53 protein-coding genes and 1 riboswitch (2 of these 54 cut by a window edge) are annotated in these 57,671 nt (G+C 35.6%); of the genes, 18 read left to right on the top strand and 35 right to left on the bottom strand.

Features of this window, described 5'->3' with window-relative positions:
• The 4 genes from BW983_RS18015 to BW983_RS18000 form a co-directional block, all read right to left on the bottom strand.
• A protein-coding gene (locus tag BW983_RS18015) for an RNA polymerase sigma factor (protein ID WP_076553265.1) crosses the window boundary here: on the bottom strand, nucleotides 1-440 show its 5' portion. The gene continues 151 nt to the left of window position 1, outside the view; the window shows 440 of its 591 coding nt (coding positions 1-440); the start codon lies at nucleotides 438-440; its stop codon lies off the left edge, out of view.
• 196 nt (nucleotides 441-636) lie between these two features.
• Entirely contained in the window at nucleotides 637-1,128 is a 492-nt protein-coding gene (locus BW983_RS18010; protein ID WP_076553264.1) for a hypothetical protein, read from the bottom strand.
• 85 nt (nucleotides 1,129-1,213) lie between these two features.
• Nucleotides 1,214-2,494 (bottom strand): methionine adenosyltransferase, encoded by a 1,281-nt coding sequence (metK, locus tag BW983_RS18005; RefSeq protein ID WP_076553263.1) that lies wholly within the window; start codon nucleotides 2,492-2,494, stop codon nucleotides 1,214-1,216.
• 235 nt (nucleotides 2,495-2,729) lie between these two features.
• Nucleotides 2,730-3,680, bottom strand: a complete 951-nt coding sequence (locus BW983_RS18000; protein WP_065396444.1) for a LysR substrate-binding domain-containing protein — start codon at nucleotides 3,678-3,680, stop codon at nucleotides 2,730-2,732.
• Between the two features lie 132 nt (nucleotides 3,681-3,812).
• Here BW983_RS18000 and BW983_RS17995 point away from each other — a divergent pair, with 132 nt between their 5' ends.
• The 5 genes from BW983_RS17995 to BW983_RS17975 all read left to right on the top strand — a co-directional run bounded on the left by BW983_RS17995 (nucleotide 3,813) and on the right by BW983_RS17975 (nucleotide 8,087).
• Entirely contained in the window at nucleotides 3,813-5,300 is a 1,488-nt protein-coding gene (locus BW983_RS17995; protein WP_076553262.1) for a catalase, read from the top strand.
• A gap of 105 nt (nucleotides 5,301-5,405) precedes the next feature.
• Nucleotides 5,406-6,173: an enoyl-CoA hydratase/isomerase family protein gene (locus BW983_RS17990; protein WP_076553333.1), complete on the top strand. Its 768-nt coding sequence runs from the start codon at nucleotides 5,406-5,408 to the stop codon at nucleotides 6,171-6,173.
• Nucleotides 6,174-6,225: 52 nt separating this feature from the next.
• The gene (locus BW983_RS17985; RefSeq protein WP_076553261.1) at nucleotides 6,226-6,648 is read left to right on the top strand and encodes a deoxycytidylate deaminase; all 423 of its coding nucleotides are present in this window, start codon (nucleotides 6,226-6,228) and stop codon (nucleotides 6,646-6,648) included.
• Between the two features lie 8 nt (nucleotides 6,649-6,656).
• Complete coding sequence (gene xerD / locus BW983_RS17980) at nucleotides 6,657-7,571, top strand: site-specific tyrosine recombinase XerD (protein WP_076553260.1); 915 nt, start codon at nucleotides 6,657-6,659, stop codon at nucleotides 7,569-7,571.
• A 3-nt stretch (nucleotides 7,572-7,574) separates the two neighbouring features.
• A complete protein-coding gene (locus BW983_RS17975) occupies nucleotides 7,575-8,087 on the top strand; it encodes an NUDIX hydrolase (RefSeq protein ID WP_076553259.1) in 513 nt (170 codons plus the stop codon).
• 185 nt (nucleotides 8,088-8,272) lie between these two features.
• On the opposite strand, the gene BW983_RS17970 is transcribed toward BW983_RS17975, so the two are convergent.
• The 8 genes from BW983_RS17970 to BW983_RS17935 all read right to left on the bottom strand — a co-directional run bounded on the left by BW983_RS17970 (nucleotide 8,273) and on the right by BW983_RS17935 (nucleotide 17,815).
• Nucleotides 8,273-8,731: a heme-binding domain-containing protein gene (locus BW983_RS17970; protein ID WP_076553258.1), complete on the bottom strand. Its 459-nt coding sequence runs from the start codon at nucleotides 8,729-8,731 to the stop codon at nucleotides 8,273-8,275.
• Nucleotides 8,732-8,735: 4 nt separating this feature from the next.
• Entirely contained in the window at nucleotides 8,736-10,520 is a 1,785-nt protein-coding gene (locus tag BW983_RS17965; RefSeq protein WP_076553257.1) for an Ig-like domain-containing domain, read from the bottom strand.
• Between the two features lie 25 nt (nucleotides 10,521-10,545).
• Complete coding sequence (locus tag BW983_RS17960; protein WP_084184573.1) at nucleotides 10,546-11,808, bottom strand: serine hydrolase domain-containing protein; 1,263 nt, start codon at nucleotides 11,806-11,808, stop codon at nucleotides 10,546-10,548.
• Between the two features lie 173 nt (nucleotides 11,809-11,981).
• Nucleotides 11,982-12,914, bottom strand: coding sequence for a 2-hydroxyacid dehydrogenase (locus tag BW983_RS17955; protein WP_076553255.1), 933 nt, complete (start codon nucleotides 12,912-12,914; stop codon nucleotides 11,982-11,984).
• Nucleotides 12,915-13,078: 164 nt separating this feature from the next.
• Nucleotides 13,079-13,621: an acyl-CoA thioesterase gene (locus BW983_RS17950; protein ID WP_076553254.1), complete on the bottom strand. Its 543-nt coding sequence runs from the start codon at nucleotides 13,619-13,621 to the stop codon at nucleotides 13,079-13,081.
• Entirely contained in the window at nucleotides 13,609-14,361 is a 753-nt protein-coding gene (locus BW983_RS17945) for an HU domain-containing protein (protein WP_076553253.1), read from the bottom strand. Before BW983_RS17945 ends, BW983_RS17950 begins: the two co-directional genes overlap by 13 nt.
• Nucleotides 14,362-14,602: 241 nt before the next feature.
• A complete protein-coding gene (locus BW983_RS17940; protein WP_076553332.1) occupies nucleotides 14,603-16,720 on the bottom strand; it encodes a TonB-dependent receptor in 2,118 nt (705 codons plus the stop codon).
• 324 nt (nucleotides 16,721-17,044) lie between these two features.
• Nucleotides 17,045-17,815 (bottom strand): WG repeat-containing protein, encoded by a 771-nt coding sequence (locus BW983_RS17935; RefSeq protein WP_076553331.1) that lies wholly within the window; start codon nucleotides 17,813-17,815, stop codon nucleotides 17,045-17,047.
• Nucleotides 17,816-18,119: 304 nt separating this feature from the next.
• Between BW983_RS17935 and BW983_RS17930 the strand changes: the two genes are divergently transcribed.
• Nucleotides 18,120-20,903 carry a bifunctional aconitate hydratase 2/2-methylisocitrate dehydratase gene (locus BW983_RS17930; RefSeq protein WP_076553252.1) on the top strand — a complete coding sequence of 928 codons (2,784 nt, stop codon included), beginning with the start codon at nucleotides 18,120-18,122 and terminating at the stop codon, nucleotides 20,901-20,903.
• A gap of 316 nt (nucleotides 20,904-21,219) precedes the next feature.
• A complete protein-coding gene (locus BW983_RS17925) occupies nucleotides 21,220-23,487 on the top strand; it encodes an aconitate hydratase (RefSeq protein ID WP_076553251.1) in 2,268 nt (755 codons plus the stop codon).
• A gap of 322 nt (nucleotides 23,488-23,809) precedes the next feature.
• Here the strand turns inward: BW983_RS17925 and BW983_RS17920 are convergent, their stop codons facing one another.
• A complete protein-coding gene (locus tag BW983_RS17920; RefSeq protein ID WP_076553250.1) occupies nucleotides 23,810-24,484 on the bottom strand; it encodes a LytR/AlgR family response regulator transcription factor in 675 nt (224 codons plus the stop codon).
• A complete protein-coding gene (locus tag BW983_RS17915; protein WP_076553249.1) occupies nucleotides 24,477-25,484 on the bottom strand; it encodes a sensor histidine kinase in 1,008 nt (335 codons plus the stop codon). Before BW983_RS17915 ends, BW983_RS17920 begins: the two co-directional genes overlap by 8 nt.
• A gap of 178 nt (nucleotides 25,485-25,662) precedes the next feature.
• Between BW983_RS17915 and BW983_RS17910 the strand changes: the two genes are divergently transcribed.
• Nucleotides 25,663-27,789: a TonB-dependent receptor domain-containing protein gene (locus tag BW983_RS17910; protein WP_076553248.1), complete on the top strand. Its 2,127-nt coding sequence runs from the start codon at nucleotides 25,663-25,665 to the stop codon at nucleotides 27,787-27,789.
• A gap of 293 nt (nucleotides 27,790-28,082) precedes the next feature.
• Nucleotides 28,083-30,323 carry an outer membrane beta-barrel protein gene (locus BW983_RS17905; RefSeq protein ID WP_076553247.1) on the top strand — a complete coding sequence of 747 codons (2,241 nt, stop codon included), beginning with the start codon at nucleotides 28,083-28,085 and terminating at the stop codon, nucleotides 30,321-30,323.
• Between the two features lie 167 nt (nucleotides 30,324-30,490).
• On the opposite strand, the gene BW983_RS17900 is transcribed toward BW983_RS17905, so the two are convergent.
• From BW983_RS17900 to BW983_RS17845, 12 genes are all read right to left on the bottom strand, one after another.
• Nucleotides 30,491-31,198, bottom strand: coding sequence for a HesA/MoeB/ThiF family protein (locus BW983_RS17900; protein ID WP_076553246.1), 708 nt, complete (start codon nucleotides 31,196-31,198; stop codon nucleotides 30,491-30,493).
• Between the two features lie 15 nt (nucleotides 31,199-31,213).
• Nucleotides 31,214-32,332 carry a 2-iminoacetate synthase ThiH gene (thiH, locus tag BW983_RS17895; RefSeq protein WP_076553245.1) on the bottom strand — a complete coding sequence of 373 codons (1,119 nt, stop codon included), beginning with the start codon at nucleotides 32,330-32,332 and terminating at the stop codon, nucleotides 31,214-31,216.
• A gap of 11 nt (nucleotides 32,333-32,343) precedes the next feature.
• Nucleotides 32,344-33,120 carry a thiazole synthase gene (locus BW983_RS17890; RefSeq protein ID WP_076553244.1) on the bottom strand — a complete coding sequence of 259 codons (777 nt, stop codon included), beginning with the start codon at nucleotides 33,118-33,120 and terminating at the stop codon, nucleotides 32,344-32,346.
• Entirely contained in the window at nucleotides 33,113-33,733 is a 621-nt protein-coding gene (locus tag BW983_RS17885; protein ID WP_076553243.1) for a thiamine phosphate synthase, read from the bottom strand. The genes BW983_RS17890 and BW983_RS17885 overlap by 8 nt, the downstream gene beginning before the upstream one ends.
• A gap of 5 nt (nucleotides 33,734-33,738) precedes the next feature.
• A complete protein-coding gene (locus BW983_RS17880) occupies nucleotides 33,739-34,479 on the bottom strand; it encodes a hydroxymethylpyrimidine/phosphomethylpyrimidine kinase (protein WP_076553242.1) in 741 nt (246 codons plus the stop codon).
• A complete protein-coding gene (locus BW983_RS17875; protein ID WP_076553241.1) occupies nucleotides 34,452-35,042 on the bottom strand; it encodes a thiamine phosphate synthase in 591 nt (196 codons plus the stop codon). The genes BW983_RS17880 and BW983_RS17875 overlap by 28 nt, the downstream gene beginning before the upstream one ends.
• Nucleotides 35,039-36,850 (bottom strand): phosphomethylpyrimidine synthase ThiC, encoded by a 1,812-nt coding sequence (gene thiC / locus BW983_RS17870; protein ID WP_076553240.1) that lies wholly within the window; start codon nucleotides 36,848-36,850, stop codon nucleotides 35,039-35,041. Before thiC ends, BW983_RS17875 begins: the two co-directional genes overlap by 4 nt.
• A 23-nt stretch (nucleotides 36,851-36,873) precedes the next feature.
• Nucleotides 36,874-37,080, bottom strand: a complete 207-nt coding sequence (gene thiS / locus BW983_RS17865; RefSeq protein WP_076553239.1) for a sulfur carrier protein ThiS — start codon at nucleotides 37,078-37,080, stop codon at nucleotides 36,874-36,876.
• Nucleotides 37,081-37,137: 57 nt separating this feature from the next.
• Nucleotides 37,138-37,233: riboswitch (TPP riboswitch) on the bottom strand.
• 82 nt (nucleotides 37,234-37,315) lie between these two features.
• Nucleotides 37,316-37,993 carry an RluA family pseudouridine synthase gene (locus BW983_RS17860; RefSeq protein ID WP_076553238.1) on the bottom strand — a complete coding sequence of 226 codons (678 nt, stop codon included), beginning with the start codon at nucleotides 37,991-37,993 and terminating at the stop codon, nucleotides 37,316-37,318.
• A gap of 11 nt (nucleotides 37,994-38,004) precedes the next feature.
• Nucleotides 38,005-38,328: a hypothetical protein gene (locus BW983_RS17855; RefSeq protein WP_065396422.1), complete on the bottom strand. Its 324-nt coding sequence runs from the start codon at nucleotides 38,326-38,328 to the stop codon at nucleotides 38,005-38,007.
• Between the two features lie 3 nt (nucleotides 38,329-38,331).
• Nucleotides 38,332-39,147 carry a 3-methyl-2-oxobutanoate hydroxymethyltransferase gene (gene panB, locus BW983_RS17850; protein WP_065396421.1) on the bottom strand — a complete coding sequence of 272 codons (816 nt, stop codon included), beginning with the start codon at nucleotides 39,145-39,147 and terminating at the stop codon, nucleotides 38,332-38,334.
• 61 nt (nucleotides 39,148-39,208) lie between these two features.
• The gene (locus tag BW983_RS17845) at nucleotides 39,209-39,922 is read right to left on the bottom strand and encodes a Crp/Fnr family transcriptional regulator (protein ID WP_076356973.1); all 714 of its coding nucleotides are present in this window, start codon (nucleotides 39,920-39,922) and stop codon (nucleotides 39,209-39,211) included.
• 90 nt (nucleotides 39,923-40,012) lie between these two features.
• Here BW983_RS17845 and BW983_RS17840 point away from each other — a divergent pair, with 90 nt between their 5' ends.
• From BW983_RS17840 to BW983_RS17800, 9 genes are all read left to right on the top strand, one after another.
• The gene (locus BW983_RS17840; RefSeq protein ID WP_076553237.1) at nucleotides 40,013-42,391 is read left to right on the top strand and encodes a heavy metal translocating P-type ATPase; all 2,379 of its coding nucleotides are present in this window, start codon (nucleotides 40,013-40,015) and stop codon (nucleotides 42,389-42,391) included.
• A 109-nt stretch (nucleotides 42,392-42,500) separates the two neighbouring features.
• Nucleotides 42,501-42,713: a cbb3-type cytochrome oxidase assembly protein CcoS gene (gene ccoS, locus BW983_RS17835; protein ID WP_065396418.1), complete on the top strand. Its 213-nt coding sequence runs from the start codon at nucleotides 42,501-42,503 to the stop codon at nucleotides 42,711-42,713.
• Between the two features lie 21 nt (nucleotides 42,714-42,734).
• Nucleotides 42,735-44,996: a cytochrome-c oxidase, cbb3-type subunit I gene (gene ccoN / locus BW983_RS17830; RefSeq protein ID WP_076553236.1), complete on the top strand. Its 2,262-nt coding sequence runs from the start codon at nucleotides 42,735-42,737 to the stop codon at nucleotides 44,994-44,996.
• A 17-nt stretch (nucleotides 44,997-45,013) separates the two neighbouring features.
• Complete coding sequence (locus BW983_RS17825) at nucleotides 45,014-45,214, top strand: cbb3-type cytochrome c oxidase subunit 3 (RefSeq protein WP_076553235.1); 201 nt, start codon at nucleotides 45,014-45,016, stop codon at nucleotides 45,212-45,214.
• Between the two features lie 10 nt (nucleotides 45,215-45,224).
• Nucleotides 45,225-46,106 (top strand): cbb3-type cytochrome c oxidase N-terminal domain-containing protein, encoded by an 882-nt coding sequence (locus BW983_RS17820; RefSeq protein WP_076553234.1) that lies wholly within the window; start codon nucleotides 45,225-45,227, stop codon nucleotides 46,104-46,106.
• A gap of 95 nt (nucleotides 46,107-46,201) precedes the next feature.
• Nucleotides 46,202-47,656, top strand: coding sequence for a cytochrome c oxidase accessory protein CcoG (ccoG, locus tag BW983_RS17815; RefSeq protein WP_076553233.1), 1,455 nt, complete (start codon nucleotides 46,202-46,204; stop codon nucleotides 47,654-47,656).
• Nucleotides 47,657-47,665: 9 nt separating this feature from the next.
• Entirely contained in the window at nucleotides 47,666-48,118 is a 453-nt protein-coding gene (locus BW983_RS17810; RefSeq protein WP_076553232.1) for a FixH family protein, read from the top strand.
• Nucleotides 48,109-48,834, top strand: a complete 726-nt coding sequence (locus tag BW983_RS17805) for a sulfite exporter TauE/SafE family protein (protein ID WP_076553231.1) — start codon at nucleotides 48,109-48,111, stop codon at nucleotides 48,832-48,834. The genes BW983_RS17810 and BW983_RS17805 overlap by 10 nt, the downstream gene beginning before the upstream one ends.
• An 18-nt stretch (nucleotides 48,835-48,852) precedes the next feature.
• Entirely contained in the window at nucleotides 48,853-49,590 is a 738-nt protein-coding gene (locus BW983_RS17800) for a hypothetical protein (protein ID WP_076553230.1), read from the top strand.
• Between the two features lie 129 nt (nucleotides 49,591-49,719).
• Here the strand turns inward: BW983_RS17800 and serS are convergent, their stop codons facing one another.
• The 9 genes from serS to BW983_RS17755 form a co-directional block, all read right to left on the bottom strand.
• Nucleotides 49,720-50,988: a serine--tRNA ligase gene (gene serS / locus BW983_RS17795; RefSeq protein ID WP_076553229.1), complete on the bottom strand. Its 1,269-nt coding sequence runs from the start codon at nucleotides 50,986-50,988 to the stop codon at nucleotides 49,720-49,722.
• A 63-nt stretch (nucleotides 50,989-51,051) separates the two neighbouring features.
• Entirely contained in the window at nucleotides 51,052-51,555 is a 504-nt protein-coding gene (locus BW983_RS17790; protein WP_076553228.1) for a hypothetical protein, read from the bottom strand.
• Nucleotides 51,556-51,569: 14 nt separating this feature from the next.
• Nucleotides 51,570-52,817 (bottom strand): oligosaccharide flippase family protein, encoded by a 1,248-nt coding sequence (locus tag BW983_RS17785; protein WP_076553227.1) that lies wholly within the window; start codon nucleotides 52,815-52,817, stop codon nucleotides 51,570-51,572.
• A 47-nt stretch (nucleotides 52,818-52,864) separates the two neighbouring features.
• Entirely contained in the window at nucleotides 52,865-53,977 is a 1,113-nt protein-coding gene (locus tag BW983_RS17780; RefSeq protein ID WP_076553226.1) for a glycosyltransferase, read from the bottom strand.
• A 6-nt stretch (nucleotides 53,978-53,983) separates the two neighbouring features.
• Nucleotides 53,984-54,472, bottom strand: a complete 489-nt coding sequence (locus BW983_RS17775; protein ID WP_076553225.1) for a hypothetical protein — start codon at nucleotides 54,470-54,472, stop codon at nucleotides 53,984-53,986.
• A gap of 104 nt (nucleotides 54,473-54,576) precedes the next feature.
• Complete coding sequence (locus tag BW983_RS17770) at nucleotides 54,577-55,356, bottom strand: (Fe-S)-binding protein (protein ID WP_076553224.1); 780 nt, start codon at nucleotides 55,354-55,356, stop codon at nucleotides 54,577-54,579.
• The gene (locus BW983_RS17765) at nucleotides 55,346-55,969 is read right to left on the bottom strand and encodes a hypothetical protein (RefSeq protein ID WP_076553223.1); all 624 of its coding nucleotides are present in this window, start codon (nucleotides 55,967-55,969) and stop codon (nucleotides 55,346-55,348) included. Before BW983_RS17765 ends, BW983_RS17770 begins: the two co-directional genes overlap by 11 nt.
• A 9-nt stretch (nucleotides 55,970-55,978) precedes the next feature.
• The gene (locus tag BW983_RS17760) at nucleotides 55,979-57,307 is read right to left on the bottom strand and encodes a 4Fe-4S dicluster domain-containing protein (protein WP_076553222.1); all 1,329 of its coding nucleotides are present in this window, start codon (nucleotides 57,305-57,307) and stop codon (nucleotides 55,979-55,981) included.
• Nucleotides 57,308-57,315: 8 nt separating this feature from the next.
• Nucleotides 57,316-57,671, bottom strand: the end of a protein-coding gene (locus BW983_RS17755) for an MlaD family protein (RefSeq protein ID WP_076553221.1). It continues 595 nt past the right edge of the window; the window shows 356 of its 951 coding nt (coding positions 596-951); its start codon lies off the right edge, out of view — the gene reads right to left on this strand; its stop codon occupies nucleotides 57,316-57,318.

The following is a 57,671-nucleotide window of genomic DNA, read 5'->3' as shown; positions in this document are numbered from 1 at the left end:
ACTTCCTGCTGATTTAGAGGAAGAAATTGTAACATTCTCAATAAGTCTTCCTGAATTTGATTGGTCACCAATTGATCTTCAATATTTTCCGAAGGCTCTCTGATCAGATCGAAAATAGAATATTCATCCGTCTCAAAAGTTGTTTCTGAAACTTTGATATTCTTGGCTTTCAGTCTGAAATGGTCGATGATTAAATTGTGGGAAATTCTTTTTGCCCAAAGAATAAATTTTCCTTCTTCGTTATAGCGTCCTTCTTTCAGCATTACAATGATCTTCATGAATGTATCCTGAAAAATATCGTTGGCTAAATCTTCATCATTAATTTTGTAAAAAATGAATGTAAACAGTTCTCTCTGATGGCGATGAATAAGGGTTGATAACGCTCCTTCATCACCTTTCTGGTAAAGCGAAATTAGTAAACTATCCGATTTTGATTTCATAACTCTTCTCAATATAAATATTTGCAGCCCAGCTATCGACCAGATAAATTATCCAGTTCTTGCTGTATATACAAAACAGTTCTTCAGAGTAGAGTCTATTCGATAGGTGGTACAATTATATTATGACGTAAATATAATAATTTTTTAATAACTGTTAACCAATTATTAAATTTTCGTCATAAAAATTTAATAAAAATCATTTAAACATATCATGAATGAACACTGTAGGGATATTTAATGTAAAATTAATATTCAATCCTTTCATTTCTTTTCCATTCAAACGGGTATCTCCGATAGGAAAAGCATAGCCTCCTGTAAGATCAAGCATTCCAAATAAAGTAACTCCAATTTTAGGAGCAACATATTTGTTTGTTCCTTCCGCTCCTACCAGGAAATAATAAGAATGGTAGAAATCCACATCCTTTTGAAAGTTAAGCAAAACATCAGCCTGAAGTTTCGGCATGATGGCAAACTTTGAATCGGTAGAACCCATCAGAGCAGAACCACCTAATCTGTAAATTACATCATCATTTTTAAGAAAAAGCAATTTACCACCTACTTCTCCAAAACTCTGATTCTGGTAGGTATATCCTACACTGATCATTTTATGCATGGTATACTGTGCTTTTACCATTGTGCTAAGTAAAAACAGGGATAGAATAGCAACTGCAGTTCGAAAATTCATCATCTTTCAATTTATTAAGGTGTAAAATTAAAAAAAACTGCCTTACCGGAAGGTAAAGCAGTTCATAATATTTGTTCAGGAGAATAAATTAAATTCCGAAAGCGGCTTTAATTTCATCTACTTTGTCTAGTTTTTCCCAAGTAAAGAATTCAAGACCTTCCAACGTAAGCTCATTTTTATGCCCTTTATTGAATGTTTTATCAGCTATATAGTGTTCTTTCCCCATGTGACCGTAAGAAGCCGTTTCCTGATAGATAGGGTTTCTTAATTTTAGGTTCTGCTCAATAGCATAAGGTCTTAAATCAAAGATTGTAGACACTTTTTTCGCGATATCACCATCGTGAAGATCAACTTTTGCAGTTCCGTAAGTATTAATATACAAACCACAAGGTTCAGCCACTCCGATTGCATAAGAAACCTGTACTAAAACTTCGTCTGCAACACCAGCAGCTACTAAGTTTTTAGCAATGTGTCTTGTTGCATAAGCAGCACTTCTGTCTACTTTTGAAGGGTCTTTTCCAGAGAAAGCACCACCACCGTGAGCACCTTTACCACCGTAAGTATCTACAATAATTTTTCTACCTGTAAGACCAGTATCTCCGTGAGGACCACCGATTACAAATTTACCTGTAGGGTTGATGTGATATTTGATCTGATCGTTAAACAATGCTTTGATTTCTTCAGTCTGCTGAGCAACAACTCTAGGAACAAGAATATTCTTGATATCTTCACGAATCTTATTTAGCATTTCTTCTTCTGTTCCGAAGTCGTCATGCTGAGTAGAAACCACGATAGAATCAATTCTGATTGGTTTGTGATCATCAGAATATTCAATAGTTACCTGGCTTTTTGCATCAGGACGTAAGTAAGCAATTTCTTTATTTTCTCTTCTGATCGCAGAAAGTTCTTTAAGGATTGTATGGGCTAAGTCTAAAGCAAGAGGCATATAATTTGCCGTTTCATTGGTAGCATATCCAAACATCATTCCCTGGTCACCAGCTCCCTGTGCATTAGCTTTTGCTTCAAAAGACTCATCATTTACAGCTCTGTCAACTCCTTGGTTGATATCCGGAGACTGCTCATGAATTGCAGAGATTACCCCACAAGAATCTCCATTGAACATATATTCTCCTTTTGTATAACCAATTCCGTTGATTACTTCTCTGGCAATAGTCTGAACGTCAAGGTATGCATCAGATTTTACTTCTCCAGCCAATACCACCTGTCCGGTAGTTACAAGAGTTTCACATGCTACTTTTGAACTTTTATCGTATGCTAAGAAATGGTCAATTAATGCATCGGAAATTTGATCGGCAATTTTATCCGGATGTCCTTCTGAAACTGATTCAGATGTAAATAAGTAAGACATATTATTCTTTGGTTTTTTAAATTAAAAAATATTATTGACGAAAAATAAGAATAAAATTGCCCAGAAAAAAGAATACTGTTTTAGCATTTTTTTATAGAGGTTGCAATCAGGTCAAATTTTTCCTCGTCGTAAACGTCAGCAAATTTAAGCACTATTTTCGTAATACTCAAAAATTTTGTTTACTAATTATATTTTTCTTTAAATTAATGACTTATATCACTTTAAAGCATTCCGTCTACTGAGGCTTTATGCTTACAAATTCCTTTGGACTTTCGTGATAATTTAATTTAAGTTCTAAAGAGTTTTTGATAGAATGTGACAATTCATCAATGATCTTTTGCTTAAAAGTAGGCTTATAGTAAATGATACTAATCTCTCTGTAAGGGAAAGGCTTCTTGAATCTGAAAACATTCTTTTTCTGCTCTTCAGAAAGCTGGCTCAACGCAAGCTCAGGAAGAATACTGATTCCTCCTACTTTATCTACCATATGTACTAAAGTCTGAATATTGGATGCTAAGAAATCTAAATTTTTAGGTTTCAAAGTATTTTCCTTCAGATGACAGATATTCTCGAATTGGTTTCTAAGACAGTTTCCTTCTTCAAGCAACCATACTTTTTCAACATTCAATTCTTCAGGAATAATATAAGAATTCTTTTTATTAGCTTCAGTATTAGAGCTATAAATCATCAATTCTTCATTGAATAGAAAATCCTGATAAAACTCGTCAGCAGTATCATAAGGAGTAGAAATAATTCCTGCATCCAGCTCTCCTGCTTTTAAAGCCTTAATAATATTATCCGTTGTCATTTCCTTTACATTCATCTGAATTTTTGGATTTTCTTCAAGGAATTTAAAGATCTCCGTAGGAAGGATAAATGACGAAACAGTAGGAATGATTCCAAGGTTAATTGTTCCTCCCAGAATATTATTCAAAAGGTTAGCTTTGTTTTTCAGCTCATTGACAGATTCTATAATTACCTTAGCCTGATCAATGATCTGAAGACCTACATCTGTGGTACGGATCGGGTGCGTAGTTCTGTCAAAAACCTTCACATCCAATTCATCCTCAAATTTCTGTATCATTGCACTTAAGGTAGGCTGGGTAATGAAGCACGCCTGAGCTGCTTTTCCAAAATGTTTATACTTATCAACAGCGATAAGATACTCCAGTTGCTGAATATTCATTTGATTAATATTATCTATTACAAAGATATAACGTTTTTGTTATTAGCAATTAAAAATTCAAGTAAATTTGATATTCACTACCTTTACACTTGGATTTAGAAAAAGAAAACAATTATTCAAATCATCAATTATATGGATTCTAAAAAATTAACGTTAAGCAATGGCGCACCCTACTTTGAGCATCAGGATTCCCAGACGGTAGGACCAAGAGGTCCGGTGTTGCTGCAGGACTTTATTCTTCAGGAAAATCTTGCACACTTCGTTAGGGAAAGAATTCCTGAAAGAATTGTACACGCCAAAGGAAGCGGTGCCTATGGAACTTTCACCGTAACCCACGACATTAGCCAATATACCAAAGCCAAACTATTCTCAAAAGTAGGAAACTCGTGCAGAATGTTTGCCCGTTTCTCTACAGTAGGAGGAGAAAAAGGAAGTGCAGATACAGCAAGAGACCCAAGAGGTTTTGCTTTAAAATTCTATACAGAAGACGGAAACTGGGACCTTGTAGGAAACAACACTCCGGTATTCTTTATTAAAGATGCTAAAAAATTCCCAGACTTTATTCATACCCAAAAGAGACTTCCGAAAACCAATTTAAAGAGTGCTACCATGATGTGGGATTTCTGGAGTTTAAACCCGGAATCACTTCATCAGGTTCTTATATTAATGTCAGATAGAGGAACTCCTTATGGTTATAGACATATGCATGGCTTCGGTTCACATACTTTCTCCATGATCAATGATAAAAATGAAAGAGTATGGGTGAAATTTCACTTTAAGACCAAACAGGGAGTAAAAAATTTCACAGATGAAGAGGCTGTAAAAATGGCTGGTGAAAATCCTGACTTTGCTCAGGAAGATCTTTGCAACGCTATAGAAAATGGTGATTTCCCAAAATGGACAATGTACATCCAGGTAATGACTGAAGAGCAGTCAAAAGATTTCAGATGGAATCCTTTTGATGTAACAAAAGTATGGTTCCATGATGATTTCCCATTGATTGAAGTAGGAGAAATGGAGCTTAATGAAGTTCCTGTCAATTATTTTGCCCATGTAGAACAATCTACGTTCTCTCCAAGCAGCTTAATTAACGGAATCAGCTTCTCACCAGACAAAATGCTTCAGGGAAGATTATTCTCTTACCCGGATGCTCACCGTTACAGAGTTGGAGTAAATGCTCACCAATTAGAAGTAAACAGATGCCCATTCGCTGTTAACAATTATCAGAGAGATGGTTATATGGCAGATTCAAGCCACTATCAGGACAAACCAAATTACTATCCAAATAGTTTTGATGACATCAATCCGGATGTTTCTTATAAAAACTACGAGTATGAATTAGATAGTGCCCATGTTGCAAGCTATAACAGAAATGATAATGACAGTGATCATTATACTCAACCAGGGCTTCTTTATTCAAAAGCGATGAATGCAGAGGATAGAAATAATCTGATCCAAAATATTATAGGAAGTATGAAAGGAATCAGCGGACCTAAAAAAGATGAGATTATTAACAGACAATTATGTCACTTTTTCCGCGCTAACATTGAGCTTGGCATGAAAGTAGCTTCACAATTAAACATTAATATCGATGCAAATATGACGAATCATTCTAAATAATCATATTGAACAATAAATTAAAAAAAAGGAAAAAAAAATAATATTTTTTCCTTTTTTTTGTAAAAAATTCATAATTTGCAAAGGATGATATTTCAAAGTGGAAAAATGAGTTACGAAAATATATTATTAAAAAAGGAAGATAAATTATCTATCATTACAATAAACAGACCTGAGAGTTTAAATGCTTTAAATGCAAAAACAATTCAGGAAATCAGTACAGCATTGGATGAGCTTAATTCTGACAATTCATGTAGAGTTATTATCCTTACAGGAAGCGGAGAAAAATCCTTTGTAGCTGGAGCTGACATCAAAGAATTCAGTGATTTCAGACAGGAAAAAGCTGAGGAACTTGCAAGAAACGGACAAAATACTTTGTTCAACAAAATTGAAAACATGTCTAAGCCTGTCATTGCAGCCGTAAATGGTTTTGCACTGGGAGGAGGTTTAGAGCTTGCTATGGCATGCCACATCAGATATGCATCGGATAACGCCAGATTAGGACTTCCGGAAGTTACCTTAGGATTGATTCCAGGGTACGGAGGAACTCAAAGGCTTCCGAAGCTTGTAGGAAAAGGTATTGCCAACGAAATGATCTTCTCTGCCAAAATGATTCCTGCTCAAAAAGCAAAAGAGATCGGATTGGTAAATGAAGTATACTCTATTGAAGAATTATTAACCAAAACGAAAGAATTAGCGAACACTATTGCCAACAATTCACCAATGGCAATATCTAAGGCTATAAACGCCGTGAATTTATCTGATACGGAAAAAGGTTTTGAAACTGAAATCAAATATTTCGGGGAACTTTTTGAAATGGAAGATAAGAAAGAAGGAGTAACTGCTTTCCTTGAGAAAAGAAAGCCGAACTTCTAATCTTTCAAAAAGATTTTAATCCAAATTATTTCGAAAAAACTAATGCTGCGGTATGAATAAGTTTGATAAAGCTTATCTAAAAATGGCTCAGGAATGGGCAAAACTCTCCTACTGTAAGAGAAAACAGGTAGGAGCTCTTATCGTAAAAGATAGGATGATTATTTCAGATGGTTACAACGGGACTCCTATGGGATTCGAAAACTGCTGTGAAGATGGAGAGGGAAAAACGCACTGGTATGTATTGCATGCGGAAGCCAACGCTATATTAAAGTTGGCTGCTTCTACACAATCTGCAAAAGGCGCTACGTTATATTTAACGTTATCGCCGTGTAAAGAGTGTAGTAAACTGATTCTGCAGGCAGGAATTTCAAGACTGGTGTACATTAATGAGTATTCGGATGACGATGGGATATCGTTCCTAAGAAACCATAACATTGAAATAGAACAAATATCGGACTGTGAACTAAAAAAATAAGCACAAATATGACTTGGGATGAAAAGATCAAAGATTTTGAAATATTTCTTCGCTTCGAAAGAAATTTTTCAGAAAACACTCTCGATGCCTATGTTCGGGACATCAAGAAATTAAAAGATTATGCAAAAGAAGATCTGGCAAACGTCGGTCCAGACTCTATTGGCTACGAAAACCTGCAGGAGTACATTTTCAATCTTTCTAAACAGAAATTCAGTGAGAGATCACAGGCAAGATGGATATCTTCCATCAAAGCTTTCTTCAAATTTCTGCTTGAGGATGAATATCGTGAAGACAATCCCGCAGCGTTACTTGAAGGTCCTAAATTAGGACTGTATCTACCTGATACTTTAAGCTTACCTGATATTAATAAAATTATTGCGGCAATTGAGGTCGATACGGATCTCGGAAGAAGAAACCACAGCATCATTGAAGTGCTTTATGGTTGCGGACTCCGTGTTTCTGAACTGATTGATCTTAAGATCTCCAATATCAACTTCAAGGAGCAATACATCAAAGTAAACGGAAAGGGAAACAAAACCCGTTTTGTTCCTTTGGCTGATTACACCGCTGAACTGCTGGAAAGTTATATTAAAGAGGTACGTTCTAAAGGAAAAATCAATAAGAAATATGAAGACACTTTGTTTTTAAACAGCCGTGGTACTTCCATGTCAAGAGTAATCGTATTCCTTATTATTAAAGAACTTACAGACAAAGCAGGAGTTAACAAAAAGATATCACCACATACATTCAGACATTCTTTTGCAACACATTTATTGCAGAATGGTGCAGATCTTCGTTATATTCAGGAAATGCTTGGACATTCAAGCATTACAACAACGGAAATCTATACACACCTGAAAACGGAAGAATTAAGAGACGTTATCTTGAGTTATCACCCAAGAAATATTAATGTTACTCAATAACATATGAAATTATTGAAATATTGCCCCAGCTGTGGCAAAGAAACTCTCCATTGGGATGGTGAAAAAAAATGGAGCTGTCCTGAATGTGGTTTTACACTTTACAATAACGTGGCAGGCGCTGTAGCGGTTGTTATAAGATGTGGTGATGAAATCTATCTTACAAGAAGAAACAGAGATCCTAAAAAAGGAAAACTGGATCTTGCCGGAGGATTCGTTGACCCTAAAGAAAGTGCAGAAGAAACCTGTAAAAGAGAGCTTTTTGAAGAACTTCAGCTGGATGTGGATATTTCAAAACTGAAATACCTTACAAGTCTTCCGAATGTTTATCAGTATAAAGAAATCGATTACAATACGATTGATCTCTTTTATGAGTATAATGTTTCGGAGAAATTTGAGGTAAGCCTTGAACTTTCAGAGATATCGGAAGCGGTATGGATTCCTTTAAAGGAACTCAACCTTGAGGATATTGCTTTTGATTCTCAGAAGAAGTTTTTTGAAGGTTATTTAAAGAAATAATTTTTGTAATAAAAGCTCCCGTAGATTTTGCAGATGATCGGATTATAAATTCTGATTAGTTTGTAAAATCTACGGGAGTTTTTTTATAGTACGAAACAGTTTTCCCACAGATTTCAAAGATCATCACAGAGTTTGTATAAAAGAATCTGTGCAATTCGTGAAATCTATGGGAATTATATTTTAACCTAATACGTTTTTGATTTCAACATTTCTTCAAAATATTGAATTAATAGCTTTCTTTCTGCTTGTGACAGATTAGCTTCTTTGTGGTAAACAATATAACCGGGTAATGGCATTGTTTTATGTTTAAGAGCTTCCATAGATCTATCCAGCATATTTTCTTTTAACTCCTTATTATAGGTCCCCCAAACAGAAAAATTAAGATGCTGACGACCATCATTCACATGACTTTTCACAGACCATGAAATAGGTGCTATAAAAGCATATTTAGGATATACAGTTTCATCAGAATGGCAATCGTAACAAGCGTTCCTAAGAATAGTGCTTATCTTTTCCGGAGTCTGTTTCATCTGAACAAAATTCACTTTGGAATCTACTGGTTTATTTACTCTATCAATTGGGAAAAACTGAATAAGAGCAAACGCTACAAGTGTCCAGAATACTATTTTCTTTACCGTCTTCATTATCCTATTTTACGGGAGTTATAATTGCATTATTGGATTTTATTTCTTTTTTCACATCCTGCTTTACCGATTCTTTTTCTTGTGCCGTAACAGGTGTATCTCCAGGTGGTACAGAAGCGGGAGCGGATGCCCCTTTAGGATTATCAAGAGTTCTAGTGTCTTTCAGATCCCATTCTTCCCTTGTTTCCCATAAGGCTCTTACAACTGCTTTTTTATAGAAAACATACGCGTCTTCAGCAAATGTTTCTGTAGTAAAGTCAGCTTCATCCCAATAATTATTCTCATTGTTATCTACTAAAATTCTTATAATATATTCAGCAGGTTTTAGGATGTCAAACTTCACTTTATCTCCTTTGGTGTATCTCTGATATACTACTTTTTCAGACTCATCCATAAGCTGAATCCAATATTTGGAAACAGGAGGATTCAAAAGAGTGAATTCCAGACTTCCGAATTCTTCTACTTTATCCACCTCGAAATCAAAACGTTTCGATTGTGTATTTTTAGCATAGAAAGAGGATACTGTTTCTTTTGGAATCGTAAGCTGATAATTTTTCCCACTTACAAAATCAGACTGCACATGAATCTGATATGGATTGGTTGTTGAAATCTTTGTTGTAAAAGGCAGAGTTGTCAAACTATCTCCTTTGATCGTAAGCGTCCATTTTGCTGGATCTATTTTATCAACAATGTAGTTGGATGCAATTTTAAAGTCAGACTTTGGAGCCAATGAACTTCCATTATTATCACTGAAGACATCCATCACATTTTTCTTGTTGTATTTATAGAATAAAGAAGCTGAATATATACTGTCCTTCTTCAATCCTTTATCATGACTGAAAACCAATTTTTCCGTAGTTTCCTGCCCTATATTATCCTTCACAGCATCAAACCAGATTCTTACAGAGTCTGATTTTGAACGGTGGGTTATTTTTACATCTTTGATTTTTTCATTAAGAGAAGCTACTTTTACTTCATCAGGATGTCCTTCAAATAACATAAGCACTCCTCCTGCAATTTCTTTCATCTCTGTATATTTCACAGGCTTTTTAGAAGGATAAACACTTAAGTTTAATCCTGAAACAGACTTTTCAATGTCTATAGCTTCTTTCTTAAATCCTATTTTCTCTTTTCCTGGATCATATACCGAATTTCCGTTTTCATCTTCGAAAGCGATTATTTTATATTTCCCTGGAGAAAGGTAATTCAGTTCATAGTAACCATCATCGTCTACTTTGGTAATATAGTAAGGCTTTTGTTTGTAGTTCATTGTATCTTTTACCTGATACAGCCCTACTACCAGCTTATTTTCATTGCTGCCGGCTTTCTTTTTGATCTGTAAAGCATCTTTTACCTCACCGCTAACGTAAGTATCATCTAATTTATCACCTGTAGAAAAAGCAAAATTGTAATAACGCAGAATATTAGATTCGTTATTATCAACGATTGAATTTCCGAAGTTAAAATTATAAGTAGTATTTGCCTGAAGAGTATCTGCCCATTGGATCAGAACAAATTTATTGGCAATATTAGAGGGAAGAATTCTCTTGATATTTTTAATTGGAGGTGAAATGATCAAGTTTTTATTGATGTCTTTTAAGGTAATGTATTCATCAAAATCCAGACGAAGCTCGTGGATATCTCTTTTTACATTTACTCTTGTAGTATCAATATTTGAACTTAAAAATCTTGGCGCCAATGTGTCTTTTGGTCCTCCGACAGGAGATCCTACCCTTGCACAAGAGTGCACAAGAAAGCTGATAACGAATAATAAAAGAAACCTTTTCATGAAAATGTTTAAGCAAAAATAAACATTATTCTCCAAAAACTTCGTGTCCGCTATTCAAACTATCTTTATTGTCATTCATTACAGTTTGAAGTTTCTCCTGCTGTAAAGGGAAATTCTCAAATAATCCTGATAATGCAAGTGCGGTATATACTTTTCCTGAATATTTATTCCCAATAGCTACAATGGTAACTTTGGACTTTAAAAGGTGAGCAAAAACAGAGTTTGTTCCATGCCACCATCCGTTGTGATACGTCAGTTTTTCACCGTTATCAAATATTTTCATTCTGAAACCTAAGCCATAATTGTTCATTCCGGCCTTTTCGTTGCTGTAAGGAGTAAATACCATTTGCATCAGTTCAGGCTTCAGGAAGTCTTTTGAGAACATTGCTTTCGAAAAATTATATAAATCTCTTGGTGTTGTATAAACGTTTTTATCTCCGTAAATAAGATCTAGCCTATCCAAAGGATACAGCTTATTTCCGCCATAATAGAAAGATTGTGAAGCTGTAGGAATATCTTTTTCCTGGAAGATATAAGAATTGTTCATTTTCAACGGTGTGAAAACCATTTCTTTCATTGCCTGCGGAAAAGGAGTCTTTGTTACTTTTTCAATCAGCAATGCCAATAAAGCAAAATTCGTATTACAATACATAAATCCAGTATCCGTATCTCTCGCCAATTCAGGTTTGTATTTGACAATCATATTCAAAACATCCTGATTGGTAATAAACGGTTTGGAAAGTTCTGCCGGAGCAGGTTGTATTTTCGTAATGAAGTATTCGTATTTTGGAAGACCACTTCTCTGATCCAATAAAGTCTGAACCGTCACATTAGGATAAGGAAAGCCGGGAAAAAACTGCGTAAGATGATCGGATAGCTTTATTTTTCCTGCTTCTACCAATTTCATCATCGCCATAGCCGTTAACGTTTTGGAAACGGAAGCAACATGTAATGGTGTATTTTTATCGATTGGCATCTGGTTACCTTCTCTTCCGAAGCCTCTATAATTTTCATATAGGATCTCGTCACCTTTGGCAACAAGAATTCCACCACTAAGATCACCACCTTCCCATACTTTTTTATAGTACTGGTCAATATAACCCGTCAATGACTCTTTATTGGAAAGCTGTCCGTCTGCTTTAGTAAAAACATTTCCTAAATCTACATTTCCATAATTGGGAAGATTGGTCGTGTTTTCAGCTGAAACCGCTTTGGATTCAGATTTATTTTTACAAGAAAAAAGAGATAAGACAACAGTTATAGTAAGTACAAAATTACGCATCCTCATTAGATTCAAAAATGAGCGGCAATTTAATAAAAGTCAAAAATAAATAGTAAATATGAGAGTGACATTATGAATTATTTAACATAAATAAAAAGAAAAGAGAAATGAAAAGGCGAATTTGCCTTTTTACAAATCCGCCTTTATACTATTTTGAAACTTTGTTTTGTCGGTTAAATCTACTGGCAATGTGAAGCAAGAATTTTATCCACAATAAACTGAGCCAGTTTTTCCTTACTCTGATGCGTCCACCCAGCAATATGCGGAGTAACAATTGCTTTTTCGGATTCCAAGAGATATTTTAAATCCTCATTTTCTGTTTCAAGGTTTTCAAAAGAAGACTTTTCGTATTCCAAAACATCTAAACATGCTCCTTTTACTTTCCCTGATTTCAGTGCTTCTACTAAACTTTTCGTTTTTACGTTTTTACCTCTTGCTGTATTCACGAAATAGAAGTCATTTTTCATCTCTGAAATGAATATTTCATCAACAAGGTAATTCGTTTCTGAAGTGAGAGGAATATGCAAGCTCAATACTTCTGCAGATTGCTTTAATTCATCCAATGTAACCTGCGTTGCAAATTCATCCGAAAGATTGGGAAGTATATCATGAAAGATCACTTTGCAACCAAAACCAGAAAGTCTTTTTGCTGTTGCTTTACCCATATTTCCATATCCTATCAATCCTACTGTTTTTCCAAGCAGCTCATCACCTCTGTTTTCTTCACGTTTCCAAATCCCGTTTTTCACCTCTTGAGAAGCAATAAAAAGTCTGTTCATGATCACCAACAACATTCCAACAACATGTTCCGCTACAGAATCCCGGTTTCCCTCCGGAGAATTGATCAACTGAATACCCAATGATTCTGCAACAGGAATATCAATATTTTCCATCCCTGCGCCTACCCTTGCAATAAACTTCAGATTCTTTCCTTTCTCAAGAAAGTTTTTGTCCAATGGAATACGGCTTCTGATGATAATCCCATCATAATTGTTGATTTTATCACAAACCTCATCGTAAGTAGACGTAAAATCTTCTTCTAAAATGAATTTTTTAGCCAGAAGCTGTTCGGTAATAAGGGGGTGGTTTTTATCTAAAAGGAGAATTTTCATTTTAATATAAAATTTAAGAATTAAAACATTCCGCTATTTAAAGATTGTAGTTGTTTTTTTCAACGCAAAGTCACGCAAAGATCAGAAATAACAAATGCTTTTAAGCTCGCAAAGGCGTTGGCACTCAGCAAAGTTTAAAAGCATTTGTTTCTATAAAATATCTTTTATTTTTTGTCGTTCTTCGGTTCCTGTGGCTCTTGGAATAATTTCTTAAGCTCTACAGATTCCAAAGGTTTCATTCTTCCTGAAAGAATTAATGAAAGTTCTTTTCTACGGAATGCTGCTGCATATCTTTCTTTTTCATCTTCTGTTTCCGGAACCATATCAGGGATAGGAATCGGACGGTTGAATTCATCTACTGCAACGAATGTATAAATCCCCGAGTTTGTGTGAATTTTTTTCTGATTAATCGGATCGTCAGACCATACATCCACATATACTTCCATAGAAGTTGAGAATGCTCTGGAAACCTTGGACTCCAATACAACAACTCCTCCTTCAGGAATTGGATGATTGAATGATACGTGATTTACTGAAGCCGTTACCACTCTTCTTTCACAGTGTCTAGCCGCAGAAATAGATGCACATCTGTCCATTTTTGCTAAAAGTTCACCACCAAAAAGATTTCTTAAAGAGTTTGTTTCGTTCGGAAGAACGATATTGGTCATGATGGTCAGAGATTCTGATGCTGTTTTTATTTTTGCCATTTATTCTTAGTGTTGTTTGGAACAGCCGGAGCAGGTTTTATTTGTTTTCCGGCAGGTTTTACCAATGAATCTTTCTTAAGGGAATCTGAAACTACAGTTCCAGGAGTATGTACTGTTACTTTCACAGTATCTTTTACAATTCTATGCGTAGAAGTCTGTACAGAAACTTTATTGAAGGACTTCTTACCAAAAAGAAGTTCCTGTTGGGTAAAAGCAAAGTACGCAATACCTAAGATCGGGATGATTAAAAGGAAAATCCAAAGAATCGTCTTCTTGAACTTATAATCCTTTTCACTATTTTCGGAGGTATTTACTTTTTCACCGTTATTAATATCGGAGAATCTGATCTCTTCCAGTCCATAAAAATCCGGACGTCCTGATTCTACTCTTTTTCCTTTGAAGTGTGTATTTCCTTCTTCAATGAAGATCGTTCCCAGGTTTTGAATTTCGAGAACCTGTTCTGCCTGAAGCTTTTTCTTCCAAAAATCAGTCTGTATCTTCAAATCACTTCTTGAAGCGTCTAAGGACATCTGTTTTTCTCTGGCGATAAAGGCGGTAAGATCTTCAGCCTGTACTTCATAGTCAATTGTAAATTCAATCTGGCTAGCCGGAGGTAAGATGCTTCCGTTTTCAGAATTGATAATTGCCTTAGAATTTTTCAGAGAAAACACGCCAAAGCCTGGAACCGTGACAGTTCCGAACTGTTTTAAATATTCTAAAATGTATGCTGAAATATTCATTTGGTGGCAAATTTATAACTTTTTCATGACTTTTGAAGATATTTAACTTATATAAAAAAAGACTGCCGAAACAGTCTCTTGAGTATTTTGTATTAAAATAGGTATACCTTTATTTAAACTTCTTCCTTAAGCTTAAGAATTATTAAAAAAGGGCAAAACTCCTAAAAAGTAAAATAGCATCTACAAATTCAAATATTTACCTAATTTAGTCTGTTAAAATTTCACCTTTTGCCTTAGCTGACTATTGTATTTTCCAGCTTATTCCAAACATAAAGTTCGTTCCTGCCTGTGCAAAATAAGAAGGACTTCCTTCATAAACAGATCCGTTGTTGACATATTTTTTATTAAACAGATTATTTACCAATAATTTCAATGCAATATCATTATTCCCTATCTTAAACTGATATTGTGCATTAAAATCTGTCAGGAAATAATCATTAAGCTTTAAATTCTGATCTTCAGTGTTATCCATATATTGCTTTCCAACATATTGATTTGTTAATGCAAACTGGAAATTCTGAGTTGGATTGAATTTTATTCCCAAGTTAGCAATAACATTTGGTGAAAACGAAATCTGTGTATTCCCTAAGCTTACCGGAACATCTGTACCCTGAATATTAAAATCCTGATTTCTGTTCTGGCTCAAGCTTACATTACCTGTAACTTCCCATTGTTTTGAAAGTTTTGCCAAAGCACCTACTTCAATACCTCTTCTGTAGCTTTTTCCTGAGTTTGTTCTGATAAATGCCCCCACATTATTAAGCTCTCCATTTAAAACCAACTGATTAACATAGTACATATAATAAAGGTTCGCTGTTAAAGATAAAAAGCCAAACTGTTTTTCTAAACCTGCTTCAAAATCGTGTAATTTTTCAGGTTTAACATCATTGTTTGCCATCAAATCTTCTCTGTTCGGCTCACGATGAGCATGTGCATAGGATAAAAATATTTTTCCACCATTGATTTTATAATTTACCCCTGCTTTTGGATTAAAGAACAGCCAATTCTTATCCAGATTTGCTCCTTCTTTATCTCCAGCCATAATGATCTTGGTATCGTAATTAATACTTCTAAGCTGTAAATCTCCGAAGAATTCAAAGTTATCCATTCTGAATAAAGCCTTTGCAAAACCAGACACTTCATTTTTCACAGAGCGATTTCGGTAGTACTCACTTTCATCAATCTGTGGAAAAAACACACCGGTAACATTTCCATAGTGTCTTCCATAATATTGATTTGCTACAGCTCCAAAATTCAAATCAAGATTTTCAAACTTTCCGTAAAGCGTTGAAACAACTCCGTAAAAGTCATTATTCAACATTTTTTTTCTGATAAAATCTGAATATTTAATGGTTTCTCCGCCTTCTATAATATTGGGTAAGTTATATTTTGAAAAAGCATAACCTTGTTTGTAATTGTCATAATATCCTCTTCCTTTTGTATAATGAAAAGTTGTTTCAAGATTCCAGCGGTCAGTGAATTTCTGTTCCCAAAGTAACTGATAATGATTCTGTCTGTAATTATCCGTCTCGTTATCATAGAAACCTATAACATTTTTATAATCTGCATCATAAATTGCTCCTGAAGCATTGAATTTAGGATTTGTTTCCAGCATTTCTTTACTGATTCCGTTCCATGCCTGGTACGTTTTTTCCTTTCCTCCAAAAGCCATTACACGGATTTTAGTATTTCCTTCTTCAAATAAAGCCGTAAAATTGTAAGAATGTAAATCTGAAAAAGCTCTGTCTATATACCCATCAGAATGAATGCGCGTATACCTTCCCATTACGGAAAGACGGTTTTTCCAGAATTTCCCGGAACCTACTTCTGCAGAATATTTATAAGTATTAAAAGATCCGTAACTATCATCTGTTTTGAAATAAAACTTCTCCTCAGGCTCTTTTGAAATGACATTGATACTTGCTCCAAATGCAGAAACACCATTATTAGAAGTTCCCACTCCTCTTTGAATGACAATCTGTGAAGCAGAACTCGTTAAATCCGGAACATTCACAAAAAAGGTTCCCTGGCTTTCAGAGTCATTGTAAGGAACTCCATTCATCATTACATTGATTGCCGATCCAGATACTCCACGAATTCTAAATCCAGTATATCCTACTCCATTTCCTGCATCTGATGTAGAAATAATTGAAGTTTGATTTTTTAAAAGAATAGGAAGATCCTGCCCCAAGTTTCTGCTGTCTAAATCTTTCTGAACATTAATAATTTCCTTAGCAACAGGAAGTCTTTTAGTAAAGTTTACCGCTTCTATTTCCCTGATCTTCAGAGAATCTTTATTCTGAGCCTGGATAAAGGCTACGGAGGCTACACTTAGCCCTAAAAAAAATAATCCTTTCATTCTATAAATCTTTAACATTTAATGAATAAAAGGGGATCGATAAGATATTATACAAATTCAACTCTTACTAGAGTCTACGTCCCTAAACAGCATTACCTGTTCCAGGTTCAGTGGGTATAATCTCAGCCTGTTAAAGCACCCCTTTATTTCAGCCGCGAAATTACAAAAAATATATGAGATGGTGATGTTTTCGGGATACAGAGTTCGGGATGCGAGGTATTTGGTTACGAGACGATAAGAAAAGCTTTTATAGGAAGGTTTTGTTATATGAAAAAATTGGAGTTATAAAACCTTTATGAGTAGTGAGTAATCATCAATTACCGTTTAGTATGTTTTATTATTTGCGTCAATATAATAGTAATTTTTCCCGTCTTTGGTTACTTCAAACATCTTTCCCAGCTTCCAGCTGAAATTTCTTTTAATGTTTGCATATTCAAAGGGAATAATAATTTTATTATTAACATCAATGACTCCGAATTTATCATTGTTAGAAGCCACAATCATCGGATCAGCAACATCATCTCCTTCCATGATGTAGAGATATTGATACTGTGGATAAATCTGATATTGCCTATAGTCCGCAGCATTCACAAAGGTTGCTTTTTCAATAATCCCATAGAACCCATTCAAAATATAAGCCTGAAATAACTGGTGTTTGTATTCTGCAAACTTACACTTCCCAAGATCGACATCCTTAAACTGATAAACTCTTTTTCCGGACTGATCCACACGATAGGAAATCATGTCTTTTTCTACAGTAGCATAATCTCCTGTTCCAAATTTTCTGACTTTTTCATTGGGAGAATTCAGCAGGTTACAATCTTCATAAAAGAATACAGCAATATGATATTCAGGTTGAATAATGAATTTTCCGTTTTGATTAATGTATCCGAACTTATCACCTTTCTTTTTAGGGATCAGCAAAGGAAGGTCTTTGTTCAAAACCACGAGATCAGGATTGGGCTTGGATACCACATTTCCTTTTTTCATCGAGGTCTTCACCGTGTTTTTCACTCCGATTTTCTTAGTAGATTTTGACTGTGAAAAAACGGAAATCGAAATAAAAACGAACAAAACATTCAGGATATTTTTCATATTCATCATTTGTTTGCAAAAATACGACCAAAAATAGATATTATAAAATTCATATTTATAAAGAATCTAAATAATTTAACTCTCATAAAAAATTAAAAATTCGTAATTTTGGGGAACAATTTGAATTAGTAAATAATTTTAAAAACTTTAAAAGAAAGACGTAGGCTATACTCTCTTTGGCTGGTTCATATTGCATTCCAAAATGCAAGAACTCAAATTGTTATTAAATTGGATCGGTAAAGGAGAAATGACAGTTTTCACAACTGTTGTATACATCTACTCTGAAAAGTGAAAGACTTCTATTATGAATATTTATAAGGATTACATCAAAGAGATTGAAGAAAGAAAAGACCAGGGGCTTCATCCAAAGCCAATTGATGGTGCTGAATTACTAAGCGAAATTATTGCACAGATTAAGGATTCAGACAATGCAGACAGGGCAGACTCTCTTAAATTTTTCATTTATAACACCTTACCGGGAACAACAAGCGCAGCAAGCGTAAAAGCTAAATTCTTAAAGGAGATCATTCTAGGTGAATCTGTAGTAGAAGAAATATCTCCTGCATTTGCTTTCGAATTATTATCTCACATGAAAGGAGGTAAATCAATCGAAGTATTATTAGATCTGGCTTTAGGTAACGATGCTGACATTGCTAAACAAGCTGCAGAAGTTCTTAAAACTCAGGTTTTCCTTTACGAAGCAGATACTACCCGTCTAAAAGAAACATACAACAGCGGTAGTGAGATCGCAAAAGAAATCTTAGAAAGCTATGCACAAGCTGAATTCTTCACTAAACTTCCTGAAGTTGCAGAAGAAATTAAAGTAGTTACTTTCATCGCTGGTGAAGGAGACATTTCAACAGATTTACTTTCCCCGGGTAACCAGGCGCACTCAAGATCAGACCGTGAACTTCATGGGAAGTGTATGATCACTCCTCAAGCTCAGGAAGAAATCAAAGCTTTACAGGCTCAACATCCTGATGCAAGCGTTATGCTTATTGCAGAAAAAGGAACAATGGGTGTAGGTTCATCCAGAATGTCAGGAGTAAACAACGTAGCTTTATGGACTGGTAAACAAGCAAGCCCATATGTGCCATTCGTAAACATTGCTCCAATCGTAGGAGGAACAAATGGTATTTCTCCAATCTTCCTTACAACAGTAGACGTTACCGGAGGTATTGGTATCGACCTTAAAAACTGGGTAAAGAAAGTAGATGAAAACGGAAATGTAGTTCGTAATGAAGCTGGTGATGTAGTTCTTGAAGAAGCTTATTCTGTAGCTACAGGAACGGTTTTAACTATTAATACAAAAGAAAAGAAATTATATAACGGAGATCAGGAACTGATTGACCTTACGAAGTCTTTCACTCCACAAAAGATGGAGTTCATCAAAGCTGGTGGATCTTACGCAATCGTATTCGGTAAGAAATTACAGACATTTGCAGCTCAGACTTTAGGTGTTGAAGCTCCTGTAGTTTTTGCTCCATCAAAAGAGATTTCTCATGAAGGACAAGGTCTTACAGCAGTTGAAAAAATCTTCAACAGAAATGCGGTAGGAACTACACCAGGAAAAGTATTACACGCTGGTTCTGACGTTCGTGTACAGGTAAACATCGTTGGTTCACAGGATACAACAGGTCTTATGACTTCTCAGGAGCTTGAATCAATGGCGGCTACTGTAATTTCTCCAGTTGTTGACGGTGCTTACCAATCAGGTTGTCACACTGCTTCAGTTTGGGATAAAAAAGCTCAGGCGAACATTCCTAAGCTAATGAAATTCATGAACGATTTCGGATTGATCACTGCACGTGACCCGAAAGGTGAATATCACGCTATGACAGACGTTATTCACAAAGTTCTTAACGATATCACTGTAGACGAGTGGGCGATCATCATCGGTGGTGACTCTCACACAAGAATGTCTAAAGGAGTTGCTTTCGGAGCTGACTCTGGAACTGTTGCTCTTGCATTAGCTACAGGAGAGGCTTCTATGCCAATCCCGGAATCTGTAAAAGTAACTTTCAAAGGTGAGATGAAACCTCACATGGATTTCCGTGATGTAGTACATGCTACTCAGGCTCAGATGTTGAAGCAATTCGGTGGAGAGAATGTATTCCAGGGAAGAATCATTGAGGTTCACATCGGAACACTTCCTGCTGACCAGGCATTTACATTTACAGACTGGACTGCTGAAATGAAGGCTAAAGCATCTATCAACATTTCTGAAGACAATACTCTAATTGAATCATTGGAAATTGCTAAAGGCAGAATCCAGATCATGATCGATAAAGGAATGGATAACCATAACAAAGTTCTTCAGGGATTAATTGACAAAGCGAATAAGAGAATTGAGGAAATCAGATCAGGTGAAAAACCAGCTCTTACTCCTGATTCAAATGCTAAATATTACGCTGAAGTTGTTGTAGATCTTGACGTAATCGTAGAACCTATGATTGCTGACCCAGACGTAAACAACGATGATGTTTCTAAGAGATATACCCACGATACCATCAGAGATCTTTCTTATTACGGTGGTGAGAAAAAAGTAGACCTTGGTTTCGTAGGATCTTGTATGGTTCACAAAGGAGACCTTAAGATCGTTTCTCAGATGTTGAAAAACCTTGAAAAACAAAATGGTAAAGTAGAGTTTAGCGCTCCTCTTGTAGTAGCAGCTCCTACTTACAACATCATTGACGAGTTAAAAGCTGAAGGTGACTGGGAATTATTAGAAAAATATTCAGGTTTTGAATTTAATGACAATGCTCCAAAAGGTGAAGCTCGTACAGAATACGAAAACGTAATGTACCTTGAGCGTCCTGGATGTAACCTTTGTATGGGTAACCAGGAAAAAGCAGCTAAAGGAGATACTGTTTTAGCTACTTCAACGCGTCTATTCCAAGGAAGAGTAGTAGAAGATTCTGAACGTAAAAAAGGAGAATCTCTATTGGCATCAACTCCGGTTGTTGTTCTTTCTGCGATCATCGGAAGAATTCCAAGCATTGAAGAATATAAAGCAGCTGTTGAAGGAATTGACCTGACAACTTTTGTACCTTCTATCAAGGAATTAACAAGCACAAGTGCTCACTAATAGCATTCATCAGTAAGTCGCAAGACTATTGAAAATCATATCAATGGAAGATTTTAGATCCAAAAGGACTAAAATCTTCCATTTTTTGTTTAGAATCGTTCTATTTTACTTTAAATACGATTTTTTTCTGAGAAAATGAAGAAAATAGAATCTATTTTTTCTTAAATTGAAAGTTATAAAATCTCTTGATTTTAGAATCAAAACTGCCCTATTTATAGATTATAGGAACATTTTTTGATATTTAAAAAACGATTTTTCTCTTTTAAAATATCAGAGAAAGAAACAATAACGGAAAAAGAACAAAACTAAATACGATATGACTTTTGATATTGATATGATCAAAAAGGTGTACGAGCGTTACCCTGAAAGAATTGCAGCAGCAAGACAAATCGTGGGAAAACCTCTTACCCTTTCAGAAAAAATTCTTTACACCCACCTTTGGGAAGGAAATGCTACACAAGCATATGAAAGAGGAAACTCTTATGTAGATTTTGCACCGGATAGAGTAGCTATGCAGGATGCAACAGCACAGATGGCACTTTTACAGTTCATGCAAGCTGGAAAAACTAAAGTTGCTGTTCCTTCAACAGCTCACGCGGATCACCTGATCCAGGCGAAAGTAGGCGCTGATAAAGATCTACAGGAAGGTATCAACAAAAACTCTGAGGTGTTCAACTTCTTAAGTTCTGTATGTGATAAATACGGAATTGGGTTCTGGAAGCCTGGAGCAGGTATCATTCACCAGGTTGTATTGGAAAACTATGCTTTCCCTGGAGGAATGATGATTGGAACCGACTCTCATACAGTAAATGCCGGAGGACTAGGAATGGTTGCCATTGGTGTAGGTGGTGCTGATGCAGTAGATGTAATGGCAGGAATGGCTTGGGAGCTTAAAATGCCAAAACTTATCGGAGTTAAATTAACCGGAAAAATGAACGGTTGGACTTCTGCTAAAGATGTCATCTTAAAAGTAGCAGGAATTCTTACTGTAAAAGGAGGTACAGGATGTATCGTAGAATACTTCGGTGAAGGTGCGGAATCTCTTTCTGCGACTGGTAAAGGTACCATCTGTAATATGGGTGCTGAAATCGGAGCTACTACTTCTACTTTCGGTTACGATGATTCAATGAGAAGATATCTTGCAGCTACAGGAAGACAAGATGTGGTAGATGCCGCTGATAAAATTGCTGAGCACTTAACAGGTGATGCTGAAGTATATGCAAATCCGGAACAATATTTCGATCAATTAATAGAAATTAACCTTTCTGAACTTACTCCACACTTAAACGGACCTTTCACTCCGGACTTAGCCACTCCTGTTGCTGAATTCAAAGCTAAAGCTGAGGCTAACGGATGGCCATTAGAAGTTGAATGGGCGCTTATCGGTTCTTGTACCAACTCTTCTTATGAAGATTTATCAAGAGCTGCTTCTATCGTAGAAGATGCTGTATCAAAAGGAGTAAAACCTAAAGCAATTTTAGGAATCAACCCAGGTTCTGAGCAGGTGAAATTCACAGCGGAAAGAGACGGTTTCTTAGATTCATTCAGAAAATTTGAAAACGCAAGAATCTTTACCAATGCTTGTGGACCATGTATCGGACAATGGGACAGAGAAGGCGCTGAAAAAGGAGAGAAAAACTCCATCATCCACTCTTTCAACAGAAACTTTGCGAAAAGAGCTGACGGTAACCCAAATACCCATGCATTCGTAGCTTCTCCTGAAATGGTAGCTGCTGTAGCAATCTCAGGTAGATTAGATTTCAACCCGATTACTGATACTTTAACGAATGAAGCAGGTGAACAAGTAAAACTTAACGAGCCTAAAGGTTTCGAACTTCCTTCAAAAGGATTTGCCGTAGACGACAACGGATATCAGGCTCCATCTGAAGATGGTTCCAGCGTTGTAGTAAACGTAAGCCCTACTTCAGACAGACTTCAGTTATTAGAAGAATTCCCAGCTTGGGACGGTAAAAATATTACAGGAGCTAAAGTATTGATCAAAGCTTTCGGAAAATGTACTACCGACCACATCTCTATGGCTGGACCATGGTTGAAATACAGAGGTCACCTTGACAATATTTCCAACAACATGTTAATTGGAGCTGTAAATGCTTATAACATGGAAACAAACCACGTTAAAAATGAATTAACAGGTGAATACGGAGAAGTTCCTGCTGTACAAAGATCTTACAAAGCTGCTGGTGTTCCAACCATCGTTGTAGGAGACCAAAACTATGGTGAAGGTTCTTCAAGAGAGCATGCTGCCATGGAGCCTAGACACCTTGGTGTAAAAGCTGTATTGGTAAAATCATTTGCGAGAATCCACGAAACAAACCTTAAAAAACAAGGAATGCTTGGAATCACGTTCGCTAATGAAGCTGATTACGATAAAATCCTGGAAGATGACACCGTTAACTTCTTAGATCTTGATCAGTTTGCTCCAGGAAAACAATTGACTTTAGAATTCGTCCACAAAGACGGAACTAAAGATATCATCATGGCAAACCATACTTATAACGACCAACAGATCGATTGGTTCAAAGCTGGTTCTGCTCTGAACTTGATTAAGCAACAAGAAAAATAAAAATTAATTGTTAGATCGATTAATTATAAAAGGCGACTTCTATTGAAGCCGTCTTTTTTGTTTTTATTATTATTAAAATGATTATTTATCTGAATTCCAGTACCACTATAAGAATTCAATAGGAGCAGGCTTTAGTATATTTTTATAATCAATAACAATTCCAATGGCTTTAACCAAAACCTAAAAAATCTGCTCAATCTCCAAAATCTGCGTGATTTTTTATTTCTCGCGGATTTTGCTGATGCTGCAGATTATTACTGAAGAAACAGTTCTAAATCTTATAATTTTTAAAAACCTATAAGGTTTGAATTGCTCTCCTAATCTATTTCAATTTCTCTAAAAGACTAGACCTATAGCTATCTCCTATCGGAATTTCCTGTTCTGATAACATCAGCTTTTTAGCTCCAATACTTTTGACTTTATCCAGATTTATGATAAAAGATTTATGAATTCTTACAAACCTCTCAGAAAGCTGATTTTCCATAGATTTAAGGGTATCCAGAACAATATATTCTTCTCCGGCAGTTCGAATATTCACATAGTCTTTAATACTTTCAATATAAAGGATTTCATTAAAGTTAATACGATGCTGCTGTCCTGATGATTTAACGAAGAAATGAGACTCTTCTTCCTGAAAAGAAAATCTTTCCATAGCCTTCATTGCACTTTTTTGAAATCGGTCAAAAGAAATGGGCTTCAGAAGATAATCAATAATATTATGCTCATAGCCTTCCAATGCATATTCCGAATAAGCTGTTGTTAAAATATACTTTTGCTTAGCTCCTACAATCTTCATAAAATTGATTCCTGTAAGCTCCGGCATCTGAATATCGAGAAAGATAAGATCCGAGTCATGAGTCTGAATATATTCTAATGCCTCAATAGGGTTTTCTGTGGAAAAAACCAGCTCAAGAAAAGGTATTTTCTGTACATACTGCTCAAGAAGTGAAATAGCCAGAGGCTCATCATCAACGATAATACATTTTATTTTATTCATTTCGTAAATCAATTTTTAAATCTACAACAAATTCAGTTTCGGAGTCTTTGATATTCAGTTTATGTTTAGGATATAAAATTTCCAGTCTTTTCTTCACATTTTGGATACCAATTCCGGAAACAGAATCTTTCATCTTTTCTTTTTTAAAATTTAAAAGGTAGAAATGCAATACTTTATTCTGATCAGAAATTTTAAGTTCAAAACCTTTGTTCCGAAAATCTCCATGTTTAAAAGCATTTTCCACAAATGGAACCAGCAACATCGGTGAAATAGCAAGATGAGGGTGTTGAATATTTTTATCAATAGTAATCAGTTCCGGATTTCTAATCCTAAGTTTTTCAAGTTCAGTTAAGCTGTCGATATAACCAATTTCTTTATCCAAAGAAATAAAGTCTTTTTCAAGATCTTTAGTACTGTATCTCAATAGCTGTCCCAACTCTTCGATAGCAGGCAAAGCCTTATCAGATTTCTGATATACCAAGGAATAAATATTATTGAGTGTATTAAAAATGAAATGGGGATTAATCTGAGTTTTTAAAGCTTTCAATTCGGCATTTTTCTTTTGCTCTGCCAGTTGCATTCTTTCTTCATTCAGGTTTGAATATATTTTGAACAAACAAAAAACAGTGCTAATGAAAATAGAAGTCACACTATTATAAATATTATCAAAGAAATAATACCCGAAATTGGTTCCTTCAGGATAGTTACTTATTCCCAAAAAATAAGGTAATAAAACCTCCTCTACAAAGTAACGTATCAAAACAAAGAATGTTACGCTGATAGAAAAGCCCATAATTGCTTTGTACAGTTTATTAATATCAAAAAATCTGGGAACGATAAAGAAGAAATTAAAGTAAAAGCATATTAAACTAGTCAACAGATAGGTCAGTTCAAATTCAATATACCCTTTTTTATAAACAAACTCAGGAACTATAATGGTTCCTACTAAAAACATGCTCCAATAGAAGACATGCAGAAAAAGTAATTGTTTTTGTTTCATAGCACAAAAATAATTGATCCGCACAATCAAAAGCCCAATTTTCGATAAACCTGTTCATTTTATCGATGAAAATAAATTCGAAGGTTAAATTTCCCCCTTTATCTAAAGGCTATTTCAGGAAAAGAGCATTGCCAATACCTTTGCTTCAGAAAATAACAAAACAGAACCTGATTTTCATATGAAACAACATATTCTTCTTATCGCTACTTTATTAAGTTCTTTTGCTGCTGGACAAACAAAAGATTCGGCTAATCAAGTAAAAACTATTGAAACAGTAATGGTAAATGGTAAGAAAGCCTTGGTAGAACGTAAAGTAGACCGTTTAATCTACAATGTACAAAACTCTATGTTGTCACAGGGAAGCAGCGGATCTGAGGTTCTGGCAAGCACACCATTGATTAAAGTAGATGAAGACAAAGGGCTTGTTTCAATTGCGGGGAAAAGCGGTGTTTCCGTTATGGTAAATGACAGAATGCTGAATCTTTCTGGTAATGAACTCGTTAATTATCTAAAAAACCTACGCTCTGAAAACATATTGAAAATTGAAGTCATCACTACCCCACCTGCAAAATATGAAGCGCAGGGAAATAGTGGAATTATCAATATTGTATTAAAAAGGAACATAGATCTTGGGTGGAGTGGTTATTTAAACACATATTATACTCAAAGAACCTATGTCAGCTCTGGAGGTGCAACCGGAATCAATTATCAGAATAAAAAAATAAAGGCGACTGTAAAATTTCAGGGATTTGATACGGCAAAGCGTTCTGTAGAAAATTATCAGATAGTAGGAGAAGAATCTTCTTTCAGCAGGGATGAAAGAAGGGATATGTATAAAGGTCTGGGACTTAATACTAATGTTGATTATTCGCTTTCCGATAAATCTTCTGTGGGGTTCATATATGATATTACAAAAGGGGATGTTGATATGGACATCTATTCTACACAAAATTATTTCACAGGAAACACTCCAACACGTTTAACAGAAACGGATTCTAAACATCGTTCTGCTTTTACCACACAAATGCTGAACACTTATTTTGATCATAAATTCGGAGACCATAAACTGAGTTTTGGTTATAATTATTATGGGAATGTACCGGATACTCAGGTCAATTTTACGACAACGGATCTTTCGGATTATTCTAAACAAACTGTACGGAATTTATCTGCTGTAGATTATAAAATTTCTTCAGCACAAGCAGATTTAACTTTAAATTTCAATAAAATACAGGTAGAAACAGGTGCAAAATACAGTCAGTTTTCCAACAATTCAAATATTGAATATTTTGATCTGAAAAATAATAATTATGAAATTGATCCTGGTAAAACCAATCTGTTTGAATACAATGAAAAAAACAATGCTGCTTATATCAGTGCCAGTAAGGATTTTAATGAAAAATGGTCAGCTAAGGCAGGTATCCGATATGAATATGTACAAACCAACGGTTTTTCTCCGACTACACAATCAAAAACTGAAAACAACTATGGAAAATTTTTTCCTACTGCTTATTTATCTTATAAAGCCAATAGCAGTAATCAGTTCAGCCTTAACTATTCCAGAAGGATAAACCGTCCTAGTTTTCATGCTTTAAATCCATTCAGATGGTATTCCAATCCTAATAATTATACTACAGGAAACCCTGAATTACAGCCATCTTACAATGATAATATTGAATTTAATTATATTTTTAAAAATAAATTTTCTACCAATCTCTATTATCAGAAAACCACGAATAATTTTGGTCAGATCTTATTTCTTAATGAAGAATCTGTTACCAGCAGCTATTATAATTATTCCAATCAGAACACGTATGGTATTAATTTAAATTACACCGATACATTTTTCAAATTCTGGGAAAGTAATATCTCTACTTCTTTCAGTTATAATGAAACACAGGTTGTGAAGTTCAACTCTATACCGAAAAACGGACAGTCATTTTATTATTCTTTAAAAAATACATTTCAGCTGAATAAGGCTAAAACCTTTTTCCTGTTCGTAAATTATTGGGAAACATTACCTTCCAGGGATGGAGAAACCTATCAGAAAAACATGGGTAGTCTGGATGCTGGAATCAAAATGAGCTTTATGGAAAAAGTCTTACAGATTAATCTTTCAATAAATGATATTTTTAAACAAAGCCGATTTATAGGAGATTCTTATTATACTAATAATACTCAGTCATTTAATAATTATTGGGATGCCAGACGACTTACCCTAAGTGTAACTTATAATTTTGGAAATCAAAAGGTAAAATCCAATAGCAGAGCCGTTAATTTTGAAGAAAAACAAAGGGCACAATAAACAGAAAACTTTTAACCTTCTCTATATAAAAAACTAATAACCATGAGAATTTTTAATTAACAAGAGAAGTTCATAGGTTGGAGGCCGGAAGAAAAAAACTTCCGGCTTTTCAGCTTTGAATTCTGTTAATTGTATTTTACACCAGATCATCTCCTTCCTTTATTCCTCAAAACACATAGAAAGATGATTTATAAACGAATAATGAGAAATCTAATCCTGAAGACGGGCAAATTATCTATGTATCTGTAACAAAATTTCTTTTTCAGCGTCTAACCGGATAGTAGTAATACATTATGAAAAAAACTATATTCGCTTTATCGCTTTTAAGTTCTGTGTTTATTTTTTCACAGGAAAAAGGCAAGAATACAACCAATGAAAAACAAATTGACGGGATTGTCATTACTAAAACTAAAAAAGCCGTTGAACAAAAGGCAGACCGTACGGTTTTTGACTTTTCTGAACAACCTCAACTGAACAATGGAAACGTTCTGGAAGGAATAAAAAAACTTCCGGGGCTAGTGGCAACAGATATTGCAGGAATGATGTATCAGGGAAAAATGCTTGATGTTTTTCTTAACGGAAGACCTCTAAATATTACTTCCAATGAGCTCAATTCCTTTCTTGAAGGTATGCCGGCAAATTCAGTAGAGAAAATTGAAGTGATCACCCAGCCAGGAGCAGAATTCCCAGCAACATCAGGTGGTGCCATTATGAATATTATTACGAATAAAAATGCCAATAAATATTTAACGGCTACTTATTCCGGGAATTATTCATTCTCCAATTATGACAAATACAGAAGCAGAACCACAAATTCCATTAATTTAAATGCCAGAAATAAGCTTTTCGGATGGCAGCTGAACGTAGGACAAAACTATCGCGAAAGTATGCTGAACAGTCAGCAGGATGATATTCTGAACAGCAATACAGACAGATTTGCCCGTACTTATTTTGCGAAAGCAGGGGTAACTTTTGATCTTGGACAAGACAGGTTATTGATGAACTACGATATTTATCATAACAACAATGATAATTATACTTTAAGTGATGGTAAAGGAGATAGAACTATTGACAGAACTATTCCCGCTGGTTATTATATCAAAAATTATACTTTTGGATCTTCAGATATTTCCCGCACAAACTCAGTAAGACAGGAGGCTGTGGTAACCTATCAGAAGCGTTTTTCAGATAAGTCTCAAAAACTTGATTTTCAGTTTGGCTATACAAAGGCTTACACAAAGTTTGGGCAGGATAATGTATTGTTTGACAAGACCTTTGAAGCGTTTCCAGGTCACTCCGAAGAACGTTTACCAACAACTACTCTGGGAAATGTTTTAAATAATAATTCTGATATGAGAATTGCCAACTTCAAGATTGACTATTCTCAACCTATTAAACTTCTTGATGGCGGAAAACTAAGTACAGGAGGGTTATATGAAAGGCAGGATTATGATACAGACAGCTTTGGACTTATGAATTTGGATTATCAGAGACAAACTGCTTCTACCTATTTAGAATTTCAGGCTAAATTGAAGAAATTTGATTTTACATTAGGAGCGAGAGCCGAAAATTATGATATTTCGGGAATCACCAGATTTTATAATGAGGAAGGAAAAGTAGTTGAAAAGAACCTTACTCCTTTCAATAGGTTTAAATTCTTCCCTAATGCCAGCATCCAATACAGCCTGATGAATCAGGTATATGTATCAGCCAATTATAACAAAAAAATCAGCTTACCAAGTATTTCTGCCTTAAATCCAAACAACACGACATTTGGAGGACCGAATACCCAGATAACAGGTAATGCCAATCTTCAGCCAACTATTTTTAACAATTACGAGTTGAAAATTTCTGCCTTTGATTATGCATTCATCGGATATAGTGTAAGTGCAGCAACTGATCAGGTAGCACAAATCGTTAGAAAGGACGGTAGAAATCTTTACAATCAGCAAATGAACATCTCTAATATGAGAATTCATAACTTCAATGTAGGGCTTCCTATTCCGTTTATGCTCTTCAGTAAGCCACTAAGCGAAGTGATGAAATTCAACTTTAACCCTGATAAGATCAACTTCATGTATCTGTATGCAGGATATCAGAAGCATGAGATTGATAACCTCAACAATAAAGGGTTTTGGATCTTTAACCTGATGACTCAATTGATCCTTCCGAAGGAAATCAATATGAATGTAAATTATAGTTATATAACACCGAAAGGAGGATATTTCTATTTTACTGCAGATAAGCCATTCAATAATTCACTGAATATCACGCTTACTAAAAAGTTTATGGAGAAGCGCCTGACAGTATCAGTATTTGCTAATGATATCTTCAATAGCCAAGTGATGCAGGCATATTCCAACCCACCTCAGGGAGAAAGAGCTTTGCTAAGAACCAAATTTGACTCAAGAAATTTCGGAGTTTCTATTAATTATAAAATTCCGACGAAAAATAAATTAGCAAAAGAGGATGCCAGTATCCTGAATCAAACCAAGAAAGAAGATAATGGTGGGGTAATGCAACAAGGGCAATAGATTTTAAATGATAACCAAAAATGAGGCAGTGATAATTATTACTGCCTCATTTTTATTTTGCTTGATTTCATTTTATCTCACGCAGATTTTTTCTTCATGAATTACAACACCCGCATTAATATCTACGGAATTTGTATGATCAGCTAGAAGCAAAAATCAAATCCATTTTAGAATTCTAAGGTTTGAAATCTCCAATTCAGTGTATCAATCAATGTTAACTGATTAAGATTTACAGGAAGATCTGTAATCATTTTCAAAGTTTGAAGTGCCATCATACTCCCAACAATTCCTGGTAAAGCCCCAAGAACTCCTAAACTATCACAATCTGGTACCTCTTCATCGAAAGGTGGCTCAGGGAAAAGATCCCGAAGATTTTTACTCCCTTTATGATTGAAAACAGCAACCTGTCCGGAAAAGCCTAAAATACTTCCATAAACCAATGTTTTTTTCAACTCTACACAGGTATCATTCACCAAATATCGTGTTGTGAAGTTATCTGATCCATCTACAACAATATCATACTGTGAAAGTATTTCCGAAGCATTAGAAGTATCAATTTTTTGTTCAATACTGATTACTTTAACCTGGTGATTAAGATTTTTAACGAAAGTTTCTGCGCTTTTTACTTTCAGTTCTCCTACTCTGCTTTCATTATGTATAATCTGACGGTTCAGATTATGAAGTTCCACATGATCAAAATCCGCAATGCCTAAGGTTCCAACTCCTGCTGCAGCAAGATATTGAATAACAGGACTCCCTAAACCTCCTGCTCCTATGACAAGTACTTTGGAGTTGATAATTTTTTTTTGCCCTTCTAAGCCTATTTCATCAATAAAGATCTGGCGGCTGTATCTTTTAAAAATATCTTCTTGCATTTCGCACTATACTATTTAAACACCACTATAAATAGAATCCCAATCCTTCATCACCGGATCATACCCTGATTTTTTAATCATAGATTTAATTTCCTCCATGCTTCGTTCATCGCTGGTTTCAAATTGTTCTAGAGATTCTTTATCTACAGCATATCCACCCGGATTGGTTTTTGATCCCGCACTCATTGTGGTAGCTCCCAGTGAAACTATGTGATTCCTGAATGTTTCATTTTCCCTTGTGGATATTGATATTTCAAGGTCTTCGTTCCAAATCCTGTAAGCACAGATCAACTGTAACAAATCTTTATCTTCCATAATAAAATTAGGTTCAATAATCCCTTCTGCCGGTCTGAGTCTTGGAAATGATACTGAAAATTTGCTCTTCCAGTACTGTTTCTGAAGGTAATCAATATGAAGTGCATTGAAAAAACTATCTACCCGCCAGTCTTCCAGTCCAAGTAGCACTCCTAAGCCCATTTTGTGGATTCCAGCTCTTCCTATTCTGTCAGGAGTTTCCAGGCGATAATGGAAGTTTGATTTTTTACCTTTCGGATGATATTCTTTATAAACATCCTGATGATAAGTTTCCTGATAGACCAATACAGAATGTACTCCTTCTTCATGAAGCAGCTTGTATTCTTTCTCTTCTAAGGGCTGTACTTCAATAGAAATATTGGAAAAATGAGGTCTTAATAAACGAACTGCATTCTGAAAGTAAGGAACTCCTACTATTTTATTTGCTTCCCCACTGACAAGTAAAACATGATTAACTCCCATTGATTTTAAAACAGAAGTTTCTATCATCAATTCTGAATCGGTAAGCGTTTTTCTTCTGAGATTATTATCAAGGCTGAAGCCACAATAAGTACAAATATTTTGACATTCATTACTCAAATACAATGGGGCATACAGCTGAATGGTCTTTCCAAATCGTTTCTGGGTAAGGGCTCTTGTCATAGCAGCCATCAGTTCCAGCTCTTGTGAAGCTGCCGGTGAAAGCAGATTCAGAAAGTCATCCATTGTTTTATTTCTTCTCTGGAGACTGTTTCGAACCTCGGAAATGCTTACTTTTTCAAGTCTGGTTTTTACTTCATTCCATTGGTATAGCTCGAAAACCTCCTTAAAACTATTCATTATTATGATTTTTATTCAAACAAAAACGAAGTTAGCGGACTTGAAGCTTCTGCATGATCAGCAATCGCTCCCAGACCAGATTCAAAGGCTCTTCTTCCGGCAATTACTCCTTCTTTAAAAGCAACAGCCATATTCACAGGATTTCTGGCAACAGCAATTGCTGTATTGACAAGAACGGCATCTGCTCCCATTTCCATAGCTTTGGCTGCATCTGAAGGGGCACCAATTCCTGCATCTACCACTACAGGCACGTTACTTTGACTGATGATAATTTCTAAGAAGTCTAAGGTTCTTAATCCTTTATTTGTTCCAATCGGTGCTCCTAAAGGCATCACCACAGCTGTCCCAGCATCTTCTAGACGTTTGCATAAAACCGGATCAGCATGAATGTAAGGCATCACTACAAATCCAAGCTTAGCAAGTTCTTCTGTTGCGTATAAAGTTTCAATAGGATCTGGAAGTAAATATTTCGGATCCGGATGAATTTCCAGCTTTACCCAGTTGGTTTCCAGAGCTTCTCTTGCCAATTGTGCTGCCAATACCGCTTCTTTTGCTGTTCTTGCTCCGGAAGTATTAGGTAAAAGATGAACATGGGTACCTTTCAATGAATCCAGAAGGTCGTCTTCTTCTGACTGAGCATCAATTCGTTTCAATGCCATTGTCACCATATTGGATTCTGAAGCTACAACTGAGGCTGCCATATCCTGAAGACTTCCGAATTTTCCTGTTCCTAAAAACAATCTTGATTCAAAGGTTCTGTCTGCTATTATTAATTTTTGATTATGCATAAATCATTGCTTTTTTAAATTCATTAATGATGGTTGGTTGGTTTGTAATTTGCCCCGATACCGCCACTCCATAAATTCCTACTTCCTGTAAAGGCTGAATATCTTCAAGAGCCACTCCACCGATGGCAAATATTTTAGGAATCTCTATTGATTTTTCCTGTAAATGATTAATAATTTTCTGATACCCTTCAAATCCAAGAACAGGACTTAGTTTTTCTTTGGTCACTGTAAATCTCAAAGGTCCTAAACCTATATAATCACAGGATTCATCTATTCTTTGAAGAATGTCTGAAATGGTATTAGCAGTTCCTCCAATGATTTTATTTTCACCTAAAATAAGCCTTGCTTCTTTGATAGAGCCATCACTTAATCCTAGATGAACTCCATCAGCATCAATAGTTTTTGCCAGTTGTGCATTATCGTTGATGATACAAACCGATTGGTATTCTGAACAAAGCTGCTTAGAAGTTTCACAAAGACTGATCAAGTCATCTTCCGGTGCATTTTTCCAGCGGATTTGCACCCATTTTATTCCGTTATCAAGAGCCTTTCGGATATTGAGTTCCTGCTCCTGCATTGTCTTTCCCTGTGAGATGTATTGTAATTTTTCCATAGGTTCTATGAATGTGTTCCCAATAAAGAGGGATTACTTTTTAAAAATTTTTCAATATATAATTTGCCATTTTTACAGGCTGTCTCCATTTTCACTCCTTTGGCAAGTTCTCCTGCAATGGCTGAAGAAAGGACACATCCTGAACCGTGTTTGGGATAGTAATTAAAATCCCCGTCAGTTGGAACCAGATATATTTCTTTTTCTCCTTCAACTAAAACATCCGTTCCCAAACGATCTTCTCTGTGCCCACCTTTGATCAGAATCGAACATAGATTTTCACCTGACAAAAGACTACCATCTTTTAAAACCAAGTATTCATTATAGTTCGGGGTGATGAGATTTATCTTATTCAAGGTATTCTTTAGCAGAGGAAGTGTTTCAAGATTAAAAAAAGTGAATTCCGATGTGCTCTTCAAAACAGGATCCCACACAATTTGAGTTTCATTATTACAAGCTTTAACTGTATTTACAATTGCTTCTAAAAATTCAGCATCTTTTACAATTCCTATTTTCACTACGGAAACAGAATAATGATTCATCAATACTTTAATTTCCATTGTGATTTCATCAATCGTTCGCCATTCTAAGCTAAAGCATTGATCGGCAGTCTGCAAAGTAAGGGCGGTACATACTCCTAATCCCATTACCCCAATCTGTTCAAGGGTTTTGCTATCTGAAAGTAATCCGGCACCTCCACTTGGATCAAAACCTGCAATACTTATGACAAAAGGACGTTCTTTCTGCATTTTCTAAAAATGTTTAATGGTTCATCACTCTCCCAGACTGCTCCCAACAAAGCCACTCCATCTGCTCCAAGATCAAATACCTCCTGAATATGGTTTTCATCAATGCCACCTAAAGCAATCAGCTTCACATCCGGATTATTTCGTTCTTTTAAACTTTCCTTCACTGTTGAATCTGTTCCATATTCTTTTTTGGAAATACTTGGAAAGAATGGGCTTATAAAGGCATATTCCCATTCTTTTCCCAAAGTATTAAAGCTTTGAATCTCATGTACAGAAGTAGAAATTATACTTTTATTTACAAAAGATTGATATTTCTCCTGTTTACGATCTTCTTCCCTAAAGTGAAATCTTGAAACTCCATATTGCTTCCCAAGATCATAATGGCTGTGCATTACCAATTGAGGATGAAAAGCTTCATCAATACGGTTGATAAAACCAATCATTTCGTCCTCATTGATCCAGGGTTTCCTGACGTGAAGCAAGTCCAGACCTTCATGAAACATTTCATTGATGGCTTCCGATTCGTTTGAAATTATTGTTTCAGGAGTGATAACGAGTATCATATATAAATTTCCTTTCCTTTTTCAATAAATTCCTGTGACTTATCAAACATTCCCTGTTCTGCAGATTCACGGATTTCCTGCGTGATCTTCATTGAGCAGAATTTCGGTCCGCACATTGAACAGAAATGGGCAATTTTAGCTCCGTCAGCAGGAAGTGTTTCATCATGATAAGCTCTTGCGGTATCTGGGTCTAACGAAAGATTGAACTGATCTTCCCATCTGAATTCAAATCTTGCTTTACTTAATGCATTATCTCGGTATTGTGCTCCTGGATGTCCTTTTGCTAAATCTGCGGCATGAGCTGCTAGTTTATAGGTAATTACTCCCACTTTTACATCGTCTTTGTTCGGAAGTCCCAAATGTTCTTTTGGCGTTACATAACAAAGCATGGCACATCCGAACCAACCTATCATTGCTGCCCCGATTCCTGAAGTAATATGATCATAACCAGGTGCAATATCTGTGGTTAAAGGTCCCAATGTATAGAAAGGTGCTTCGTCACACACTTCCAGTTGCTTCTCCATGTTTTCTTTAATCATATGCATCGGAACGTGACCGGGACCTTCAATCATCACCTGTACATTATGTTTCCATGCAATTTTTGTCAGTTCACCTAAAGTTTCTAATTCCGCAAACTGAGCCGCATCATTAGCATCCGCAATAGATCCCGGACGTAAACCGTCACCTAAAGAAAATGCTACATCATACTTCTTCATGATCTCGCAAATCTCCTCAAAATGAGTATATAAAAAGTTTTCTTTGTGATGATAAAGGCACCATTTTGCCATAATAGATCCCCCTCTGGAAACAATTCCTGTCACCCTGTTTGCTGTCAGATGAATATACCTCAATAAAACTCCCGCATGAATCGTAAAATAGGAAACTCCCTGTTCTGCCTGTTCTATTAAGGTATCTTTAAAAACCTCCCAAGTCAGATCCTCCGGGACTCCTTTTACTTTTTCCAATGCCTGATAAATCGGGACAGTACCAATAGGAACCGGGCTGTTTCTGATGATCCATTCTCTTGTTTCATGAATATTCTTTCCTGTTGAAAGATCCATAATAGTATCTGCTCCCCATCGGCAAGCCCAAACTGCCTTCTCTACTTCTTCATCAATACTTGATGAAACAGCACTATTTCCGATGTTTGCGTTGATTTTTACCAAAAAGTTTCTTCCGATAATCATTGGCTCACTTTCAGGGTGATTAATGTTATTCGGTATAATCGCTCTTCCGGCAGCAATTTCATCTCTTACAAATTCCGGAGTGATTTTACTTTTAGGAGTATTGGCACCAAAACTATTCCCGATATGCTGGCAAGCCATCTCTTTCGGAACAGAATTAAGCTGCTCGATTCTTTGATTTTCTCTGATGGCAACATATTCCATTTCGGGGGTAATGATTCCCTGTTTTGCATAATAAAGCTGGGTAAGCTCTTTTCCTTCCCGTGCTACTTTCGGTTTATGATCGTAGGAGAAACGTAATTCATCAAGTTTAGGATCTGCTAAACGTGCTTTTCCGTATTCTGAGGTAATCCCGCCCAGGATATTAACATCTTTTCTGTCCAGAATCCATTTTTCTCTTATTCTTGGAAGTCCTTTTTGGATATCTATTACTGCATTTTCATCAGTATAAGGACCAGAAGTGTCGTAAATAGTGACCGGAGCGTTTTCTTCAAAATTTCCGTTGGTAAGCTTTGTAGGACTAAGCTTTATTTCACGCATTGCTACATTGATAGGATGAATTTTTCCTTCAACATAAATTTTCTTTGAGTTCGGAAATGGCGAACATGTGATTGAATGAGCCATAATATTGGTATTAAGTATGAGAATTAACCACCTTGAGTGGCAGTAATGATTAAAACTGAATCGTTGTTGTTAAGGAATGTTTTCGCCCAGGCAGATAGCGGGACGATGCGATTGTTGAGTGCTACAGCAATACCTTTCTTTTTTCCAGGTAATTCCATAGCCAATAATGCTTCCAGATTTTCAGGAAGTACATCGAATGTTTTTCGGGTGTGGTTGATTATAAGTTCCATTCCTAATGATTTAAATATACTTTAGGAATGGCTATTATTGTACAATAGAATGTACAGCAAAAGTCATCTACTTTTCCCTACGCTGGTATAATCCAGATCAGGTTCAAAGGGTAAAGTCTCAGTCTGTAAAAACAGACACCCCTAAAGTGTGGGACGAAGTTAGGTATTTTTTGAGAATGGACAAAATCAAATTTGCAGAAACAAAAAATCCCACTCAATGAGTAGGATTTTTATTTTATTCTTCACAAGCTCTCCAGATCGCATCGTTCTGCGGAACAGGAGCTATAATTTCAATTTCTTCTTTGGTAACAGGATGAATGAATTGTAATTTTCTTGCATGAAGATTTATTCCTCCATCCGGATTAGATCGCGGAGCCCCATATTTAAGATCTCCTTTAATCGGAACTCCGGTTTTGGATAACTGGGCTCGGATCTGGTGGTGTCTGCCGGTTTCAAGATCAATCTCAAGAAGCAGATAGTTATCCAATGCTTTTATCACATTATAGGTAAGGATCGCTTCTTTTGCTCCTTCCGTAGCTTTCGAGAACACAATAGCTTTGTTATTCTTCTCGTTTTTCTTTAAATAATGAACCAGCCTCTGAGTCTGTGGAATCATTTCTTTTCCCACAACTGCCCAATAGGTTTTCTTTACCTCACGGTTCTTAACCATCTGAGTAAGGCGAGAAAGCGCTTTGGAAGTTTTTGCATAGATCACCAAACCTGAAGTAGGACGGTCTATACGATGAACCAAGCCGAGAAAAACATTCCCCGGCTTAGCATCTCTTATTTTTATAAAATTCTTTATTGATTCTAAAAGTGATTCATCGCCGGTCTTGTCACCTTGTACAAGCTGCCCGACTTTTTTATTGACCACCAGAAGATGATTATCCTCATATACAATCTGCTCCTTCATAACTGCTCAGACTATCTGTTTCTGCTTCTATTGGACATTGAAAGAATAATCCCCGCCAAAAGACCAATTGTTTTAAGGGCAGAAAGATTTGATGAATCTGGTAAAAATGCACCTACTACACAAATTCCTGCTGCTGCATACATTGCATACATGAAATTTTTATTAGTAAGCAATGGCGCCTGAATAAAGAAACTTGCCCCTATTAAAACATAGAATACCTTTCTTGAAAGTAAATGATTGATATCCGGAGAAAATAAATTAAACCAGCCAATAGCTAAGCAAACTAATGCTGCAATAGATAAAATTCCCTGAATAGATTGTTGTTGGTTCTGCATGAATTAATAACTTTCGTTTTGGTTTGGAAAATCTACGTTCTTTACGTCTTTCACATATTGAGAAACTGCTCCTGTAATTTCAGTATAAAGATCTAGATATCTTCTTAAGAATTTAGGACTGAAACCCTTGTTCATCCCTACCATATCATGATATACAAGCACCTGACCGTCACAGTCTGCACCAGCTCCGATACCAATGGTAGGAATAGAGATACTTTCAGTCACTTTTTTAGCTAAATCTGCTGGAATTTTCTCTAAAACAACAGAAAAACATCCTAATTCTTCTAAAAGCTGTGCATCAGCAATAAGTTTTTCAGCTTCTGCTTCTTCTTTTGCTCTTACTTTATAGGTTCCGAATTTATAGATCGATTGTGGAGTCAATCCCAAGTGTCCCATTACAGGAATTCCGGCATTGATGATTTTCTTAATAGATTTTGAGATTTCTTTTCCGCCTTCAATCTTCACGGCATGAGCACCTCCTTCCTTCATCATTCTGACCGCAGATTCCAATGCTTTTTCAGGGTTACTCTGATAAGTTCCGAAAGGAAGATCTGCTACTACCAAAGCTCTGTCAGTTCCTCTTACCACACTTTGCGCATGGTAGATCATTTGGTCTAAAGTAATAGGCAACGTAGTTTCAAAACCAGCCATTACATTTGCCGCAGAGTCTCCAATCAAAATAGCATCTACTCCACCTGCATCTACCATTTTTGCCGTGGTAAAGTCATAGGCAGTAAGCATTGTTATTTTTTCCTTGTCGAATTTCATTTTACGCAAGGTTTCAGTTGTAACTTTTTTAATTTCAGAGTGAACAGACATAATTTATCTATTTTAAAAGTTAAAAAGTCGGCACTGAGCCGACTTAAGTTTTGTATGATTTTTATAAAACTACGTGACCGAGTTTCATGAGTTTGTCGTGATTCAGAATTTTGATATTTCTTCCGTCAACTTCAATCAAGCTATCCTGTTTGAATTCGGAGATCAGACGAATGGCACTTTCTGTAGCTGTACCGATAATATTAGCAATTTCTTCTCTGGTTAAGGAGATTTTAATAAAACCTTCAGGATCTACTCCCAGCTTCTGTTCTAAAAGCAGTAGTATTTCCGCAAGTCTTTCTCTCACTGTTTTCTGAGCAAGGAATGTAATGGTATTGGAAGATTCTCCTAATTCGTATGAAATTTTTTGAAGCATTACGAAAGATAACTGTGGGTCTACCTCCAATAGATACATGAAAATATCTGCTGGTAAGAAAACACATTCAATATCCGTCATTGCTTCAGCTTTTGCTTGGAAGTTTTCTCCACAAAGCAAAGAACGATAGCCGATGATATCCCCCTCTTTGATAAATCTTAAAATCTGATCTTTTCCAAAAGCTCCGGATTTTGAAAGTTTAGCGGCTCCTTTTTCCAGAACAAACACTCCCCTAGGAGTTTCTCCGTCCTCGAAAATAGTATCGTGTTTCTGAAAACTCAATCTTTTTTTACCGTTAATATATTTTTCAAAATCTGCGCTAGAAAGTCTTTCCTTAAATGATTTATCATTAAAAACTCTGGCGAACCTCTCTTCAATTGCTATCTGTTGTTCCTGCGGCATGTTTATATGATATTTATCACAAAAATAGAACTTTTTAACTCGATAAACAAAAAAAATTGTTATAATTTTGTAGTTCAATATTTTAGGGAGGTGAGCGAGAACTGTTTTCATTGTGGTCAAGGTATAGAAAAAGAGAGAATTTTGTTTGATGAAAAGACTTTCTGTTGTAACGGATGTAAATCTGTTTATGAAATTCTGAACACAAATAATTTAAGTAATTTCTATGAACTAAATAAGGGTGCCGGAATTCGTCCGAGTGATGAAAGTTCTACCCAGTTCGATTATCTTGACACTCCGGAAATCTTTGAAAAAGTAACGGATTTTTCTGAAGGGAACACCAGTCTTGTCACATTCAAAATCCCTGTAATCCACTGTTCTTCGTGTATTTGGCTATTGGAGAGTCTTCATACCCTGAATGACCATATTAAATATTCACAGGTTAACTTTACGAGAAAGACCTTACAGGTTTCATTCAATCATAAGGATTTAAAACTAAGCGAACTAGCTAATTTTTTAACCAATCTGGGATATAAGCCTGTCATCAGTCTTGAAACTGCTGAAAAAAATGTTGATCATCTCGATAAATCTCTTCTTGTAAAATTTGCCATTGCAGGTTTCGCTTTTGGAAACGGAATGTTCTTGGCATTCCCGGAATATGTAGGTGGTGAAGATTATTGGATGGAGCATTATAAAGGTCTTTTCAGAGTTTTGATGTTCTTACTGGCATGTCCGGTTGTATTTTACTCCGCATCAGATTACTATAAATCCGCTTGGTACGGATTAAAAAATAAAATTGTCAACATTGATGTTCCAATCGTATTGGGAATCTTTGTCCTTTTCGGAAGAAGTATTTATGAAGTAGCGACTGATTACGGTCCAGGATATTTTGATACTCTTTGTGGGCTTTTATTCTTCATGCTAATGGGGAAACTTTTCCAGAAAAGGACTTACAGCGCTCTTTCCTATGACAGAGATTATAAATCGTTTTACCCAATTGCTGTAACAAAGGTAGATTTTGATGGAAAACAGGAAAACATTCTTCTTTCCGAGATAAAAGTTGGTGACAGAATTTTAGTTAGAAACCAGGAAATCATTCCGGTAGACGCAATTCTTATCAACGGAGAAGGAAATATAGACAACAGTTTCATTACCGGAGAAAGTGAAAGCATCAGCAAACAACCCGGAGACAAAATTTTTGCCGGAGGTAAGCAGGTAGGGTCATCTTTAGAACTTGAAGTTATTAAAGATGTAGACCAAAGTTACCTTACCCAGCTTTGGAATAAGGAAGCTTTCAAAAAGCACGAAACGGGTCTTGACACACTAACGAATAACATTAGTAAATATTTCACATTCATTATTTTAGGTATCGCACTGATTTCCGGAATCTACTGGGCATTCATCGATTTGGAGAAAATGTTCCAGGTCATTTCAGCAATTCTTATCATTGCCTGTCCATGTGCGCTTGCTCTTTCTGCACCGTTCACTTTCGGTCACATTATGAGGATTTTAGGTAGAAATAAATTCTACGTAAAAGACACTTTAACGATTGAGAAAATCGCGAAACTGGACACTATTGTTTTTGATAAAACAGGAACAATAACTCACAGAAAGAAAGCCAATATCAAATACGATGGCACTGCAATTCAGGAATTTGATTTACTGAATATCAAAAGCTTATTAAAAAACTCAAACCACCCGCTTTCCAAGTCACTTTATGACTTCATTGAGGTCAATGACGATTATTTCCCAGTTGAAAACTTTCAGGAAATCTCAGGCAAAGGGTATCTTGCCAGCGTAAGAGGAAATATTTATAAAATCGGTTCTGCCCGATATAATAATCAGGAGCCAAAGAATTTAGAAACAGCTGTATATATCAGTAAAAATGATGAATTCTTAGGTAAGTTCATTTTCAAAAATGAGTACCGACCAAAGCTTAAAGATTTATTCCAAAAACTAACCAACTACAAAATATTCATTCTGAGTGGAGACAATTCCTCAGAGGAAAACCAGCTTAAAGAACTTATTCCAAATTACAAAGGAATGGCTTTCAACCAAAGTCCGGAAGATAAGCTGAATTACATCAAAGATCTTCAGGATCAACACATGAAAGTAGCAATGCTAGGTGACGGATTGAATGATGCCGGTGCTTTAAAACAAAGTAATGTAGGGATTGCAATTGCTGATGACACCAATAGCTTTACCCCATCGTCAGATGTCATTATGAATGGGGAAAAAGTAGTCACTCTTGACAATTATCTGAACGTCTGTAAAGGTTCAATCACGATTGTGAAAATGACATTTATAATCAGTTTTCTTTATAATATTGTTGGGTTAAGTTACGCTGTTACAGGACATATGCATCCTCTCTTCGCTGCCATAATCATGCCAGTAAGTTCTATTACTGTTGTTACCTTCACTACAGTTTCAACATGGATACTGGGTCGCAAATACTTCAAAAAACAGGCTTAAACGCCCTTATTTAGACTGATTTTAAATTAGCTGAAATCGGCATTTCGTGATGAATGTCATTATTTTTCACTAAATTTGAACCCCGAAAATAGGTTAATTTTGTTGTCCAATGGATATTCTATATTTAATGATCGTCTGCAGTGTTTCTTTAGCTGCGATCTTCTTGGTCGTATTTATAGTGTATGCCAAAAAAGGGCAGTTTGAAGATGATGAGTCTCCTGCTGTCAGAATCCTTTTCGATGACGAACGAGTTAAAGAAAAAGATGAAAATGGCGACAAAGATAAAGACGAAAAAGAAATAGGAGAAAATAATAAAAATTGAGAAAAATAGTGAATAGTTGATATGGAAACACAAAAGTTTAGTTATGACAACAGTATTGTCCGTGCGTTCCTCTATGCAACCATTATCTTTGGTTTCATAGGATTTACGTTTGGGCTTACGGCGGCATTAATGCTTTTCTACCCTGAATTACCAGAGTTCTTTTTCGGAACGGATGACACAACCATTAAAAGTTTAGCATCGGGTAATATTCAAGGTTTAATAAACACTCATGGTGCATTCGGTTTTGGTAGAATCAGAATGCTACACACAAATACCGTGATCTTCGCGTTCGTGTGTAATATCGTTTATGTAGGAGTGTATTACTCTACGCAGAGATTATTGAAGACAAGAATGTATAGTGATACATTATCTTGGATCCACTTCTGGACTTGGCAGTTTATGATCGTTGCTACGTTCATTACCTTCTTTATGGGTATTAATACTTCTAAAGAATATGCTGAGCACGAATGGCCAATTGATATTTTAATTGCTGTCTCTTGGATCATTTTCGGGGTAAACATGATTATGACTATTTCGAAGAGAAGAGTGAGACACCTTTATGTTGCCATCTGGTTCTATTTAGGTACTTGGGTTGCAGTAGCAATGCTTCACATCTTCAACAACCTTGAGGTTCCATTATCATTCTCTGGCTGGAAGTCTTATTCTGCATATGCAGGAGCAAAGGATGCCATCGTACAATGGTGGTATGGTCACAATGCAGTAGCATTCGTATTGACAACTCCGGTTCTAGGTTTAATGTATTATTTCTTACCAAAAGCAGCAGACAGACCGGTATTCTCATATAAGCTGTCTATTATTCACTTCTGGTCATTAATCTTCGTATATATTTGGGCTGGTCCTCACCACCTTCAGTATACAGCTCTTCCGGCATGGGCACAGGCAGTAGGAACAGGTTTCTCTATCATGCTGATTGCACCGTCTTGGGGAGGTATGTTAAATGGTCTTCTTACTTTAAGAGGAGCTTGGGATAAAGTAAGAGAAAATCCTATCCTTAAGTTCTTCGTAGTAGCTGTTACTTGTTATGGTATGGCAACGTTTGAAGGACCGCTTTTAGCAACTAAAAACATCAACAAAATTGGTCACTTTACGGACTGGGTTATCGGTCACGTACACTTAGGAGCTCTTGGATGGAATGGTTTCATGGCATTCGGGGTTATCTATTACTTGGTACCAATTATGTGGAGAACAAAAATTTGGTCTGTAAAATTAGCTAACTGGCATTTCTGGTTAGGTACATTAGGAATCATTTTCTATGCAGTACCAATGTATATTTCAGGATTCACACAAGGATTAATGTGGAAACAATTCAACCCGGACGGAACATTATTATGGAAAAACTGGTTGGATACTGTAACTGCAATTATTCCTTACTTTAAAATGAGATTCTTAGGAGGGTTATTCTATATTTCAGGAGCTATCCTAATGATCATTAACGTAATTGCTACAGTAAGAAAAGGTTCATTCCAGAAAGAAGTTCCTGCAGAAGCACCTGCTTTAGCAAATATCGGAAACAAACGTAAAGAAGGAGAAGGATTCCACCTTTGGTTGGAAAGAATGCCAATGCTTTTAACAGTATTATCATTATTTACTATCTCAATCGGAAGTATGGTTGAAATCATCCCTACTCTATCTCTTAAGAAAAGTGTACCTACCATTTCAGCAGTGAAGCCTTATTCTCCGCTTGAATTAGAAGGTAGAGATATCTATATCCGTGAAGGTTGTAACGCTTGTCACTCTCAGATGATCAGACCGTTCAGAGATGAGATTACAAGATTTAACGGTAAAAACGGACAGTACTCTAAAGCAGGGGAATTTGTATATGACAGACCGTTCCTATGGGGTTCTAAGAGAACAGGACCGGATTTACATAGAGAAGGAGGTAAAAACCCAAGTTCTTGGCACTACAAACACATGTATAACCCAAGATCTACATCTGCAGGTTCTATCATGCCTCGTTACCCTTGGTTAATTGCTACAGACTTAGACAGATCTAAAATGGTAGATAAAATGAAGCTAATGAAGAATACATTTGATGTACCTTATACAAAAGCTCAAATTGACTCTGCTGACAAGTGGGCAAACAACCAATCGGCTAAAATTGTAAAAGATATCTTCTCTGAAGCAAATGACTTGAAAGAGGCTTATGCTAAGAGACCTCAGGGAGAATTAGAGAAAAAAGAAATCGTAGCTCTTATTTCTTATCTTCAGAGATTAGGAACTGATATTAAAACAACTGAAATTAAAACAGCAAGTAATAACTAAAAACATTAAAGATCAGTATGATTCCTCAGAATTTTAAAGATATATTATCCAATACAGAAAATGCTGGCTTCTACCAGACACTGGCTCTGATTTTCTTTATGCTGTTCTTCGTTGCTCTGATAATTTATGTTTTTAGCAAGCCTAAGAAATATTACAAAGAGGAAGAAGAAGCTCCCCTTGGAGAGGATGAAGACGACGATTTTAATTTAAAAAATTAAACTATTTTTTATGAAACAAAGAACACCTGTTGTTGTAAACATCTTGATAATAATCGGACTTTTAATAGTTTTTTATTATTTGTTTGTGCAGAGCTACGCGTTCCTAGCTTCGCCTTACTTCTGGGGAACTGTTGTGATTGGAAGTATTCTTGCCTTCATCCACAGTGCTATTGGAGATTTGATTGAAAACAACAAATTCAAAAAATTATCTCCGGAAGAGAAAGCTGCTTATCTAGCTGAAAAGAAAATACCTTTCTTCAAAAGAATGTATGCTGCAGCATTCAAAAAGCAATCTGATACAGAGGAAAAAGATATCCTTATCGACCACGGATTCGATGGAATCATGGAGTTGGATAATCAATTACCAAAATGGTGGGTAGGTTTATTCTACTTTGGGACTGCTTTTTGTATTGTATATATTGCCGCTTATTCATTTACAGATTTCGCTCACCCGTTAAGCGAATATGAAAAGGAATACAAAGAGCAAATGGCTAGCATTGCAAAATATGAAAGCGAGCAACCACCTGTAACAATTGAAACAGCTAAGTATTCAGCTGATAACATTGCAGATGGTAAAGAATTATTCAAAACAAACTGTGCATCTTGTCACAAAGAAGACGGTAGTGGAGGTATTGGACCAAACCTTACTGATAACTATTGGATCAATATGCCAGAGAAGACTTTATTCAAGAACGTATTCCATATGGACTGGAACGGTTCTCCTACTAACCCTGCGATGAGAGCATTTGGTAAGAACGGAGAAGTTTCTGGAGCTGAAATTGAAAAGATTGCAGCGTATGTATATCACATTAACCAGGAATTACCACCAGTGACTCAGGCTCAAGGAGGAGCTGCTCCTCAAGGAACTGAAGCACATTGGGAAAAAGAATAATTTAGAAAATTAGAAACATATGAAAAAAACATAATTTGTTATTACCTTAAAAATAGTAACGAATTATGTTTTTTCTTTTTTAAACACATTACAATATGTCAGACATAGAAGAAATAGAAGTACGCGGCGGACAGGGACAGGTTCTGGACCCTGAGACTTACAGAGATTCTATAGGGACAATGGAGCAATCCGGTAAAAGAAGATGGGTATTCCCTAGAAAACCAAAAGGGAAATACACCAACTATAGAAACATTGTAAGCTATCTACTATTAATTATTTATTTCTCACTACCATTTATCAAAATCAATGGTAATCCATTGTTATTGTTCAATGTAATAGACAGAGAATTTTTCATCTTTGGACAGCCTTTCTATCCACAAGACTTTTTTATCCTTACTTTAGGTGCCATCGCATCTTTAATTTTTATTATCGTTTTTACGATTGCATTCGGAAGAATTTTCTGCGGGTGGATTTGCCCTCAGACAATTTTTATGGAATCGATCTTCCGTAAAATAGAATATCTGATTGAAGGTGACCGAAACAAGCAAATGAAGCTGGACAGACAGGAGTGGAACAGCGAAAAGATCTGGAAAAGAACTCTAAAATGGTCTGTTTATATTGTTATTTCATTAATCATTACTCACTTCATGTTCATGTATATCGTGGGCTATGAAGAGGTATTCAAAATTGTATCGGAAGGACCTTTTGCACATCCTACCAATTTTATTGTAATGATTCTTCTTACCGCTGCCTTTTACTTTGTATTTGCATGGTTCAGAGAACAGGTATGTACATTGGTTTGTCCATACGGAAGACTTCAGGGCGTATTGATTGATAAAGATACCATCAATGTTTTCTATGACTTCAAAAGAGGAGAAAACAGATCAAAATGGAGAAAAGGAGAAGATAGAAAAGCAGCCGGAAAAGGAGATTGTATCGATTGTCATCAGTGTGTGGTAGTTTGTCCTACAGGAATCGATATCAGAGACGGGCAGCAGCTGGAATGTATCAACTGTACAGCTTGTATAGATGCCTGCGATGAAGTAATGGAGAAAGTAGGTCTTCCAAAAGGATTAATCAGATATGCTTCTGAAAACGAGATTGAAAAAGAAATTCCTTTTAAATTTACAGGAAGAATGAAAGGATTCACGGTATTCTTATTTCTTTTAGTAGGCTTCTTAGGATATCTTCTTTACAGCCGAGGTGAAATGGAAGCAAAATTCATTAAACCTGCCGGAAGTACATTCTTTGTAAAAGAAGGACAAATTATCAATACGTATAATTACACATTCCTGAATAAAACCAACGAGAAGAAAATCGTTACCATTAAAGTAATTGCTCCTGCTCATGGTGAGATCACTTACAGTGCATCGAGTAAAATTCAGGTAGACAGAGATAAAATTTCCAAGGGAACCATTAATATCAGCTTCCCAGAAGATGAAATGAAACTTTCCAAACAGAATATCACAATCGGGGTTTACGATATGAAAGGAAACCTTGTGGATTCTTATCAGACATATTTTGAAGGACCATTCAAACTACAATTTTAATTAAAAGAAATGAAGAACTTTAGTTGGGGACACGGTGTTGTAATTGCATTATTTGCATTCATAGTTTTTATATTATCCATGATGTTTCTATTCCCGAACGGGCAAAAGAACTCTGAAATGGTAACAGATAATTATTACGAAGAAGAATTACAGTACCAGGATGTAATTGATGCTAAGAAAAGAGCTGACGAACTACAGGAAAAACCTGTATACAGCCAGGATACTAATGGAATTAAAATCACTTTTCCACAAGAAAATACAACTTCTAATACTACGGTAAAATTTGTTTTAAACAGAACCGACGACCAGAATTTAGACATCAAAAAATCTGTAGATCTTGATGCCAACCATACTTTTATAATCCCTGCACAGGTATTGAAAATGGGTAACTATACCTTAAGATTGAGTTGGACAAAAGACAAAACAGACTATCGAATGGATTATGACGTGATATGGAAATAGGACTTATTGTATCGGCTATTGCTTTAGGCTTTGCTTCCGGTTTTCACTGTATCGGAATGTGCGGACCTATTGCTTTATCGATGGGATTAACTAAAAAACAGGCTGCCAATTTTTATCTTCAAAATCTTACCTACCAATTTGGAAGGATCTTTACCTATTCATTATTAGGTGCCCTTTTAGGAATTATAGGTCAAGGGTTCGAGATGGCTGGCTTTCAGAAGTACCTGACCATTACTGCAGGTGTTTTGCTTATCATTATGGCTGTATTTTCATTTGGAGGAAAGGATTTTGCTTCGAAGATTCCCTTTTTATCCAAGTTTTTATATTCTGTAAAAACGAATCTTGGACGTGTACTTCAAAAAGCGGATTACCGTTCCAGATTTACTACAGGTATTCTAAATGGCTTTTTACCCTGCGGAATGGTTTATATGGCACTTACCGCAAGTCTTGCAGGTGGAGGAATATGGCAGGGAGCTTTATATATGGCTTTATTTGGCTTGGGAACCCTTCCTTTCATGTTTGCCATCGTTTTGGCTGGAAATCTCATGAATCAGGCTTTCAGAACAAAAATTTTAAAAGCTGTTCCGATCATCATGATCATTTTAGGAGGTCTTTTCATCCTTAGAGGTTTAGAATTAGGAATTCCTTACGTTTCTCCTAAAGCTGAATCTATGACTGTTTCAAAAGGTCTTAATGAATCTGTCAACTGTCATTAAACAGAATTTACATCTACCATGAATAAAAGTATTTTATTATTTTTAATAAGCCTTTTTGTACTACAATCCTGTAGCATCAATTCTGAAATTGTCTATCACAAGAATGCCACGTCATCATCTGTTACTGATATTGATATGAAACAATTCATCTCTGAGATGAAAGCAATGACTCCCGATTCTTTAAAAAATGACAATGAGTTCAGCGATATGAACAAGTTTCCTTCTACCTGGACAAGTCTTTACGAACTAGAACAAAAAAATAAAGAAAAAAAGACTACAAATCCTGATCATATCAGAATCATGAAAAAGATCTTCATGAAATCTAACAAAGAAAATGATCAGCCTACAGGTCTCTCTTTAAAAACCGAGAATCTAACTCAAAATGACTATCAGCAGCTTATTAATTATACCCAAAAGGAGAAAATACCCGTTGAACAGAATATATTTAACCTATGGGATGGAAAAACACTTACAATTGACACTGAAAACTTTAATCTAAAATATTTTGAAGGGGCAATGTCAGCAAAAGGATCTGCAGACTCACAGAATGTAGCAAGTATGATGACAACCTTCTTAAAAGGAATCACTACTATACTTAAGTTTGAGAACAAAATTAAATCCGTTACTGGAAAACATGATTGGCTGCAACAAATTGATGAGTATACTATAAAGATTGATTATGATATCAAAGCAAAGTATGATAAAGATACAAAGCTTAAAAATGCAGATAAGAAAATAATTGTTGTAACAGAATAAAAAATAAACCTCTCTGAATATCAGAGAGGTTTATTTTTTATTCATTACTCTTCGAAAAGTTTTAATATCCAGATTTAAAAATCCTCTTCCAAAACTGAAAGAGGATTATATATACTTATAAATGTATTCTTAGTTAATCAGATCAAATCTTGCATATTCAGCAATCTTCTTAGGAAGCTTGATACCTTCCGCAGTCTGGTTATTTTCAAGTAACGCAGCCATGATTCTTGGCAATGCCATTGCAGATCCGTTTAGTGTGTGAACCAGTTGAGATTTCCCATCAGCTTTGTAACGGCACTTTAATCTGTTCGCCTGGAACGTCTCAAAGTTTGACACTGAACTTACTTCTAACCACATTTCCTGTGCAGCACTCCATACTTCAAAATCATAGGTCATTGCAGCCGCAAAACCTGTATCACCACCACAAAGTCTCAACACTCTGAAAGGAAGCTCAAGATCTGTAAGGATTTCTTTGATATGCTCTACCATTTCTTCCAAAACAGCATAAGAATTTTCAGGTTTTTCAATTCTTACAATCTCTACTTTTTCAAATTGGTGAAGACGATTCAAACCTCTTACGTGAGCCCCGTAACTTCCAGCTTCTCTTCTGTAACATTGAGAAAAAGCTGTATTCTTAATTGGAAGATCTTTTTCATCCAATAAAACATCACGGTAAAGGTTCGTTACAGGAACTTCAGCAGTAGGAATCAAATATAAATTATCTTCGTTGATATAATACATTTGTCCTTCTTTATCAGGTAATTGTCCTGTTCCAAAACCAGATGCTTCATTCACAACGTGAGGCGGGTTAACTTCTGTATATCCTTTTTCAACATTTTTGTCAAGGAAATACTGAACCAATGCTCTTTGTAATCTTGCACCTTTTCCTAAATAAACAGGAAAACCTGCCCCAGCGATTTTTACTCCTAATTCAAAATCGATAAGGTTATATTTCTTAGCAAGTTCCCAGTGAGGAATAGCACCTTCACCAAGACCTTCTACTGTATGAGACTGGAAAATATTCTCATTATCATCCGCAGAAGCACCGTTTTTCACCAATTCATTTGGAATGTTTGGAAGTTGATACAAAATATTCAATAATTCTGTTTCCTTTACTTCCAGTTGAGTTTTCAATTCTGAACTCGACGATTTGTACTGTGCTGTTTTAGATTTTGCTGATTCCGCCTCTTCTTTCTTTCCTTCCTTCATTAAAAGTCCAATTTCCTTGGAGATTTTATTGATCTCGGAAAGCTGGGAATCTAATTCAAATTGGATTCTTTTTCTTTCTTCGTCAGTAGCAATAGCTTCATCTACCAACTCAAGATTCTTGAATTGTCTTTTTTTAAGACCTTCTAAAACGCGTTCCTTATTGTCGCGTAAAAAATTGACTTGTAACATTTTATTTAGATGTTAAATATTATATTTAGCTTAATATAAGCTAACAATTTTACAAATTTAAAATTATTTTGTGATAGTAACGTTATTAATCCAAGCCGGATTATCCGCTTCCTTCGAAAATACAGGTTTTTTATTGTAAAAAACTTTTGAAACCTGAAATAAATTTGGAGAATTACGATAATGAATTTCAAGAGTATCTATAGTTGACTCAGGTTTATTATCAACGGTTTTCGTTAGAGTAACCCTCATTCTTGAATAGTAAGTAGTTCCTGCAGAATCAAACTTTTTTCTTTTTGCCCCTGCTATATATTCCAGATAATACGTAGAATCCTGTCTCATTTTAAGCGCAAACGTATTCACTGGAGAGTCATCTTTGTCACCTAAAAAATCATTAACAGAAAAACTGCTGTAAGAACCGTTTTTTTTGGCGTTCAACAAATCCTGATTGGTTGTTGATTTCATATAGATATTCAATACCTGATCAATTCTTTGCAAAGATTCATCATCCTGACTACAGCTTGTCAGTGCAAAAACAATCACTAATATTCCAAAAACAATGTTTCTCATAGCGCAAAGATAATTTATTTCAACTTTCTAAGATAAGTGAAAAATGAAAACATCATTAAAAATCCTACCAGAGTTAAAGCAGTTCCCAAAGAAACAGCCATTCCTACAACACCATACTGTGGAACCCAAACGTAAGAAAATATTGCTAATAAGATCAATGAAAGAATTGAATAAAAAGTATTTCTTTTCATTAAACCTACCGCTGACAACATATTTCCATAGAGATTTCTTAGCAACATACTCCCACAAAACACTCCAAGTAATAATGTAAAAGCAAATGCATTATCAATATATTGTTTTCCAAAAAAGATCTTAATTATAAAAGTATTTAAAAGACTTCCAGAAATCAAGATTACAAAGGAAATAGGAATGAAAATTTTATAATAATTAATAATATAATTCGTCAAAAAGGACTTATTACGATAGTTTTTAGCAATTACCGGATAATCACTCTGCATAAAAGAAAGTGCCAGAAAGGTAATGTTTGCAGGAATCAGCAATGCTACTTTATAATTGGCTACAACGCTTTCATTTTTAAAATAATTCAGAAGAAGTATGTCTGCAGAGAAGAAAGCATCAGATAATAAAGCGGTTACGGATGCATGTAAAGCAAAACTCCATATTTCTTTTTTCGTGAATTTGAGAGAAAAGTTTACGGTCTTCCATGATAATTTTTTAAACCAAAACAGAGAAAGAAAGGGAGAAATAGCATTCGCAATTAAATATCCATACAATCCCCAAAGCATGGAAAAGACAATCATCATTACCAGCCCTGAGATATTGACAACATTATTCACCATGGCAAATTCTTTGTTCTTCAAAAACATACGACGATCTGCCTGTATATGTGTCAAAAAGTAAAAACCTAGCAGACGAACGGTAAAGAAGAAAAATATATAAAAGATATGATGATAATGACTTACATATACGAAAGCCAATAAAAAGAATATCACACTTAAAATCACCTGATATAAAAAGCCTTTCCTGAAAAGATAGCTTGAAAGTTGTTCTTTTTCTTCTTCAGAACTGCTCAAAGATCCAAATCTGATCAAACTTTGAGGACTTCCAAATCCACTGAAAGGTGCAAAAATGGCAAAAACCGAAGCCACAATACTCAGTAAGCCAAAATCTTTTTCCGGTAAAATTCTGATCATGAAAAGCGAACCCGAAAAAGCACATATCTTTGTTATCAACAGGGACAGAAATACGTGCTGACCTTTGTTGGCAAAAAATGCACTGATAAAATCCTTTAAGCTTTTCATTGTATGTTATCAACAGGGAATCAACCTATTTTGAATTTATAACGGATTTAAACCAATTTTTTATAGATTTCATTAAATTCTTTGGCGATCGCTGCCATCGAAAACTTTTCTGCAACATACCTGTGTAGTTCTTCTTTAGAATCTGTTTTATAGTTTCCGGATAGCATTTTTTTCATTGCTGTGTAAAGTTCTTCTTCGGATTTATCAATAACAATTCCATGATTTTCACTGACAATTTCAGGGATTGCTCCTACTCTGGTCGCGATTACCGGAACTCCTGAAGATAATGACTCGAGAAGTACACAAGAGAAGCTTTCATAATCACTGAAAAGGACAAAACAGTCACTTTTTCTCATCTTCATGGCAACATCTTTATGGGAAATTTCTCCGAAAGTCTTGATATAACTTTTCGCGTTATGTTTATCTATAAGTTTATTCAGTCTTGCAACATCTCCATCTCCTCCTATATGAAATTCAAAATTCTGGAATTCATTTCTCAATCGAACTGCAGCTTCAATCATAGCATCAGGATTTTTAAGCGGAATAAGATTGGAGATATGAAGGAATGTAAAAGTTGTGTTGGGTTCTTTTTTAGGAATAAATAGCTCTGTATTCACAACGTTTCCAATTACCTGTTTATTTTTACCTATTTTAAGATTTTTAAGGTTATCCATCAGAATATTACTTACAGGCAGTAAATACGCTGCTTTACGGGCAATAAATCGTGCTGTGAGTATATTGGTAAAGGAAAGTTTTGATCTGTTCACTTCAAGAAAACCAGACCAGTGTTCTGAAATCACAAAAGGAATTTTATACTGTTCTTTTAAATAAACAGCAAAAAACATTGAACTGTGTAGAATATTTGCGTGTACCAGATCCGGCTTCTGCAATTGTGAGAAACCTTTCTGGTACGCAAGCATTCTGCTTCTGAAATTCAGAATTGGATTTTTGGAGCTTTTATAATATACAATCAATGTTCTTATTCCATTGATCTTTTTATCATCAAGTATAAATTCTTCCTCTTGAGCAGGATCTCCAAGGGTATGCAGTATTTCAACCTCATGTAAAGATGCTACAGCTTCTGCATGACGCTGTACAAAGTTACCGTTAGTAGGTTCAAGCCTATTTGGGAACCATGAGGATATAAAAAGAATTTTCAATAGAAATTATTTTATGGAGGAAGCCCAGCTTTTTTCAAATGGTAACACGAAATGACTTAAGAAATCCAGGTAAGTGTTTTTAGAAAAATCAAATACTTCGATATCTTTTGAAAGTTCGCCATTTCTGATCTTTGTTTTAAAATCGATAAGCTTCAATGTTTTCACTTCTCCGTTTTCAATAAAGCTTGCTTTCATTCTGTCAAAAAGACCTAGCTGATACTCTTCATCTATTTCTCTCATAATCTTCCCTAAAGCATCGATACTACATCCTGAAGCCATTTCTTTCTCTTCATCTACACATACGATAATGAATTGATTTTTTTCAATTTTAAAAGAAGAAGAAAGTGGTTTCCCGTGAGCAGCCCAAGTTGCAAGAAAATCAAACAGTTTTTCTGTAATTGCTTTTGCTTCTTTTGTTTCAAATGGTCTTGATGCCGGGTATATAATAACTCTGTAGTCGTTAGTTTCTACAATGTTGGATTCTTCGATTTTCATATCCTTTCAATTTAAAGGATAAAATTACGAAATATTCCTGAGTTTATAATGCACAAAAACCCAAGCCAAGGCTTGAGTTTCTGTTTATATGGTAAAGAGAATCTTTATAAATCGTCTGCTTCAGCAAGAAGTTCCACAATATCTTTTACAGCTACTTCAGTATTTTTATTGAAGTGTTTCACACCGTCTGTCATCATTGTATTACAGAATGGGCAACCTGTTGCAATTACTTCAGGCTCGAAAGATAAAGCTTCCTCTGTTCTTTCGATGTTGATGTCTTTATTTCCTTTTTCAGGTTCTTTAAACATCTGTGCTCCTCCTGCTCCACAGCAAAGACCGTTCGTTCTGCAACGCTTCATTTCTACAAGCTCAGCATCCAGTTTTTCAAGCAATAGTCTTGGTGCTTCATACTCATCATTAGCTCTTCCAAGGTAACATGGATCATGGAATGTGATTTTTTTACCTTTGAATGCCCCACCTTCAATTTTCAATCTTCCTTCTTCCATTAAGGTTTTCAGGAATTGGGTATGGTGAACTACATCAAAGTTTCCACCTAAACTTGGATATTCATTTTTAAGGGTATTGAAACAGTGTGGGCAAGCCGTTACAATCTTTTTAACTTCGTAAGCATTCAAAACTTCGATATTGGTAAGTGCCATCATCTGAAAAACGAATTCGTTTCCAGCTCTTTTTGCAGGATCTCCGGTACAGCTTTCTTCCTGTCCCAGAACTGCAAATTCAACTCCTATCTTATTTAATATCTTGCAAAATGCTTTTGTAATTTTTTTGGCACGGTCATCAAAGCTCCCAGCACATCCAACCCAAAATAAAACTTCCGGGGATCTTCCTTCGGCAGCATATTCTGCCATTGTTTTAATTTGCATTTTCTTTTTGTTTAATTAATAAATTAGCATAGTATTCCTTAGCTTTTTTCATTACCTCTACAGGTACGATTGAAATATATAAAGGATTAGCTTCGTCATAGTTAAGATACTTCCATGTATTTCCAGTGGTTTTGTCATTGAGTGCCAAAATCATACTCAGCTTACTCATTTCCAAGGTTGTATCGTTTATAAATTTTGCATTCATGCCCTGAGCTTCCATCATCCCAATCATCATCTTCTGTTTTTCCTCATCAAATTTCTCTTTCAAAAAGATCATTTTCATTTTCATGGGATAAGAACTGAATGCATATTTGGTATTGTCCTGAGCAGTAAAAATATCTGAGACATTAAATACATCATTGTTTGAACTTAAGAGCTCCATTTTAAACTCATCATTTCCTTCAAACATTTTATTAAAAGTATCCGTCAGAATTTTTCTGTCAATTTTTTCAAAAATTGCAGGATGCGTTAAATCCATCATCCCTTCATAGTTTTTATTTTCAAACAAAGACATGAATTTTTTGGAATCTTCAAGAATCTTTTTTTGATCAGCAGATTGCGCCAATAGAAGACCTGAAAAGATGAACAGAAATATGGAAATCAGTTTTTTCATGACAGGATATTAATCGTTAGCCCAATTCAGACGGTCTGCTTGATTATACTGCCAAGGTGCAGCATTGTTTTCAACGTTTGTCATCATCAGGTTTAGTTCCTGTGGTGCTGCAGACTGTTCCATCACAAGGAATCTTCTCATTTCGAAGATGATAGATAATGGATCCAGCAATACCGGACAAGCATCTGTACAAGCATTACATGTAGTACACGCCCAAAGTTCTTCTTTGGTGATATAGTCGTTCAACAGTTTTTTACCGTCATCAACAAATTTTCCGTTTTTATCGATATTTCTTCCAACTTCTTCCAATCTGTCTCTCGTTTTCATTAAGATCAATCTTGGAGAAAGTTTTTTACCGGTAATGTTTGCCGGGCAAACGGAAGTACAACGACCACACTCTGTACATGAATAAGCATTAAGCAATTGTACCTGATTAAGGTCAAAAATATCTTCAGCACCAAATTTAGATGGAGTATCTGCCTCAGCACCTTCAGCCGGAGCGGCATAAGGGTCAGCGTTAGGATCCATCATTAATTTGATTTCTTTTGTTACAGAATCAAGGTTATTGAATTTCCCTTTTTTCTCAAGGTTTGCATACCATGTGCTTGGGAAAGCCAATATAATGTGTAAGTGTTTTGAATAATAAAGATAATTCATGAAGAAAAGAATTCCTACAAAGTGAAACCACCAGGCTCCTTTTTCTGTAAAGTGTAAGAATCCGTCACTAAACCCACTGAAAATAGGTCCTAATACTGCTGAACTGATCGGAAAGCTTCCATGCTCTGCTAATAAACCTCTTTGCTGTAGTATGAAATCTGCAGCATTCATTTTAAAGAAAGCCATCATTAATGCGAATTCGATGATAAGAATCCAGTTTGCATCATATTTTGGCCATCCAAAAAGTTCTTTCATGGTTAGTCTTTTAACACCATAAAAGTTTCTTCTGATGAAAAACACCACTACTCCAATTACAACAAGAAGTGCTAGAACTTCTAATGTTGCTGTAAAGAAGCTATAAAATCCGTTTCCGAAAACCGAAGCCAGAAAACGATGAGTTCCGAATACTCCATCAACTATGATTTCAATAAGCTCAATATTGATAATGACAAAACCTACGTACACGAAAAGGTGCAAAATCCCGGCAACAGGTCGTTTTACCATCTTGCTTTGTCCCATAGCAACTCTTGCCATGGTACTCCAGCGTTCTGATTTCCTGTCGTTTCTATTGATTTCGTGACCTAACCTGATATTTCTATAGATTTTCAGCAGGCTTTTGGCAAATAATCCAAATCCGGCAACTAATAAAATCAGGAAAATAATGTTATCGATGTACTGCATAAGGGGTATTAGTCTTTATTGTTTTTACCGAAAACCGAGAAATTGATGTATCTCTTCGGATTCGCTTTCATATCTTCAATCAATGAATTCAAATTGGAAGATGCAGAATTCAGATTATTGTATAGTTGTTCATCCTTCATCAGTTTACCTAAACTTCCTTCTCCTTTGTCTATTCCACCAATTACCTGATTCAGTTTTCCAACAGTAGCATCCAGATTTGCAATGGTTGCATTCAATTGTTTTGTATCAATGCTTTGTGCAAGGTTTCCATATTTATCTAATGTTACCTTTCCACTTTGCATCGTAAGACTTGCATCATCCAATACTTTCTGAAGTTTAGGATCATTGTGCCCTACCAGACTAT

Origin of the sequence: Chryseobacterium ureilyticum, assembly GCF_900156735.1 — a bacterium.
Lineage (GTDB): Bacteria > Bacteroidota > Bacteroidia > Flavobacteriales > Weeksellaceae > Chryseobacterium > Chryseobacterium ureilyticum.
This window is presented reverse-complemented; position numbering and strand designations above follow the sequence as displayed.

What these genes read in the sequence shown, in the direction of transcription:
- BW983_RS18010 (WP_076553264.1), bottom strand. Translation starts at nt 1,128, where the DNA reads ATGATGAATTTTCGAACTGCAGTTGCTATTCTATCCCTGTTTTTACTT.
- metK (WP_076553263.1), bottom strand. Translation starts at nt 2,494, where the DNA reads ATGTCTTACTTATTTACATCTGAATCAGTTTCAGAAGGACATCCGGAT.
- BW983_RS18000 (WP_065396444.1), bottom strand. Translation starts at nt 3,680, where the DNA reads ATGAATATTCAGCAACTGGAGTATCTTATCGCTGTTGATAAGTATAAA.
- BW983_RS17995 (WP_076553262.1), top strand. Translation starts at nt 3,813, where the DNA reads ATGGATTCTAAAAAATTAACGTTAAGCAATGGCGCACCCTACTTTGAG.
- BW983_RS17990 (WP_076553333.1), top strand. Translation starts at nt 5,406, where the DNA reads ATGAGTTACGAAAATATATTATTAAAAAAGGAAGATAAATTATCTATC.
- BW983_RS17985 (WP_076553261.1), top strand. Translation starts at nt 6,226, where the DNA reads ATGAATAAGTTTGATAAAGCTTATCTAAAAATGGCTCAGGAATGGGCA.
- xerD (WP_076553260.1), top strand. Translation starts at nt 6,657, where the DNA reads ATGACTTGGGATGAAAAGATCAAAGATTTTGAAATATTTCTTCGCTTC.
- BW983_RS17975 (WP_076553259.1), top strand. Translation starts at nt 7,575, where the DNA reads ATGAAATTATTGAAATATTGCCCCAGCTGTGGCAAAGAAACTCTCCAT.
- BW983_RS17970 (WP_076553258.1), bottom strand. Translation starts at nt 8,731, where the DNA reads ATGAAGACGGTAAAGAAAATAGTATTCTGGACACTTGTAGCGTTTGCT.
- BW983_RS17965 (WP_076553257.1), bottom strand. Translation starts at nt 10,520, where the DNA reads ATGAAAAGGTTTCTTTTATTATTCGTTATCAGCTTTCTTGTGCACTCT.
- BW983_RS17960 (WP_084184573.1), bottom strand. Translation starts at nt 11,808, where the DNA reads ATGAGGATGCGTAATTTTGTACTTACTATAACTGTTGTCTTATCTCTT.
- BW983_RS17955 (WP_076553255.1), bottom strand. Translation starts at nt 12,914, where the DNA reads ATGAAAATTCTCCTTTTAGATAAAAACCACCCCCTTATTACCGAACAG.
- BW983_RS17950 (WP_076553254.1), bottom strand. Translation starts at nt 13,621, where the DNA reads ATGGCAAAAATAAAAACAGCATCAGAATCTCTGACCATCATGACCAAT.
- BW983_RS17945 (WP_076553253.1), bottom strand. Translation starts at nt 14,361, where the DNA reads ATGAATATTTCAGCATACATTTTAGAATATTTAAAACAGTTCGGAACT.
- BW983_RS17940 (WP_076553332.1), bottom strand. Translation starts at nt 16,720, where the DNA reads ATGAAAGGATTATTTTTTTTAGGGCTAAGTGTAGCCTCCGTAGCCTTT.
- BW983_RS17935 (WP_076553331.1), bottom strand. Translation starts at nt 17,815, where the DNA reads ATGAAAAATATCCTGAATGTTTTGTTCGTTTTTATTTCGATTTCCGTT.
- BW983_RS17930 (WP_076553252.1), top strand. Translation starts at nt 18,120, where the DNA reads ATGAATATTTATAAGGATTACATCAAAGAGATTGAAGAAAGAAAAGAC.
- BW983_RS17925 (WP_076553251.1), top strand. Translation starts at nt 21,220, where the DNA reads ATGACTTTTGATATTGATATGATCAAAAAGGTGTACGAGCGTTACCCT.
- BW983_RS17920 (WP_076553250.1), bottom strand. Translation starts at nt 24,484, where the DNA reads ATGAATAAAATAAAATGTATTATCGTTGATGATGAGCCTCTGGCTATT.
- BW983_RS17915 (WP_076553249.1), bottom strand. Translation starts at nt 25,484, where the DNA reads ATGAAACAAAAACAATTACTTTTTCTGCATGTCTTCTATTGGAGCATG.
- BW983_RS17910 (WP_076553248.1), top strand. Translation starts at nt 25,663, where the DNA reads ATGAAACAACATATTCTTCTTATCGCTACTTTATTAAGTTCTTTTGCT.
- BW983_RS17905 (WP_076553247.1), top strand. Translation starts at nt 28,083, where the DNA reads ATGAAAAAAACTATATTCGCTTTATCGCTTTTAAGTTCTGTGTTTATT.
- BW983_RS17900 (WP_076553246.1), bottom strand. Translation starts at nt 31,198, where the DNA reads ATGCAAGAAGATATTTTTAAAAGATACAGCCGCCAGATCTTTATTGAT.
- thiH (WP_076553245.1), bottom strand. Translation starts at nt 32,332, where the DNA reads ATGAATAGTTTTAAGGAGGTTTTCGAGCTATACCAATGGAATGAAGTA.
- BW983_RS17890 (WP_076553244.1), bottom strand. Translation starts at nt 33,120, where the DNA reads ATGCATAATCAAAAATTAATAATAGCAGACAGAACCTTTGAATCAAGA.
- BW983_RS17885 (WP_076553243.1), bottom strand. Translation starts at nt 33,733, where the DNA reads ATGGAAAAATTACAATACATCTCACAGGGAAAGACAATGCAGGAGCAG.
- BW983_RS17880 (WP_076553242.1), bottom strand. Translation starts at nt 34,479, where the DNA reads ATGCAGAAAGAACGTCCTTTTGTCATAAGTATTGCAGGTTTTGATCCA.
- BW983_RS17875 (WP_076553241.1), bottom strand. Translation starts at nt 35,042, where the DNA reads ATGATACTCGTTATCACTCCTGAAACAATAATTTCAAACGAATCGGAA.
- thiC (WP_076553240.1), bottom strand. Translation starts at nt 36,850, where the DNA reads ATGGCTCATTCAATCACATGTTCGCCATTTCCGAACTCAAAGAAAATT.
- thiS (WP_076553239.1), bottom strand. Translation starts at nt 37,080, where the DNA reads ATGGAACTTATAATCAACCACACCCGAAAAACATTCGATGTACTTCCT.
- BW983_RS17860 (WP_076553238.1), bottom strand. Translation starts at nt 37,993, where the DNA reads ATGAAGGAGCAGATTGTATATGAGGATAATCATCTTCTGGTGGTCAAT.
- BW983_RS17855 (WP_065396422.1), bottom strand. Translation starts at nt 38,328, where the DNA reads ATGCAGAACCAACAACAATCTATTCAGGGAATTTTATCTATTGCAGCA.
- panB (WP_065396421.1), bottom strand. Translation starts at nt 39,147, where the DNA reads ATGTCTGTTCACTCTGAAATTAAAAAAGTTACAACTGAAACCTTGCGT.
- BW983_RS17845 (WP_076356973.1), bottom strand. Translation starts at nt 39,922, where the DNA reads ATGCCGCAGGAACAACAGATAGCAATTGAAGAGAGGTTCGCCAGAGTT.
- ccoS (WP_065396418.1), top strand. Translation starts at nt 42,501, where the DNA reads ATGGATATTCTATATTTAATGATCGTCTGCAGTGTTTCTTTAGCTGCG.
- ccoN (WP_076553236.1), top strand. Translation starts at nt 42,735, where the DNA reads ATGGAAACACAAAAGTTTAGTTATGACAACAGTATTGTCCGTGCGTTC.
- BW983_RS17825 (WP_076553235.1), top strand. Translation starts at nt 45,014, where the DNA reads ATGATTCCTCAGAATTTTAAAGATATATTATCCAATACAGAAAATGCT.
- BW983_RS17820 (WP_076553234.1), top strand. Translation starts at nt 45,225, where the DNA reads ATGAAACAAAGAACACCTGTTGTTGTAAACATCTTGATAATAATCGGA.
- ccoG (WP_076553233.1), top strand. Translation starts at nt 46,202, where the DNA reads ATGTCAGACATAGAAGAAATAGAAGTACGCGGCGGACAGGGACAGGTT.
- BW983_RS17810 (WP_076553232.1), top strand. Translation starts at nt 47,666, where the DNA reads ATGAAGAACTTTAGTTGGGGACACGGTGTTGTAATTGCATTATTTGCA.
- BW983_RS17805 (WP_076553231.1), top strand. Translation starts at nt 48,109, where the DNA reads ATGGAAATAGGACTTATTGTATCGGCTATTGCTTTAGGCTTTGCTTCC.
- BW983_RS17800 (WP_076553230.1), top strand. Translation starts at nt 48,853, where the DNA reads ATGAATAAAAGTATTTTATTATTTTTAATAAGCCTTTTTGTACTACAA.
- serS (WP_076553229.1), bottom strand. Translation starts at nt 50,988, where the DNA reads ATGTTACAAGTCAATTTTTTACGCGACAATAAGGAACGCGTTTTAGAA.
- BW983_RS17790 (WP_076553228.1), bottom strand. Translation starts at nt 51,555, where the DNA reads ATGAGAAACATTGTTTTTGGAATATTAGTGATTGTTTTTGCACTGACA.
- BW983_RS17785 (WP_076553227.1), bottom strand. Translation starts at nt 52,817, where the DNA reads ATGAAAAGCTTAAAGGATTTTATCAGTGCATTTTTTGCCAACAAAGGT.
- BW983_RS17775 (WP_076553225.1), bottom strand. Translation starts at nt 54,472, where the DNA reads ATGAAAATCGAAGAATCCAACATTGTAGAAACTAACGACTACAGAGTT.
- BW983_RS17770 (WP_076553224.1), bottom strand. Translation starts at nt 55,356, where the DNA reads ATGCAAATTAAAACAATGGCAGAATATGCTGCCGAAGGAAGATCCCCG.
- BW983_RS17765 (WP_076553223.1), bottom strand. Translation starts at nt 55,969, where the DNA reads ATGAAAAAACTGATTTCCATATTTCTGTTCATCTTTTCAGGTCTTCTA.
- BW983_RS17760 (WP_076553222.1), bottom strand. Translation starts at nt 57,307, where the DNA reads ATGCAGTACATCGATAACATTATTTTCCTGATTTTATTAGTTGCCGGA.